Below are 57299 nucleotides of genomic sequence, written 5' to 3' on the forward strand. Positions count from 1 at the left end.
GAAAGGCAAAGCCCTCGAGCAGCCGCTCGACATCCGGGTCGCGTCCGGCCTGGCCGAGAAACGGCGCCAGCGCTGGGCTGCGCTCGGCAAAGCGCTTGCCCAGCTGACGCAGGGCGGTGAGTTCGCTCTGGTAGTAGTGATTGAACGACATCAGCGGACCATCCTTGTAAAGCGCATGGTCAGCCGCCGATCAGTATGGTGCCCGACCCGGCGATCACCGGATTGCCGTGATCGCCCGTCGTACCCACCGTGGTAGCCGGTTTGCCGTTGATCAGCACCGTTGGGATCACCGCGCTGGCCAGCGCACTGCCACAGGCGGTGGGGTCGCCCATGCGCGCGGCGGGCATGCCGTCGAACAGAACGTCGGGAGAGCCTGCCGCGATGGGGTTGGTGCCGTGGCCTTTTTTCGGGCAATCGGTGGGGTCGCCCAGGCGGGCTGCGGGTTTACCGGACATCAGGCTCTCCTTAGTGGACTTTCACTTGTCCGCTGCCATCCAGGCTCGCGGAAAAACTCACGTGACGCTTGAAGCCGTCGACTTCCAGCAGGCCTTCGATGGCGAAGGACAGGCTCAGTGGATCATGGTCGCGGGGCAGGGATATCACCCTGACCTGACTCAAGCGTGGCTCGTACGCTTCGATGAAGCGTTCGATGGCAATACGCGCCTGTTGCAGCGAGTCATGCAGCGACAGGCGCATATCGTTCAAATCGGGCAACCCGTAGTCGGGCAACGTTTGTACGCTGCCCGCTCGGGTGCTGAGCATCTTGGCCAGATGGGCAGCCACCGAAGCCATTGCCGCGACTTCGCGACTCCAGCCGGCGCGCTTGTCGGCGTCACCGCCGAGGCGTTCGAAAAGGCTGCCGTAGGCCATGGATGCTTATTCCTTGTCCAGCTTGCCAACCAGCGACAGGGTGAAATCAGCACCCATGTACTTGAAGTGCGGGCGCACGTTCAGGCTGACGCGGTACCAGCCCGGCTCGCCGTCAACATCGCTGACAACGACTTGCGCGGCGCGCAGGGGACGACGGCTACGGACTTCGGAGCTTGGGTTTTCCTGGTCGGCGACGTACTGGCGAATCCACTTGTTCAGTTCCAGCTCCAGGTCGGTGCGCTCTTTCCAGGCGCCGATCTGCTCGCGCTGCAGCACCTTGAGGTAGTGCGCGAGGCGGTTGACGATGAACAGGTAAGGCAGCTGGGTGCCAAGCTTGTAGTTGAGCTCGGCGTTCTTGCCTTCTTCGCTGTTGCCGAAGAACTTCGGCTTTTGCGTCGAGTTGGCCGAGAAGAATGCGGCGTTGTCGCTGCCCTTGCGCATGGTCAGGGCGATGAAGCCTTCTTCGGCCAGTTCGTATTCACGACGGTCCGAGACCAGCACTTCGGTCGGGATCTTGGTTTCGATCTCGCCCATGCTCTCGAAGTGGTGCAGCGGCAGGTCTTCCACCGCGCCACCGCTCTGCGGGCCGATGATGTTCGGGCACCAGCGGAACTTGGCGAAGCTGTCGGTCAGGCGGCTGGCGAAGGTGTAGGCGGTGTTGCCCCACAGATAATGCTCGTGGCTGTTGGCCACGTTTTCCTTGTAGACGAAGGATTTGACCGGGTTGTCTTCCGGGTCGTAGGGGTTGCGTAGCAGGAAGCGCGGCACGGTCAGGCCGACGTAACGGGCGTCTTCCTGCTCGCGGAAGCTCTGCCACTTGGCGAACTGCGGGCCTTCGAAGTGATCCTTCAGATCCTTCAGATCCGGCAGGCCGGTGAAGCTTTCCAGGCCGAAGAATTTCGGACCGGCAGCAGCGATGAAGGGCGCATGGGACATGCTCGCGACCGACGCCACGTACTGCATCGTCTTGACGTCCGGTGCGCTCGGATCGAAGAAGTAGTTGGCGATCAGGGCGCCGACCGGCTGGCCACCGAACTGGCCGTATTCGGCGGTGTAGATGTGCTTGTAGAGGCCGGACTGGACCACTTCCGGGCTGTCTTCGAAATCGTCCAGCAGGTCCTGCTTGGAGGCATTGAGAACTTCGAGCTTGATGTTCTCGCGGAAGTTGGTGCGATCGACCAGCAGCTTGAGACCACGCCAGGACGATTCCAGGGCCTGGAATTGCTGATGATGGAGGATTTCATCCATCTGCCGGCTGAGCTTGGCATCGATCTCCGCGATCATGCGGTCGACCATGGCCTTCTTGACCGGCTCGTTCTCGTTCTGCGGCTTGAGCAGTTCTTCGATGAAGGCCGAAACGCCGCGCTTGGCGATGTCATAGGCCTCGTCGTCGGGGGTCAGCTTGGTTTCGGCGATGATGCGGTCGAGGATGCCGGCTTCGGCGAGGTTCTTGCCGCTTTCGACGGCTGCTGCACTAGTGCTCATGGTGTTGGCTTTCCTTGTCGGGAGATTCAGGCGTCCAGTTGTTCTTTCGCGGCGAGGCCCAGTTCGCCGAGTACGCGGTCGCGCGAAACGTCGTCGGCGAGCACGCTTTCGATCGCCTTGCGGAAGGCCGGGGCATTGCCCAGCGGGCCTTTCAGGGCGACCAGGGCGTCGCGCAGTTCCATCAGTTTCTTCAGTTCGGGAACCTGCTCGACCAGGTTGGCCGGGTTGAAGTCCTTCATCGAGTTGATGTTCAGCTGCACGGCCAGTTCTTCGTCGGTGGGCTCGTCCTGCAGGCGGTTCGGAACCGAGAACGTGAGATTCAGCTCCTGCTTGGCCAGTACTTCGTCGAAGCTGTTCTTGTCGATGGCGATCGGCTTGCGGTCTTCGATCTTGCGATCGTCGGCGCGTTGGCTGAAATCGCCGAGCACCATCAGTTTGAGGGGCAGTTCCAGTTCTTCCTGGGCGCCACCAGTGGCGGGCTTGAAGGTGACGTTGATGCGTTCCTTGGGGGCTACCGAGCCTTCTTTGGCCATGGGTCTTCTCCTTTGCGTTTACGGCCCGGGGGCCTAATCGAGTACCACTTCGAGATCGAGGTGGCACAGCCTGCGGTAAATCTCATCCTTGCTTTCACGCACGGCGTGGTTCTGCGGCAGCAGCTCGCAGCAGCTATGCAACAGACGCAGCACCTCGAGGGCGAGATCGGGTTCCCAGTCGCCGAGCCCTGAGGCTTGCAGCGTCTGATCGAGGGATTCGAGCTGGGTCTTTGCCAGGTCGTATTTCTTGGCCTGGAAGCACAGCCGAGCCAAGGTCAGTTGCCAGAAGAAGCGCTCGCGTCCGCCGCGGGCCTGGTTGAGGCCCAGTTTGAGTTTCTGTACGGCGCTCTTGAGCCCGTCCTTGCGCAGCTGCGGAAGCACGTCCTGCAGGGCTTCTTCCCAGGCGGGCGTGCCGCCCTGATTGGCGATCGGCTCGCTCGCGGCCTGGGCGGGCTGCACATGCGGCATCACCCTGGCGCTGATCCAGGCGCGTGTTTCAGCATCGGCGAAAGGCGTGCCGTCATGAAAGCGCAACTCATCGAGACCCGGCATGCGCTGCAGGAACAGCGCGAGCTGGATTTCCACTTCGCGCATGGCGTGCTCGGCGTCGAGCTCGTTCAGGCATTCCCAGGCCAGGCGCTGGCCGTCGAGCCAGAAGGGTGCGCGGGCGATGCTCGCTTCAAGATCCGCCAGCAGATCGGCATAGAGTCCTTGGGAGAAGCGCTCGCGATAGCTCGCCAGCTTGTCCGCCGGGATGCCACGCAGCGCGGTGACCTGCTCGGCGTTGCGTTCAGGCAGGCTGTCGATCGACAGCCACAGCAGGGTGCGCGCCAGGCGCAGCGGCTTGAGGTCAGTAGCCTTCTGCTTCAGCCACCAGCTGCACAATGGGCGGGCCTGATCCTGCAGGCTGCGCAGACTCTTGTGCGCGTCCTTCTCGTGCTCGACCGGTGTGGTGGCAGTGAATACCTGCGCCGCGGCCTGCTTGACCTGGGCGATGGCGGCACCGACCGTGCCGGGTTGCGGGTGGGCGACAGCGGCACGCTTGACCATGTCGTCGAGGCGACGACACAGCGGCAACAGCAGCGGGGCGCTTTCGCCCAGGTGTTCGGAGAGGCAGTTTTCCAGGCCGCGGAGGTCATCGGCCAGCTTGCGGAACAGCGCAAGCTGCTCACCGATTGGCACGTGCTCGGCGAGGGCCTGCTCCATGCGCGGCACCAGCCAGGAAATGGCTGCGGCGCGGGTGCGGTCCTTGCGAGGGTGGAGTTCGAGCCAGTGATGGGAGCACAGGTAATGCAGCAGGCTGACGCCCGCCTGCAAGCCGGCGAAGGATTCGCGCTGGTACAGGCTCCAGGTGAGCCAGGCACAGGCACGCAGATCCTTGGATTGGGTGCCTAGCAGGGTTTCGCTGCCTTCGCGGATCTTCTGCCAGTCGATGCCGCCGGTTTCGTGCACGGCGCTGGCCTTGCCGAGCTCCGCTTCCAGTAGCTCGTAGCCGGGCGTGTAGCGGCTGTCTTCGCCGGCGAAACTGTTATCGGAAACCGGCACTTTGGCCAATTTCAAATAATGAGAGGTCAGTGTGTCTGAATACATCGTCCCTGACTCGGAAGTTCAATCCATGAACTTTTTGGGGCGATCGCCATATATAGCCGGCAATGCCTTGTGAATACGGAAAGTGCGCAAGATCTTGCGCACCTTACTTGCGCAGTTTTTTGCGCAGTCCTTATGGGATGGGCATCCTAGACGCCGTGACCGGCGGGTTCAAGTTGGAAAGTGTGACCTGTCCTGCAGCGTTATACATACAGGCGAAAGGCGTTGAACTTCCGGAGAAGTTGGTGATGTAGCAACTAAGTTGAAGTAAGAGATATGCTGTTGCCATGTAAGTAAAGGCTTACATGGAATTAGGCGGCGGGTCACAGTATGTGGGCGAGAGGTACCTTATATAGCCCCCGCGAGGGCAGTAGGCGTACCGAGCGACTCAGGCGTCCGCCGGATATAGGCCAGGGCCTCAGGCGCAACGCGTGCAGCGAGCCTCAAGGAGGCTATGCGTGGCACCTGTAAGGGCAGCTTTGGCGGCATAGGCGACAGGGGAGGATGGAGTTGTTTAACGGAGAGGCGCGGCGATTCCCGCCACGTCCCGCCGAAATCGCCCGATCTCAGCGCAGCGGCTGGCTATCGATGGTCAGGCCAAGGGTATGACTGGCCCCGGGCGCGAGCGTTACCAGGTCGTCGAGTACGTTGGCCGTCTCGATGCAGAGCATGCGTTGCCAGGCGTCGTCCGCGAAATGCGACAGGCGCTGCGCCTTTGCGATCCAGGGATTCCACAGCACGGCCGAGGCCGAGCCCCGGGACTGAAGGACGATGCGGCGCTTCCAGGCCGGATCCATCAGGCTCAGCGTCGGCGCCAGGCCCAGGTAGACGCGGTCGGTCTCTCCACTGAAGCGAAGGTCGCCGTGCTGCTGGCGTGGCTCCCAGTTCTCCAGCGTTTCGATGTAACGCCGGTCGGCCAGCCCTTCGACCGAGACCTGATGAATATCGCTGATCGCAAAGTAGGTGTGCAGCGCCTGGCTGAACGACACCGCTTGGTCGCCCCGGTTGTCGGTGATCAGGCTCAGATGCAGCGCCTGGTCCAGGCGGATCTCCAGCTGCAGGCCCATGCGCTGGGGCCATTGCGGCCAGCCTTGTTCGGCCTGCGGACAGCGCAGGCGCAGCGTCACGCCATCGGTGTCGACCTCTGGTTCATCCATTGTCCAGTCGATGGCGCGGACTAATCCGTGCGCCGGTGCGGCCTCGCCCTCGTAGAGCTGCTGCACGCTTTGCGGGTTGCGAGCGAGATCGCCGAACCAGGGCCAGCACACCGGAACGCCACCACGTACCGATTGGCCGCTGAGCAGTGCCGCCTCTTCGCTCAGCCAGATGATTGGCGGCGCGTCGCCGCGGCGGTAGTCGAGCACCTGGGCGCCCTGTTCGGCGACTAGCAGCTCGGCGTCGCCATGGCGGATGCGCCAGCAGCTCAATTGGTCCTGTTCGAGGCGTTGAATGTCGGCGGGCATGGGCGCTCCCCTGGTGATGAGTCGTGGGTACGGTGAGTCGAGTTCGTCGCAGAGAAAAAACAACGCCCGTCGGTGACGGGCGTTGGTTGGACTTATCGGCCGTAGACCTGTTCCGGGAGCCAGGTGACGATTCCAGGCCAGAGGTAGGCGACGACGAGCATGCCGATCTGGATCATGATGAAGGGGATCACGCCCTTGTACATGACGCTGGTCGGTACGCTCCTGGGCGTGACGCCGCGCAGGTAGAACAGCGAGAAGCCGAAGGGCGGCGTGAGGAAGGAGGTCTGCAGGTTGAGGGCGAACATCACACCCAGCCAGACTGGGTCCAGCCCCATGGCCAGCAGGATCGGACCGACGATAGGCACGACCACGAAGATGATCTCGATGAAATCGAGGATGAAGCCGAGCAGGAAGATCACCAGCATCACGACCAGGAAGGCGCCAAGCACGCCGCCGGGGAGTTGATGCAGGGCGTCCTCGATCAGCGCTTCGCCGCCGAACCCTCGGAACACCAGGGAGAACAGCGAGGCACCGATCAGGATCAGGAACACCATCGAGGTGATTTCCGTGGTGCCGAAGGCGACCTCCTTGAGCTGCTTGAAATCGAGTTGGCGCTTGGCCAGCGACAGGATCGTGGCGCCCAGGGCACCGATCGCGGCCGCTTCGGTGGGAGTGGCGTAGCCGGCGAGGATCGAGCCCAGCACTGCGCCAATCAACAGCAGCGGCGGCAGTAGCGCGGCAACCAGCTTGCCCCATTCGATCGGGCCCAGCTCCTCCTGGGGCAGCGCCGGCAGCTTCTTCGGCTGGAAGATCGCAGTCAGCGCCAGGTAGAGGATGTAGAGGCCTACCAGCGCCAGGCCGGGAATCAGAGAGCCTACGAACAGGTCGCCCACCGAGACGGTCTTGGGCGAGAAGATGCCCATCTTCAGCTGCGCCTGCTGGAACGCGCTGGACATCACGTCGCCCAGCAGCACCAGGATGATCGACGGCGGGATGATCTGGCCAAGGGTGCCGGTCGCGGCCAGGGTGCCGGTCGCGATTGCCGGATCATAGCCGCGGCGCAGCATGGTCGGCAGAGCCATCAAGCCCATGGTCACGACGGTGGCGCCGACGATGCCGGTGCTGGCGGCCAGCAGGGCGCCGACCACGCAGACGGAGATCGCCAGGCCGCCGCGCATGGTGCCGAACAGGCGCGACATCGATTCGAGCAGATCTTCGGCGACGCGGGACTTTTCCAGCATCACGCCCATGAAGACGAACAGAGGAACCGCCAGCATCGTCTGGTTGTTCATGATGCCGAAGATGCGGTTTGGCAGGGCATGCAGGAAGCCGACGTCGAAGGTGCCGGTTACCACGCCGATGCCGGCGAATAACAACGCCATGCCGCCCAGGGTGAACGCCACGGGGTAGCCCGACATCAGCGCGATGCAGATGCTGACGAACAGCAGAATCGCCATGATCTCAGCCATGCTTGACCTCCAGTTCCGGCAAGCGACCGGCGAGACGGTAGACGACCTTGATCAGGTCAGAGATGGCCTGCAGGCCCAGGCTTGCGACCAGCACGAGAATGATCGACTTCTGCAGGTAGACGAATTTCAGCCCTCCAGACTCGTTGGAGCGCTCGCCCGTCGCCCAGGAATTGCCGACGTAGTCCCAGCTGTTCCAGCCGAGGAACAGACAGACCGGCAACAGGAACAGCAGGTGGCCGAGGCCGTCGATCAGGCCCTGCCGGCGTGCGGAGAACTTCTGATAGAAAATGTCGACGCGTACGTGTCCGCCGCGCTGCAGGGTCCAGGCCGCTGCCCCCATGAAGACCAGCGCATGGCCGTACATCACCGCTTCCTGCAGGGCGATGGCGCCGATGCCGAAGCCGTAGCGCAAGACCACGACGATGGTGGTGCCGAGAACGAGAAACAGGGTTAGCCAGGCGCAGAGTTGGCCGAGTCGCGCGTTGAGGGCATCGATGATGCCCGCCACGCGCAAGGCGGCCGGTGTGGGTGCGGACATTGGTCGAGTCCTTCTTATTAGTGAGAGGAGTGTTGGAGAGGCGGCCGATTCTATGCAGCCCGGTCAATCGCAGCAATCTGCCTACAACTTTAGTCGCGTGAGCTAGGCTTGAGGGGCGCGAGCCTCTATGTTAGCCGAGCCTGAAACAAGCTGTTCGTTTGGGGCTCGTGGCGCGAGCGGTGCAATGCCGCCGTGCACGAGGCGAACGGCTAGCCGTCGGCTATCGACCGGCTTGTCGATGCCGCGCGATTCTGATGGCAAGGGGGCTCCCCGCACCCGCAAGAACAAACAAAAACAAGGAGAAACTCCCATGAAACGTCGCGATATTCTCGCCGCTGCAGGCGTGGGCCTGGCGGCAACGGCCTTGGCCGGCTGCAAGGAAAAGAACGAAGCCGCCGGTGACAACCAAGCCAGCGCCCAGCAAACCTTCAATTGGAAAATGGTGACCTCCTGGCCGAAGAACTTTCCCGGCGTAGGCGTCGGTGCCGAGCGTTTTGCCAAGTTGGTTGAGGACATGAGCGGCGGCCGGTTGAAGATCAAGGTCTACGCCGCTGGTGAGCTGGTGCCCGCGCTCGAGGTATTCGACGCCGTTTCGCGCGGCACCGCTGAAATGGGCCACGGCGCGCCCTATTACTGGAAGGGCAAGGTGCCCGCTGCCCAGTTCTTCTGCGCGCTGCCCTTCGGCCCGAATGCCCAGGAAATGAACGCCTGGCTGCACCGCGGCGGTGGCATGGAGCTTTGGGAGGAGGTCTACAAGCCGTACGGCGTGCTGCCCATGGCCTGTGGCGCCACCGGCGTGCAGACGGCCGGCTGGTTCAATAAGGAAGTCAACTCGGTCGATGATTTCAAGGGCCTGAAGATGCGCACCCCCGGGCTGGGTGGCGAGGTGCTGACCAAGATGGGCGGGACCGTGGTGAACATGCCGGCCGGCGAGATCTTCACTGCGCTGCAGACGGGCGCGATCGACGCCACTGAATGGATCGGACCCTACAACGACCTGGCGCTCGGCCTGCACAAGGCTTCCAAGTATTACTACACGCCGGGCTGGCAGGAGCCGAACGTGACCTTCGAGCTGGACGTCAACCTCAAGGCCTGGGAAACCCTGCCGGCCGACCTGCAGGCGATCGTTCGCGCTGCGGCGCGCGACGTGAACGGCGACATGCTCGACGACTACAACGCCAAGAACATGGAAGCGCTGGAGCAGTTGCGCGAGCAGGGTGTGGAGGTTCGGCGCCTGCCCGATGAAGTGCTGGCACGTCTGAAGGAAGTCGCGGCCGAGGTGGTCGACGCCTCGGCGGCTGCCGACCCGGTCGCCAGCAAGGTCTGGGAGCAGCAGCGTGCCTACCTGGCACGGCTGTACGAATACGCCGAGCTGAACGAGCGGGACATCTACAACATCCGCGGTTGACGCGTGTGAAAAAGCCGCCCAGATCGCAAGGCCTGGGCGGCTTTTTCATGTCTGCACGCGGGTCAGGCCTGCAGCGTGGCGGTCAGGCTGATCTCGGCGTTGAGCACCTTGGATACCGGACAGCCTTCCTTCGCCTGGTTGGCGATCTGCTGAAACTGGGCCTCGTCCGCTCCCGGAACCTTCGCATTGAGTGTCAGCGCAATGGTGGTGATGGCGAAGCCTTCGCCGGACTTGTCCAGGGTGACCTCGGCTTTGGTTTCGATACGTTCGGCGGTAAGGCCTGCCTGGCCGAGCATCATCGACAGCGCCATCGAGAAGCAGCTGGCATGGGCGGCGCCGATGAGCTCTTCGGGGTTGGTGCCCGGAGCGCCCTCGAAGCGGGTATTGAAGCCGTACGGGTTGTCCTTCAGCGCGCCACTTTCGGTGCTGATGGTGCCTTTGCCTTCTTTAAGGTTGCCTTGCCAGACGGCGGATGCGGTCTTTTTCATGTGGCTCTCCTTGAACGTGGGGGTTCTGTTCAGAGGAGCGCCACACGCGCAAGTTCACCGGCCGCTGCGGTCGCCCGGCGCGTTCATGGCTATTCGTCTTCCGGCGTTTCGAGCAGACCGAGCCACTGTGCCAGTACCTCCTGGGCTTGCTCCACACCCTGACGCTTGGGCGCCGAGAAAAGCTGCACGCTGATGCCCTCGCCCCACTGCTGATGGATGTCGCGCTGGATCTTCAGAATGGCGTTCTTCGCCGCGCCAAAGGCCAGCTTGTCGGATTTGGTCAAGAGGATGTGCAGCGGCATGCCGCTGGCACCGGCCCAGTCGAGCATCATCCGGTCGAAGTCCGTCAGCGGATGACGGATGTCCATCATCAGGAACACGCCGGCCAGGCTCTCGCGGCTGCCGAGGTACGCTTCCAAATGGCGTTGCCAGTGCTGTTTGAGCGGGATCGGTACTTTGGCGTAACCATAGCCGGGCAGATCCACCAGTCGCCGCTCGTCGTCCAGCCGGAAGAAGTTGAGCAGTTGGGTGCGCCCAGGCGTTTTCGAGGTGCGCGCCAGGTTGGCGTGGGTCAGGGTATTCAACGCGCTGGACTTGCCGGCGTTGGATCGCCCCGCGAAAGCCACTTCCAGGCCTTCATCGGCTGGGCACTGGTCGACCTTGGCAGCGCTGATCATGAAAGAGGCTTGCTGGCAGAGGCCGATGATGGGGTTTTTCGGGAGCATCAGGAATTCCGGTAGGTACGGGGCGGCGAGGGGTGCGGCAATGCTTCGTTTCAGTTTCGGATTCACCAGTATATAATGCCGCAGATTTTGTGTGCGCTTTGGCCTGCTTAAACCCTTATTACCAGCGCCCAGACCCTTCACCATGGCCTGCGGTCAGGCTCGTATCCGGTGAAGTCCGGGCAGCGGCCGAGGCGCGGCGATGCTGCTTATAAGAAGCGCCAGCGTAAGGGCAGGACACCCGAATGCTGGCGCGAAGAGTCCCTTACAAACCCTTAGCCGTAGTTGGATGAGCTGATGAACAAAGTACTCGTGAGTCTGCTGTTGACCCTGGGCATCACCGGTATGGCCCACGCGGCTGGCGATCCCGAAGCCGGTCAGAGCAAGGCGGCGGTGTGTGGCGCCTGTCACGGCGCGGATGGCAACAGCCCCGCTCCGAACTTCCCGAAGCTGGCCGGTCTGGGCGAGCGCTACCTGCTCAAGCAGCTGCACGACATCAAGGCCGGTTCCACACCTGGCGCCCCGGAAGGCGTTGGTCGCAAAGTGCTGGAAATGACCGGCATGCTCGATCCGTTCTCCGATGAGGATCTGGCCGATCTGGCCGCCTACTTCGCCGGCCAGAAGATGACCATTGGCATGGCCGATCCGGCACTGGTCGCGCGCGGCGAAGAGCTCTATCGCGGCGGCAAGCTCGACCTCGGCATGCCCGCCTGCACCGGCTGCCACGCACCTGATGGCGTAGGTAACGCCCAGGCCGCCTTCCCGCACCTCGGTGGGCAGCACGCACAATACATCGCCAAGCAGCTGACCGACTTCCGTGAAGGTGATCGCACCAACGACGGCGACGCGGCCATCATGCGCAGCATCGCGGCGAAGCTCAGCAACCGTGACATCGAGGCGCTGGCCAGCTACATCCAGGGCCTGCACTGATCACACGCCAATCGGCGACAGCGAAAGGGCGGTCAGGCTATGAGCCTGGCCGCCCTTTTTGTTTTTACGCCCCGCTACACTCTGGGGACGCGCAATGTGCCGCAGCGATAGAAAAACGCTAGCGAGCGCTGCCAATTTGCTGCAACCTGCCCATCGCCGGTGACCCTAGACGGTAGCCGGCTGTCGTTTTCCGCCAAGGAGTCATCATGCGTACATTCATCCTCAGCGCCGTATTTGCCGGTTTCAGCCTCTTCGGTCTGAATGCTCAGGCCGCTGAATTCCAGGCTGGCAAGGAATACGTCGAGCTGTCGAGCCCCGTTCCTGTCGCCGAGCCTTCGAAGATCGAAGTGGTCGAGCTGTTCTGGTATGGCTGCCCGCATTGCTACCAGTTCGAGCCGGTGATCAATCCCTGGGTCGAGCAACTGCCCGACGACGTAGAGTTCAAGCGCATCCCGGCCATGTTCGGTGGCGTCTGGAACATCCACGGCCAACTGTTTCTTACCCTGGACAGCATGGGTGTCGAGCACGACGTGCATGACGCGGTATTCGACGCGATCCACAACAAGCGCATGAAGCTGGCCACGCCCGACGAAATGGCCGCGTTCCTGGCTGGGCAGGGTGTCGACAAGGATGCATTTCTCAAGGCCTACAATTCGTTTGGCGTGAAAGGGCGCATCGAGAAAGCGAAGAAGCTGGGCGCGGCGTATCAGATCACGGGTGTGCCGGTGATGATTGTCAACGGCAAATACCGCTTCGATCTGGGCAGCGCGGGCGGTCCGCAGCGTACCCTGGAGGTCGCCGACTTCCTGATCGAAAAAGAACGCGCAGCCCGGTAACCGCTCATGCTTCGCCGCTGGAGTTCGCCACGTCTGGCCGGCCCGTGTCAGGCCAAGGTCAACTCGCACTGCCTGGATGCGAGCGGGCTACCGGCCGATGGTCGTCTGCGGCTGCTCAGCTTCAACATCCAGGTCGGTATCAGTACCCAGCGTTACCACCATTACCTGACCCGCAGCTGGCAGCACTTGCTGCCTCACCCTGGGCGGGCCGGCAACCTGCAGCGCATCGGCGAGCTTCTGAGCGATTACGACCTGGTGGCGCTGCAGGAGGTCGACGGGGGCAGCCTGCGTTCGGGCTATGTCAACCAGGTCGAACACCTGGCGCAGCTGGGAGCGTTCCCCTACTGGTATCAACAGCTCAACCGCAACCTGGGCCATTTTGCCCAGCACAGCAATGGGTTGCTCAGCAGGCTCGAGCCCGGGGCGCTGGAGGATCATCCCTTGCCGGGCCCTGCTGGACGTGGCGCGATTCTGCTCAGGTTCGGCGAAGGCAGGGACGCACTGATCGTGGTAATGATGCATCTGGCCCTGGGTGCTCGAACCCGTACGCGGCAGCTGGCCTACATTCGCGAACTGCTCGGCGACTATCGCCACCATGTGTTGATGGGCGATATGAATACCCATGCCAGCGACCTGCTGGAAAAATCCCCGCTGCGCGACCTGGGCCTGCTTGCGCCACAAATCGAGGCGACCTTCCCCAGTTGGCGGCCGCAGCGCTGCCTTGACCACATCCTGCTGAGCCCGAGCCTTGCGCTGGAGCGTTTTCAGATACTCGCCCAGCCGATCTCCGATCATTTGCCGGTAGCGGTCGAAATCCGCCTGCCCGGCCACTCCCAGGCAGACTCGTTGCCCTCGACCGATCTTTCCCCATGAACGACGATACGTTGCGCTGGAAAGAGAAATACCTGCAAAGCCTCGAACAGCAGGACCAGTTGGAAGAGCGCTGGAACGCTCGGGTCGATCTTTTGCGCCGCAGCCTGGTGCGCAGCAGCCTGGCGGTCGAGGGCGCGGACAAGGCTGTCGACCAGTGCATGCTGGAGATGCGAGAGCTGTTGCGCCAGGGCGATCTGGATGCTGGCCTCAGTGCCCTGGTACCGCGGCTGGAAAAGGCCGTGCTGGACTCGGAAACGCGGCGCCAGGCGCGTATCGAGCAGCTGGCCGCTGCGCTCCAGCGCCTGGTGAGTCAGTTGCTCGAGCTGCCCCTGCCTCGCGAGGTGAGCAAGCCGCTCAAGCGCTTCTCAAAGACGCTCCAGGAGCGGGCAGGGCAAGCGCGCGAGCTGCCGGCGCTGCTCAGCGAGCTCAGTGAGTTGCAGCGCCAGGCGTTGAGCCAGCTGGAGCCGGACGAAGCCGGTCGCGGTAGCTTCTTGCAGCGCTTGTTCGGTTCGCGGGAGGCCGCGGCGTCCATCGGTGAGAGCGCCTCGTCGACATCGCAGCCTGTCGCTGCCGTCGCCGTGACGGCCTTGCAAAGCAGTCCGTCAAGCTGCGAGGAGCAAGAGCTGGCCGCCGAGACGGCGCAGTCGTTGGCGGTGCTGGCGGTACAGGCCGCGCAAGAGGTGTCGCAAGCGGAACCTAGGCTGGCGCACCCTCCCCAGCCGGTTGCCGAGCGCCTCGAGCCCGAGCCGGTGGAGGCGGACGATCCTGAGTTCGCGCTGCCGGTCTCTCCGGAGCCGGGTTACAGTGTGATCGCCGAGCATGTCGAGGCGACGCTGCGCGGCCTGCTCGACGAGCTGAAGCTGCCCGAACATCACCAGCCCCAGGCCCAGGCACTTCGCGAGCGCATCGAGCACGGGCTCAACTGGTACGAGCTGGTGCCGGTGCTCGATGACCTGGCGGTGTTGATGCTGGCGGTCGCCGACCTTGGCCAGCGCGAATTCGAAAGCTATCTGACGCTGCTCAACGATCGCCTGGCAACCATGCAGGACAACCTTGAGCAGGCCCGCGAGGGCCACGCTCAGAACCAGCTCGCCGCCGATACCTTGGATGCCGACCTGCGCATGCACGTCGACGGCCTGCATGACAGTGTGCAGCAGGCCACCGATCTGGCGGCGCTCAAGCACGCCATCGAGGCGCGTCTGGATGGCATGCTCGGCACCGTCGATACCTACCGCCAACAGCGTAGCGAGCAGGAACAGGTGCTCGGCGACCGTCTGCAGACCCTGGTCGACCGGGTGACGACGCTCGAGGAGACCGCGATCGGCTTGCGCAAACACCTGGAGGAGCAACGCGAGAAGGCCCAGCGCGATTCGCTCACAGGTCTTGGCAACCGGGCGGCGTGGGAGGAGCGTCTGGAGCTCGAGATGGCCCGTTGGCAGCGCTCGCGCGGCAGCCTGCTGCTGGCGGTGCTGGATATCGATCACTTCAAGCGTATCAACGACCTCTACGGCCACCTGGCCGGCGACCGGGTACTGAAGATCATCGCCTCGGTGCTGCGCAAGCGCCTGCGCAAGACCGACTTCATCGCTCGCTTTGGCGGCGAGGAGTTCGTGTTGCTGCTACCCGACACGGGGGAAGAGGCGGGCTGCCAGCTGGCCGATACCCTGCGCGCCGGTATCGAGAGCTGCCCGTTCCACTTCAAGGGCGAGCGCGTGCAGATCACCACGTCGGTCGGCCTGAGCGAGTTTCGCACTGGCGACAGTGCCGAGCGGGTCTTCGAGCGCGCCGACCAAGCGCTCTACAGGGCCAAGCACGGCGGCCGCAACCGCGTCGAGCTCGGCTGAGCCTACACATCCTGTCGTTACCCACCCGACCGGGTGTCACAACCCGGCTGATATACTGCGCCGCTGTTTTCGCCGCATCGGGACCGCCCGCAACGGGTGCCGTCCGATCTCGAGTCATCCAGTTGTCGATCAGAGGTCATCCATGAAAATCGCCGCCATCGCCGCGCTGTTCCTGTTTCTGGCCGGTTGCGCCAGCGGGCCGCGCATCGATACCCGCCACAGCTCCACCGGCCATGACAGCCGGGTGCAATACATCATCGTGCATTACACCTCAGCGGATCTCGAGCGGTCACTGACACTGCTGGGCGGCAACAACGTCAGTACCCATTACCTGATCGGTCAGTCGCCGGCGACCATCTACCGGCTAGTGGATGAAGACCGCCGTGCCTGGCATGCCGGCGAGAGCGAATGGCAAGGACGCACCTGGCTCAACGCGACCTCGATAGGCATCGAACTGATCAACCTGGGTTATCAGGAAGGCCCCGAGGGCAGTCGGCTCTGGTATCCCTTCGGTGAGAAGCAGATCGATGCGCTGGTGGTGTTGCTCAAGGACATCATGCAGCGCCACGGACTCAAGCCCGGCGCGATCATTGGCCACAGTGACATCGCGCCCCAGCGCAAGGTCGACCCCGGTCCGCTGTTCCCCTGGAAGCGCCTGGCCGACGAGGGGCTGATTCCCTGGCCGCAGGCCGATCGAGTGGCCGCGTACCAGGCGGCTTACGCGCTGCAGCTGCCCGATGTGGCCTGGTTCCAGGAAGCGCTGGGCGCCGAGGGCTACAAGGTCCCGCGCCACGGCCATCTGGATCTGGAAACCCGCAATGTGATCGCCGCCTTCCAGATGAAGTATCGGCCGACGCGTTTCGACGGTGAGCCCGATGCCGAGACCGCCGCCATGCTGCAGGCCCTGGCGGATCAGCGTCGCGGCTGAGTGTCAGCGCCGAGACGTGCCGATCAGGCGTGAGTCGGCGAGTGCAGCGGTGCGGTGTTCGCTGGCGGCAAGGTAATCATCGTTGGCAATCATCGAAAGGAATGCGTCTTTCGATGGGTAGCGGACCAGCAGCAGCTCATCCCAGTCTTCTCCAGGCGGCGCGATCAGCGCGGCGTGCGCCTGGGCCATGATTTCCACTTCAGCGCCCACGGCACGTAGATGCTGAAGGGCCACCCGGCTGTAGCGGGCGTACGCCTCGCGGCCGCTGCATGGGCGGTGGCTGCTCCCGGGCGGGTAAGCCGCCTGCTCGTTGTAGCGCAGCAGGTTGAGCATCAGGATAGGCACGGCCGAAGGCATGGTGCGGGCGAATTGCTCCAGCTGCTCGCGGCTGGGGTTGAGGCTCGGCATGGGAGGGCTCCTGCTTGCCCTTTAGACTGGCAGGGCGACGTAGAAGATCGTCCCATGACCGATACGCGAGTGCACGCCGATCCTGCCACCATGCAGCTGGGCGATTTCCTTACATAAGGCAAGCCCCAGTCCGGCGCCGCCGCGACGGCGGCCGATCTGCACGAAAGGCTCGAAGATTCGCGCCTGCTGGCTGTAGGGGATGCCTTCGCCGTTGTCCTCGACGCTCAGGATCACCCGCTCGCCGTGGCGTCGCGCCAACAGGCGGATCTCACCGCCCTTGGGGGTATAGCGCAGGGCATTGCTGAGCAGGTTGTCCAGCACCCTATCCATCTGCGAGCGATCCAGCAGCAGGCTCGGTAGCGGCGGTTGCAGCTCCAGGTTCAGCTCGATGCCCAGCGCTTGCGCTTGCATGAGGAAGCGCTCGCGGGCCTGGCCGAGCAGCTCGGCAATGTCGCAGGGAGAGCGGTCGAGCTTCTGCTGGCCGCTCTGGTAGCGGGAGAAGTTGAGCAGATCGTTGATCAGCCCGACCAGGCGCTGCATCTCTTCGTGAACGGTGATCGACAGGTCCGCCTCGCGGCTTTCCGGTGCGAATTTCATCCGTTCGCGCAGCAGACTGAAGGCCATCTGCATGCCGGTCACCGGGGTGCGCAGCTCATGGGAGGCGCGCAGCACGAACTCGTTGCGAACGCGCTCGAAGGTGCGCTGGTCGGTGACGTCATGCAGCACCATCACCGCCCCGCTGATGCGGCCGTCCTGGTGGTTGACCGGACTCATCCGCCAGGCCAGCAGGCGTTTTTCGCCATCGGCCTCGATCACCAGGTCTTCCGGCGGGGCGGCCAGCGGCTGGTCGTTGAGGACCTGCTGTGCGGCGGAGTCGAGTTCGGGTGTGCCGAGCGCTTCGCCGAGGCTCGACCCGAGGTGTTCCGTCTCCCAGGCCAGCTGGCGCTGGGCGACCGGGTTTGCGTGCTCCAGGTGGCCGTTGCGGTCGACGATCAACAGGCCATCGTCGATGCTGTCCAGCAGCGCCTGCAGACGCTGTTGGCCATCGACCAGGGCTTCGACGTTGGTTTGCTTGAATTGATGCAGCGCCTCGGCCATCAGCCCGAAGCGGCGGATCAGCGAAGACACTTCGGCGATCGGTGAAGCAGGCAGGACGACGTTGAAGTTACCCCGGCCAATCTGGTCGGCGGCGGCCGACAGCTGCTCGATGGGGTCGCCGAAGCGGCGGGCGAAACTGTGGGCGGTGATGAAGCCGATCACCAGTACCGCCACCCCGGTCAGGCCGAGCAGGCCGGCCAGCAGCAAGGCACGGTCGCGGCCGCGGATCTCGGTGTCGCGGATATGATCGTAGGCCGCCTGCTGCATGTCGGCCATGAGGTTGCGCACGTCGTTGAAGGCCTGGCTCAGGTGGTTGCCGTCTTCGAACAGGCTGAGCGCATCGCTGTTGGGGGCTTCGGCGGCCTGCGTGAAGCGCGCATAAGCCTCGCCGATCCGCTCGAAGGTCTGCTGGTCGAGTTGCTCGGGGGCTTCGCTGATGCCTCTGGCCAGCGTCGTCTGGAACGCTTCGCGGACCTCCGCCAAGGCGGAAGGGTCGGGGCTCTTCTTGAGCAGCAGCACCATGTGGTTGCCCAGCGACTGGCGCAGCTTCTGGTTGATCTCGATGATGCCGAAGTTGTTGCGGATCAGCCGTTCCTGGCTTTGCGCCATCTGCATCACGCTGACCAGAGCCAGCAACAGACCGAGCAGCGCCACCGTCATCAGTGCCGAGAACCCGAGGAAAAGTCGGGTTCGCAGCTTCATCTGAAGCTTCATAGACCGTATTGCTTGCGTTTGCGATAGAGCGTAGAGGCGTCGATACCGAGGGTGCGGGCGGCCTGGTCGAGGGTTTCGCTGCTGGCCAGTACGCCGGCGATGTGGGCCTTTTCCAGTTCTTCCAGGCTAAGCGGCTCGCCGATGCGCGGTGCGTTGCTGGCGGCCTGTTCGCCAAGGCCGAGGTGGTTGACCTCGATCATCGCCTGCGGGCAGATGATGCTGGCGCGTTCGATCACGTTGCGCAGCTCGCGCACGTTGCCAGGCCAGCGGTAGGCCTTGAGTGCGGCGACAGCGGCATCGCTGAAGCCGCGTGCCGGGCGCCCGTAGTTCTTGACGAAGTGGGCCAGGAAGCGCTCGGCCAGTGCGATCACGTCCTCGGGACGCTCGCGCATTGGCGGCAGGTTGAGGGTGATGACGTTCAGGCGATAGAGCAGGTCTTCGCGGAACTTGCCTTCGCGCACCATCTCCTCGAGGTTGAGGTTGGTGGCGGCGAGGATGCGCACATCGGCACGACGGGTGACCGGATCGCCGACCCGCTCGTATTCCTTGTCCTGGATGAAGCGCAGCAGCTTGGGCTGCAGGGCCAGCGGGAAGTCGCCGATCTCGTCGAGGAACAGGGTGCCGCCGTCGGCCTGGTTGACCCGGCCCAGGGTGCTTTCGGTGGCGCCGGTGAAGGCCCCGCGGTTGTGGCCGAACAGCTCGCTTTCCATCAGGTCGGCCGACAGTGACGGGCAGTTGATGGTGACGAAGTTTTTCTTCGCGCGCCGGCTCCAGTTGTGGATGCCATGGGCCAGTTCGCCCTTGCCGGTGCCTGACTCGCCGAGAATCAGGATGTTGGCGTCGGTGTCGGCTACCTGCCGGGCGGTTTCCAGCACGCCCATCATCGCCGGGCTGTGGGAGCCCAGGGCATCGCTGCGCTTCTGAACCTCGCCTTCCAGGGCTTCGAGACGCGCCGCCATCTGCCTGACTTCCAGCTGCTTGGCCGCGGCCAGGCGCAGCTGCTCGGGGCTGCAGGGCTTGACTAGGTAGTCGGCAGCGCCGGCCTGCATCGCGTCGACGGCAGTGTCGACAGCCGAGTGAGCGGTCACGATGACCACGCGCATCCAGGGCGCCAGTACGCGCATCTGTTGCAGAACGTCCAGGCCGCTGTCCTCGCCCAGGCGCAGGTCGAGAAAACAGAGATCGAAGACCTGGCGCTGCAGAATGGCTTCGGCCTGGGCAGCACTGGCGGCGGTCATGACGGTATAGCCGCGGTCTTCGAGGCAATAGCGGAAGGTCCGCAGAATTGCGGCCTCGTCATCCACCAGCAGAATACGGCCGCCAGTATCCGTCGTTTGATCCATGGGTGATTTCACTCGTTCTGGCCTGCGGTTGGCAGGCCTTGGGTTAAAACAGCTGGGCACAATAGCCATTTCCAGCGCAGCTGCCCATCGGGGCAGCTCAGCGCCTTGCTTAGTCTACAAAACGCCGTGCAAGTTGCACGGCCGAGCGCACTCCATCCTGCACCCTGCATGGTTGGCCTCAGGCGGGCGGCTCTGGAACCGCCGTCGCGCCTCGCCCAGGGTTGGCACAGCGCTTGCGACCAGCGCTCTGAATGCATTCGTTGCAAAGCAAGGAGATAGCCATGAATCAGCGATTCGGCGCATTGGCCGCTGCTCTCGCAGCCTCCGCCTGGCTGACGGTAGCGCCAGGCGCCCAGGCGCAGCCCGCTGCGGCACAGGACGAGGCGCTCGAGCACTCGGTCGAACGTGCGCTGTCGGAGAGTTCAAGCCTCAGGGGACATTCGCTTCGAGCCGAGGTGGCCGGCGGCCATGTGCTGTTGCTCGGCGATGTCAGCAACGGCGCCGAGAAGGAACTCGCCGAACGTATCGCCCGCGACGTGCCGGGTGTGAGTCGCGTCGACAACGAGATACGTATCGCTGCGGATGCTACGGCCGACGGCCAGCGGAGCACGGGGTCCACCGTGTCGCAGCGGCTGGACGACGGCGCCATTACCGCGACGGTCAAGTCCGAGCTGCTGTGGAACCGTGAAACCGAAGGCCTTGATATCAATGTCGATACCCGCGATGGCGTTGTGACCCTTACCGGGCGCTCGCAAACCGAGGCGGGCAAGGCCCAGGCCGAACGGCTGGCGAAGACCACCGAGGCGGTTCGTTCGGTGATCAATCAGATCACGGTCGGCGGGGGACCCAGTACCGCCGGCAAGGCCGCTGCCGCCGCCGATGACGTGCAAGCCTCTCTCAGCGATGCCTGGATCACCAGCAAAGTGAAAAGCGCCCTGTTGTATGAGCGCGACCTCGATGGGCTCGGAATTTCCGTCGATACCCGTGAGGGAAGGGTGGTCCTGAGCGGCAAGGTCGAAAGCGCCGAGCAAAGGCAGCGGGCGATAGAGACGGCACGCGGCATCCGAGGGGTACGCGACGTCAGTGCCGAGCAACTGCAAGTCAACTAACCGCAAAGGAGAACACCATGAGCCGAGCAATGACTCAACTCAACGAACTGATCGAAATTACCCGCGACGGGCAGCACTTCTATCAGCACGCCATTGAGGAAGTGAAGGATGTGGAACTGCAGCACCTGTTCCGCGACATGGCCCAGGCAAAGACCCACGTGATCCAGGCGCTGTCCGTCAAGGTCGCCGCCCATCATGAACAGCCTGCTCAAGGCGGGACGATGCTCGGAAAGATGCGCGAAATGTATGCCGATACCAAGGCCAAGCTGGGTGACGAGGCCACCGTGTTCGTCGACCAGCTTGAAGAGACCGAAGATCGGATCCTGCACGCCTTCGAAGATGCGCTCGAGGATGCCGAGCCCGATGTACGAGCGTTGCTCGCCATCGAGTTGCCCAAGATCCGCGCCTGTCACGATCGTATGCGCAACCTGAAAAAGAGCATGCACTGAAGGGACGCCGCCGGGCTTTCAAGCAGTCATGCAAAAAGCCCGGCATTAAAAAGGTGCATCGTGCAATTTAAGCGTGACGGTTATTTTTAGTTCAATTAACTAATTGATTTTAAAGGGAAAAATTTCGATCGAAGGCTGGCACGCAGGCTGCAATGTCCTTAGCAAGATTATCCGGTGTGCTTAGTAAAAGGAGTTGTGGGATGAAACGCGAGGCCAGCCTCTCTCTTGCCAGCAAAGGTTTCCTCACAGGTGCTGTAGTCATGCTGATCATGGGTGCCGAAAGCCCCATGTCACAACCGCTCAGCCAGGCACAGAAAGAATCAGTGGAACGAATCCGGATGTATGACGCTCAACCAATGGAGTTCGCTCAGAACCGTCAGGCACCTCGGCCTCTTGAGTATGCCCAGCCGACGGTTCAGCAGCGTTGGGTCTTTTGAGGAGGGCGTCGTATGTGGCTGGCGTGTTTTGCGGTACTGGCAGCCTGCCTGGCGGTTGCGATGTGCTCCAGCCTCGCGCTGCTGAATCGGGCATTGAACGAGTCCCGAGTACTGGCCAAAGCGGACAGCACATGCAGAAGAAAAAATGCAGTCGAACGGAGCTGTTCCTGAGCGACTGAAGCGGTTCCACACCAAGAGGAGAAACACCATGCTGAGTTGGGCTATTACCTTTCTGATCATCGCCATCATCGCTGCTGTTCTGGGCTTCGGTGGTATCGCGGGTACTGCAACCGGTATCGCCAAGATCCTGTTCGTAGTGTTCCTGGTGCTCTTCGTAGCATCGTTGATCTTCGGCCGTGGCCGTGGTCCGCGAGTCTGATGCATCCATAGCCGCCCGTGAGGGCGGCTGCAACCCAGGGAATGTTCCAGGCACTGGATGCCACTAATTCGGGGTTCGTGTTCAGCAACTGAGCGACGAACCCAACCCATCCGGAGGCGGTCGATGCGATCGTCTCGGTAGCCATCCCCCCGGAAGGGGCGAGCCATGGGATCGGGACGCTTTGACGAGGTGAGTCGGAGCGACCTAGGGGTACAGGGAGTACCTCCGCAACTGCGGATCAGGTTCGGCACGGCTGAAGCCAGAGGCGGCAAGAGGGCCGCCTCTGGTCTCAGCTATCTCGTCTTACTCATGGGGCGGGCAGTGCCTGCACCTATATGCTCTTCCGATTCTTCCTCTGGTCGATCAGATCGCCTTCATTGGTATTCCAGCCGGCTCTGTCCGTTGGGTGACCTTGGCGCGTCCGCGCCGTTATCATCGCCGTCACCTTTACACGGGAGAACGACATGCTGAACGGCCTTTGGCTGGGCTTTTTTCTGGTGGCCGCTGTGGCCGGCGCGGCACGCTGGCTGATCGGCGGCGACCCCACGGTCTTTGCCGCGCTGGTGGAAAGCCTGTTTGCCATGGCCAAGCTGGCCGTCGAGGTGATGATCGTACTGTTCGGCACCTTGACGCTGTGGCTCGGCTTCCTGCGCATCGCGGAAAAGGCTGGGCTGGTGGAACAGCTGGCGCGCCTGCTGGGCCCGCTGTTCCGGCGGCTGATGCCCGAAGTGCCGGCCGGCCATCCCGCGCTGGGGCTGATCACCCTCAACTTCGCCGCCAACGGGCTGGGCCTGGACAACGCGGCCACGCCAATCGGACTCAAGGCGATGCGTGCGTTGCAGGAGCTCAACCCGAGCAAGACCATCGCCAGCAACGCGCAGATCCTATTCCTGGTGCTCAACACCTCGGGGCTGACCCTGTTGCCGGTGACCATCTTCATGTACCGCGCGCAGCAGGGCGCCGACGATCCGACCCTGGTGTTTTTGCCCATTCTGCTGGCCACCAGCGCCTCGTCCCTGGCCGGGCTGCTCGCCGTGGCACTGGTCCAGCGGCTGCGGATCTGGGATCCGGTGGTGCTGATGTACCTGGTGCCGGGCGCCTTGCTGCTCGGCGGCTTCATGGCTCTGCTGGCCGGCCTCTCGGCGACCGCACTGGCCTCGCTGTCGTCGCTGCTCGGCAATCTCACGCTGTTCGGCCTGATCATTGCCTTTCTCCTGGTCGGGGCGCTGCGTAAGGTGCCGGTCTATGAAAGTTTCGTCGAGGGTGCGCAGGAAGGCTTCGACGTGGCGAAAAGCCTGCTGCCCTACCTGATCGCCATGCTCTGCGCGATTGGCGTGCTGCGCGCCTCGGGTGCGCTCGACTTCGGGCTGGACGGCATTCGCTGGCTGGTCGAAGTACTGGGCTGGGACACACGCTTCGTCGACGCGCTGCCGACGGCGCTGGTCAAGCCGTTCTCCGGCAGTGCAGCGCGGGCAATGCTGATCGAGACGATGCAGAGCCAGGGTGTGGACAGCTTCCCGGCGCTGCTGGCCGCCACGGTGCAGGGCAGCACCGAGACGACCTTTTATGTGCTGGCGGTGTACTTCGGCGCGGTGGGCATCCAGCGCGCCCGGCATGCGGTGGGCTGTGCATTGGCGGCCGACTTCGCCGGCGTGCTGGCCGCCATCGGGGTTTGCTACTGGTTCTTCGGCTAACACTGCACGGGCGCCTGTATCAGGCGCCCGCGTGTGCTCAGGGTTTGGCGCGCAGCCAGAGGCGGAACAGCGGCTCGGCGAGGAACATCACCAGGAACAGACGCAGCACCTGCAGCGCAGTGACCAGGGCCACCGACAGCTGCAGTGCTTCGGCGGTCAGGCACAGCTCGGTGATGCCGCCGGGCATCATGCCCAGCATCAGCGAGGTCTGATTCAGCGTCGCCAGCCAGCCAAGCCCTTCGGCCATCACCGCGGCGGCGATCATTGCCAGCAGGGTGAACAGCAGTACCCGCATCAGAAAGCCCGGGGCGTTGCGAAAGAACGGCCGGTCGAAATGGCACCCCAGCGAGCAGCCGATCAGCCACTGGCCAAACTTGCCGGCTTCAGGCGGCAGGCCCACATGCAGGTCGAAAGCGACCGCGGCGATGGCGCAGGCCGTCAGCGGGCCGAGCATCCAGGGGTTGGGTTGGCCCAGGCGCTTCCACAGGAGCGCGAGCAGCGCGCCGGCCGGCATCAGCAGCGCGAGCCACGGCCAGCTGACGGGGTAGGGCGCTGGCGGCTCGACCGGCGGCAGGCTCCAGGTAAACAGCGCCGGGACCACCAGTACAACCAGTAGCAGACGCAAGCTGTGGGAGGCGGCCACCCGGGCCGGTTGCGCATCGTGGCGGGCTGCGAGGTTGACCATTTCGCTGGCGCCCCCCGGCATGCTTGCGAAGAACGCGGTGGCGCGATCGACGCCGCCGCGCATCAGGACATAGATGCCGATCAACCCGAGCAGCAGCGTTCCGACGGCACCGACGAAGATGACCCCGAAGTGGCTCAGGACCTGCTCCATCACCTCGCTGGTGAAGTGTAGGCCGATGGCGCTGGCGATGATCCATTGCCCGACCTGACGACCGCGCGGAACTTCTTCGACCAGCCAGCCGCAGCAGCGGATCGCGATCACCGCCAGCAGCGAGCCGACCATCCAGGGCAGTGGCCAGCCGGCCAGGCTGGCCAGCCAGCCGCCGACGGCGCCGACCAAGGGGGTTGCCCACCAGGCGGGAAGTCGGCCCCGCATGTCAGGCATTGGCCTGCGTGGCCGCGCGACGACGCTTGAGCGCCCAGCGAATGCCCGGCATCGCCAGCATGAAGATCGCCAACGCCCAGAGCGTCAGGGTGATCGGGCTGCCCCATAGAATGCCCAGCTCGCCGTTGGAGATCGACAGGGCGCGGCGCAGGTTGTCTTCCATCATCTCGCCGAGCACGAAGCCCAGGATCAGCGAGGACAGCGGGAAGTCAAGCTTGCGCAGCAGGTAGCCGAACACCCCGAGGCCGATCATCAGCACCAGGTCGAAGGTGGTGCTGTGCACCGAGTAGACGCCGACCAGGCTGATCGCGGTGATCACCGGCACCAGGACCCAGTTCGGCACGCTGAGCATGCGGGAGAACAGGCCCACCAGCGGGATGTTCATTACCAGCAGGATCACGTTGCCGATGAACAGCGAGGCGATCAGGCCCCAGACCACGTCGGGCTGTTGTTCGAATAACAGCGGGCCGGGCGTGATGTTGTAGAGCGTCAGTGCGCCGATCATCACCGCGGTGGTGCCGGAGCCGGGGACGCCGAGGGTCAGCATCGGGATCAGCGAGCCGCAGGCCGAGGCGTTGTTCGCCGCTTCCGGTGCGGCGAGACCGCGCAGGTCGCCATCACCGAAACGGCCCTTTTCACCGGCCATGCGCTTTTCGGTCATGTAGGTCATGGCGCTGGCGATGGTCGCACCGGCGCCGGGCAGGGTGCCGATCACGAAGCCCGCCGTGGCGCTGCGGATCATGGTCCAGAAGGTCAGGCCGAACTCCTTGGCATTGAACAGCATGCGGCCGCTGGCCTTGACCACCTGCTGACCGCTGTGGGTTTTTTCCAGCATCAGCAGGATCTCGCTGACGCTGAAGAAGCCGATCACCACGATGACGAACTGGATACCGTCGGACAGGCTCACGCTGTCGAAGGTGAAGCGGTAGACACCCGTCGTCGAGTCCACCCCGACCGTGGCCAGCGTCAGGCCGATCAGGGCCGACATCAAGGTCTTCACCGGTTTGTCGCCCACCATGCCGCCGAGGCAGGCGATGGCGAAGATCATCAGGACGAAGTATTCGGCCGGGCCGAAGGCTACCGCCCATTTCGCCAGCAGCGGAGCGAACAGCACCACGCCGCAGGTGGCGATGATACTGCCGATGAACGAGCTGACCGCCGATAGCGACAGCGCAATACCGGCCTTGCCCTGGCGGGCCAGCGGGTAGCCGTCGAGGGTGGTCATCACCGCGGCGGCGTCGCCCGGGACGTTGAGCAGGATCGCCGAAATGCGACCGCCGTATTCACAGCCGAGGTACACCGCGGCGAGCAGGATCAACGCGGTTTCCGGCGGCAGTCCGAGGGCGAAGGCCAGCGGCAGCAGTAGCGCTACGCCATTGATCGGACCGAGGCCGGGCAGCAGGCCCACGACGGTACCGACGAACGCGCCGAACAGTGCCACCAGCAGGTTGGTCGGCCGGGTGGCGACGTCAAATCCCTGCATCAGGAAATTCAGGGTTTCCATATCAGCTCTCCAGGAAGCGCAGCACGCCGAGCGGCAGCGGCACGTCGAGTGCATAGTCGAACAAGGCGTAAAGCAGCACGCCGAGCAGTACGCCGCTCAGAGCGCAAGCCCAGAGTCGGCCGTTGAACAGCAGGCCGATGCAGAAGCCGGCCAGCGCGGTGCTGATGACGAAGCCCAGGGGCTCGAACAGCAGGGCGTAGGCGAGCAGCGCGGCGATGCAGAGGGCCACGCGGCTGGCCATCGTCCAGTCGAAGGCGGGCGTCGCCTCGCCTTTAGGCTTGACCAGCAGCCAGAGCGAGCCGCAGGCCATCAGGAGGATCAGTAGCAAGGGGTAGGCGCGCGGGCCCACCGGGTCGTAGGCGAAGGGCGCCTGGAATCCCCAGGCGATCAGCCCCAGGCCGACACAGGCCAACAGCCACAGCGCGGCGAAGACTCTTACGTACATGAAGGGGTACCTCGGAGGGCGGAACAAGGCCCTTCACCACGGGAAGGGCGCACGGTCGATGCTCCTCGCAGGCCGCGAGGGGCAGTCCGGTTATTTGACGAGGCCGAATTCGCCGGCCAGCGCCTTGTACTGCTCGACCTGCTGCTTGACGAACGCGTCGAGTTCTTCACCGGTCATCGAGAGCGGGAACAGGTCGCGCTGCTCGCGCAGGGTGGCGAAATCTTCATCGGCGAGCAGGGTGTCGAACTGGGTCTTCCACCAGTTGAAGTCCTCGTCGCTCACCTCAGGCCCCATGTAGAAGCCGCGGATCACCGGCCAGCTGATGTCGAAGCCCTGCTCCTTGGCGGTAGGAATGTCGGCGAGCTTGCCCGGCAGGCGCTCATCCGACAGGACGGCGAGAATGCGCACCTTGCCGGCGTCGAGTTGCGGTGTCACTTCACCCAACCCGCTGCTAGTCACCTGAACGTGGCCGCCGAGCATGGCGGTGAGGGTTTCGCCACCGCCTTCGAAGGCGACGTAGCGCAGCTTCTGCGGATCGACGCCGGCGGCGCGGGCGATCAGGGCGGTCTGCATCCAGTCCTGGCCGCCGATGGTGGCGCCTGCGCCGAAGACGACGCTGCCCGGGTCTTTCTTGACCGCCGCGATCAGGTCGTCGAGGTCCTGGTAGGGAGAGTCGGCGCGAACCGAGATGGCGCCATAGTCGGTGCCGACGGCCGCCAGCCAGCGCACGGCGGTTTCGTCGTAACGGCCGAATTTGCCCTGGGCCAGGTTCAGCAGCGAGCCGCTGGAGAATGCCACCACGGTGCCGGGCTCGCCGGCGCGCTGGGCGACCACCGAGTTGTAGGCGACCGCGCCGACGCCGCCGGGCATGTAGGTCACGCGCATCGGCGACTTAAGCAGACCGGCGTCTTTAAGACCGCTCTGGGCGAGCTTGCAGGTCAGGTCGAAACCGCCGCCGGGCTTGGCCGGAGCGATGCATTCGGGGCGCTTGGGTTCGGCCAGCAACTGACTGGAAAGCAGCAGGCACGAGCTGAGCAGGGCAAAACGGCTGAGAGCGGTTTTCATCTTGGATCTCCGGTGGAGTGTTGTTTTCGTTCAGCAAGCGGTGCGTTACGACGGCGCGGCACAGGGGCTGCGGTCGAGGCGCGAAGTACGGCGACACGAGGTCAACGCACGGGATAAGGGCGATTGCGCCTTGGCGCGGGGATTGGAGTGCGGGTGCAGGGCACCGGGCGGAGCGGTTCGCTCGACACCAGGGTGCGGGGAAGCAGGCGAATAAACCTTTCTGACGGCAGTCAGCATGGGTGTTTCTCCAGTCTTGTTTTTCTTTTAGCGGCAGCGGGGCTGCCGTGGCGGATGGATCGAGCCATCCGTTCCAGATCCTAGACAGTCAAGCTTTCGCCAAGCTTTCAGTTACAAATCTGCCCCTGCAGCGGACCGGCGGTAGCCCCTTGCAGTACACTTCGCTTCCCTTTCGCGCGGCCAGGAGGTTCCATGCGGATTCTGCTCGTCGAGGATCATCCCCAGCTGGCCGACAGCGTCTCCCAGGCGTTGCGCAGCGCCGGCTGGACGGTGGACCTGCTGCACGACGGTGTCGCCGCCGACCTTGCCCTGGCCAGCGAAGAGTATGCGCTGACCATCCTCGACGTCGGGCTGCCGCGGCTGGACGGATTCGAGGTGCTGGCGCGTCTGCGAGAGCGCGGCAAGACATTGCCGGTGCTGATGCTGACGGCCCGCAGCGAGGTGAAGGATCGCGTCCATGGCCTCAATCTCGGTGCCGACGATTACCTGGCCAAGCCTTTCGAACTGTCCGAGCTGGAAGCGCGGGTCAAGGCGCTGCTGCGTCGCAGTGTGCTGGGGGGCGAGCAGTTGCAGCGCTGCGGCGGCCTGGTCTACGACCTTGGCACCCGCCGTTTCAGCCTCGACGACGAGCCCATGAGCCTCACCTCGCGTGAGCAGTCGGTGCTCGAGGCGCTGATCGCCCGGCCCGGGAGGGTCATGAGTAAGGATCAACTGGCGGCCCAGGTCTTCGGTCTCGACCAGGAGGCCAGTCCCGACGCCATCGAGATCTACATCCATCGCCTGCGCAAGAAGCTCGAAGGCAGCCAGGTGCGGATCGTCACCTTCCGCGGTCTGGGCTATCTCCTGGAGCCGATGGATGGCTGATGTTGGCAGCCTTCGCTGGAGTCTGTTGCGACGGTTGTCCGTGTTGCTCGCGTTGTTGCTGCTAGTGAGTGGCTGGAGCGCCTACTGGAATGGCCGGGCTGCGGCCGATACCGCCTACGACCGCACGCTACTGGCTTCTGCCCGGGCCATCGCCGAGGGGTTGAGCACCCACAGCGGCCAGCTCAGTGCCAACGTACCCTACGTCGCGCTCGACACCTTCGCCTACGACATCGCAGGACGCATCTATTACCAGGTGCTCGATGGCCGAGGGCAGCTGGTTTCCGGTTATGACGACCTGCCTGCGGCTCCGGCCGGCACGCCGCGTACCGATGACTATCCGGCGCTTGCGTGGTTTTACGATGGCCAGTACCGCGGTCACGGCGTACGCGTGGTAAGTCTGCTGCAGCCGCTGAGCGAGCCTGAAATGCAGGGCATGGTCGAAATACGTGTCGCCGAAACCCAGGGCGCACGCGAAGCGATGGCGCGTAGCCTGTTGACCGATACCTTGTGGCGGCTTGGCCTGCTGGCAGTGGCCGCCCTTGTGCTCGTTTGGCTGGCCGTCGGCGCGGCGTTGCGCCCGCTGGGCAAGATCAGCGAGGCGGTGGAGGAACGCCAACCCGACGACCTGCGCCCGCTGCGCCTGGTCAGCGTGCAGCGCGAGCTCAAGCCTCTGGTGGTCGCGATCAACCATTTCACCGAGCGTCTGCGCGGCCAGTTCGAGCGCCAGGCCCAGTTCATCGCCGATGCGTCCCACGAACTGCGCACGCCGCTGGCCGCCCTCAAGGCCAGGATCGAACTGGGATTGCGCCAGCAGAATCCGACGGCCTGGCGCGAAACCCTGGAAGACGCGGAGCAAAACACCGACCGGCTGACGCACCTGGCCAACCAGTTGCTGTCGTTGGCGCGCATCGAAAGCGGCGCCCAGGCGGTTGCCGAGGGCGGGGCACAACGCCTCGACCTGAGTCAATTGGCCCGCGAGCTGGGGCTGGCGATGGCGGCGCTGGCGCACAAGCGCGGTGTTGCGCTTGCGCTGGAGGCCGAGCGCCCGGTGTGGGTGCTGGGCGAGCCGACACTGCTCAACGAGCTGCTCAGCAACCTGCTGGACAATGCCCTGGCACATACGCCGCCCGGCGGAAACGTGGTGTTGCGGGTGGTCGAACCCGGCATGCTCGAGGTCGAGGACGACGGTCCGGGGATTCCCGCGCAGGAACGTGACAAGGTCTTCGCGCGCTTCTACCGTCGCCATACCGAAGGCATGGGTGCCGGCCTCGGGCTGGCCATCGTCGGCGAGATCTGCCGCGCTCACCGGGCCGGAATCAGACTGGATCAGGGCGAGCTCGGCGGGCTGCGGGTGCGGGTCGAATTTCCCGACAGCGGCCCGGCCTAGCACTACCGCTCGCCGGAATTCGCAATGCTGCACGGCTGTGGTCTGCCGACCCACGGCTTTTCATTCGTGCAGCCGTCCCGGACCGGTTAAACTCCGCGTTCCGATCGAAACGGCCCAAAAGGTTCGGTCGGAATTAACAACAACTCAAAAGGAGATCTCCCATGAAAGGCAAATCCTTCGCATGGGTCCTGTCTGCAGCACTGGCGGGTACCACCCTGGCTGGCGTAGCACAGGCCGAGAGCAAATTCGTCACCATCGGCACCGGCGGTCAGACCGGCGTTTACTATGTGGCCGGCCAGTCGATCTGTCGCTTCGTCAACCGTAACGCCGAGAACATCAAGTGCAACGCCCCCGCCAGCGGCGGCGGCGTAGCCAACGTCAACGGTCTGCGCAGCGGCGAATTCAACTTCGGCATCATGCAGTCCGACCACCAGTACAAGGCGATGGAAGGTGTCGAGCCCTTCAAGAACGAAGGCAAGATGGAAGACATCCGTGCCGTGTTCTCCTTGCAGAGCGAAGTCTTCACCGTGCTGGCGCGCCGTGACGCCAACATCAAGAGTCTGGACGACCTCAAGGGCAAGCGCGTGAACATCGGCAACCCGGGTTCCGGTCAGCGCGACACCCTGGAAGAGATCATGCAGGTCAAGGGCTGGGACCGTTCGGTGTTCTCCCTGGCTTCCGAGCTCAAGCCGGCCGAGCAGGCCAGCGCCCTGGGCGACAACAACATCGACGCGATGACCTACTTCGTCGGTCATCCCAACGGGGCGATCCAGGAAGCGACCACTACCGTCGACGCGGTACTGGTTCCGATCACCGGGCCGGAAATCGACAAGCTGCTGTCCGAGAAGAGCTACTACACCAAGGCCGAGATTCCTGGCGGTCTGTACAAGGGCAACGACAGTGCCACTCAGTCGATCGGCGGCAAGGCCGTTCTGTCGACCACCGCCGGTACCGACGCTGAAACCGTCTACCAGCTGGTCAAGGCGGTGTTCGAGAACCTCGAGCGCTTCCAGCGCCTGCATCCTGCATTCGCAGACCTCAAGGCCGAGGACATGATCAAGGTGGGTCTGTCCGCGCCGCTGCACGAAGGTGCCGAGCGTTACTACAAGGAACGTGGCTGGCTGTAAGGATCTGAGCGGGCGTTCGCGCCTGCATCCGCTATCGTTGCCATAGCTGCTGTGGCGAGGGTAGCGGGGGCGCTCTCGTCCGCAACGCCCGATCTTGCTCCATTCGAAAACCCGCGTGTCGGCAGGCCGCGGGTTTTGCCTTGCTCCGATTAGCCGAATGCAGGTCCCATTCCATGCAAGACAAGCAACTGTCCACCGAGGAACTGATCGCCCAGGAAGTGGGTGCCCGCAGCCCCCTGGGTATGATGTCCAAGGTGATTGCCGGCCTGGCTCTGGCCTGGTCGCTGTTCCAGTTGTGGATCGCCTCGCCGCTGCCTTTCGTGCTCGGCTTTGGCGTATTCAACGACACCGAAACACGCTCCATCCATCTGGCCTTTGCCCTGCTGCTGGCGTTTCTCGCGTATCCGGCCAGTAAGCGTTCGCCGCGGAACTACGTCCCGCTGCAGGACATCGTCCTGGCGCTCGTCGCAGCCGGTAGCGCGGCGTATCTGTTCCTGTTCTACGCACAGCTGTCCCAGCGTCCGGGCAACCTGACCACGGCGGACCTGGTTGCCGCGTGCATCGGTATCCCGCTGCTGCTCGAAGCCACGCGTCGCGCGCTCGGCCCGGCCCTGGCGGTGATTGCCCTGCTGTTCCTCGTCTACAGTCTCGCCGGCCCCTACATGCCCGGCCTGATGGCGCATCGCGGCGTCAGCTTGACCGCGCTGGCCAACCACCAGTGGATCACCACCGAAGGCGTGTTCGGCATTGCCCTGGGGGTTTCCACCAGCTTCGTATTCCTGTTCGTGCTGTTCGGCGCGCTGCTCGAGCGCGCCGGCGCGGGCCATTACTTCATCCAGCTGGCGTTCAGCCTGCTCGGCCACCTGCGTGGCGGGCCGGCCAAAGCGGCGGTCGTAGCCTCGGGCATGACCGGGCTGATCTCCGGCTCCTCTATCGCCAACGTGGTGACCACCGGTACCTTCACCATCCCGATGATGAAGCGCACCGGGTTCTCGGCCGAGAAGGCCGGCGCGGTCGAGGTGGCTTCGTCGGTCAACGGCCAGATCATGCCGCCGGTGATGGGGGCGGCGGCCTTCCTGATGGTCGAATACGTCGGTATTCCCTACATCGAGGTGATCAAGCACGCCTTCCTGCCGGCTTTGATTTCCTACATCGCGCTGGTTTACATCGTCCATCTGGAATCGCTCAAGCTCGGTCTGCAGGCGCTACCTCGCCGCAATGTGGCCAAGCCCTGGATGCAGCGCCTGATCGGCTTCGCCTTCGGCGCGGCGCTGATCAGCGGCCTGTCCCTGGCGGTCTACTACGGGCTCGGCTGGCTCAAGCCGGTACTGGGCGATGCGGCGATCTGGGTCATTGGCGCGCTGCTCGCGGTCGTCTATATCGGCTTGTTGAAGATCGCGGCGAGCAACCCGCCGCTGCCGGCCGAAGATCCCAACGCGCCGCTCGAGCAATTGCCGGAGACCCGTCCGGTGCTGCTGTCCGGCCTGCATTTCCTGCTGCCTGTGGTGGTGCTGGTGTGGTGTCTGATGGTCGAGCGCCTGTCGCCCGGTCTTTCGGCGTTCTGGGGGAGCATGGTGCTGGTGGTGATCCTGCTCACCCAGCGTCCGCTGCTGAGCCTGCTGCGCACCGATGGCAGCCACGAGCACGGGAACTTCATGGATGGCGTGGTCGACCTGCGCGAGGGCTTGATCACCGGCGCGCGCAACATGATCGGCATCGGTATCGCCACCGCGGCGGCGGGGATCATCGTCGGCGCGGTGTCGCAGACGGGGGTCGGCCTGGTGCTGGCGGATCTGGTGGAAATGCTGTCGATGGGCAACCTGCTGCTGATGCTGCTGCTCACCGCCTTCCTCAGCCTGATTCTGGGCATGGGCCTGCCGACCACCGCCAACTACATCGTGGTGTCCAGCCTGCTGGCGCCCGTGGTGGTCGCGCTGGGCCAGCAGAACGGCCTGATCGTGCCGCTGATCGCCGTGCACCTGTTCGTCTTCTACTTCGGCATCATGGCTGACGTCACGCCCCCGGTGGGCCTGGCCTCGTTCGCCGCCGCCGCGGTGTCCAAGGGCGACCCGATCCGCACCGGTATCACGGCGTTCTACTACAGTCTGCGCACCGCGGCGCTGCCGTTCCTGTTCATCTTCAACACCGATCTGCTGCTGATCGACGTGGACTTCTGGCACGGCGTACTGATCTTCATCATCGCCACGATCGCGATGCTGATCTTCGCGGCCGGCACCCAGGGCTTCTTCCTGGTGCGCAGCCGCTGGTATGAAAGCGCTCTGCTGCTGCTGGTCGCGTTCTCGCTGTTCCGTCCTGCCTTCTGGATGGACATGATCCACGACCCCTACCTCGACGTGCCGCCGGCCGAGCTGGCGCAGGCGCTGGGGACGGTCGAGGAGGACAGCCAGCTGCGCCTTCGCGTACGAGGCGAGGATGCGGTGGGCGACATGCGCGAGTTCGTCCTGCTGCTACCGATTCCGGACGGCGAGACCGGCGAGGAGCGGCTGGACAAGCTCGGCCTGATGCTCATGGAGGAAGACGGCAAGGTGCTGGTCGACAACGTGACCTTCGGCAGCCCGGCCGCCCAGGCTGGCCTCGAGTTCGATCAGGAAATCCTCAGCGTGCGGGCACCTACCGACCGTTGGCCAAAGGAATGGATCTGGATTCCGTCGCTCATGCTGTTCGCCCTGGTGGTGATGATGCAGCGCCGCCGAGTGAAGGCCTGATCGGCGAGTCCTCACCTCGTGTATCCCGGCTGCGCGACGCTGCAGCCGGGTTACCGCTACCTTCCAGCGCGGCGTAGGCGGTGCTGCAGAACAACGAGTTCAGGCGCTTCATGTCCGCGATCAGCTCCAGGTGCGCCGAGCTCGTTTCGATGCTTTCCACCACGCGTTGATGCAGTCGTGCCACGTGCGCGTGGGCGAGCTCACGTTCGTTACGACGAAATTCGCGCTTGTGCTCGATCAGCTGACGGGCACCTTGCTCGTCTCCTGAAAGAAACACGCTCAGGCCCAGGCGCAGGTTGTCCAGCAGCAGACCATGCAGGCTGGTGAGCTCCTGCAGGCCGCTGTCGGAAAACGAATGACGTTTGGCGGTTTTCAGGTTGCGCACCTTGGTCAGCATGCGTTCGATGATGTCCCCGGCATGCTCGAGATTGATGCTCAATTCGATGATTTCAGCCCAGCGTCGACTCTCCTGCTCGGCCAGGTCCTCGCGGGGAATCTGCGCCAGGTAGAGCTTGACCCCGCAGTAGAGCGCGTCGACATCGTCGTCCAGGCGCCGGATCTCCGCGGCCGCTTCGCTGTCTTCCTCGTGCAGTACGTCGCGCAGGCGCAGCAGCATGGCTTCGATCAGGTCGCCGATGCGAAGGGTCTCGCGCACGGCATTGGCCAGGGCCAGGCTCGGCGTTTCCAGGGCGGCGGGGTCGAGGTGTCGCGGTTTGGCCACACCGCTGTGCTCGGCTCGATCGGGTAACAATTGTTCGCAGAGCGCCGCCATGGGCCTGACAGTGGGTAGCAGCAGGATGCAGCGCGCGCAGTTGTAGACCAGATGGAAGCCGATCACCTGAGCCTGCGGGCTGAAGTCGAGCATGTTCATCCATGCCACGAGCGGTGCGATGAAGGGCACCACCAGCAGCATTCCGATGAGCTTGTAGATCAGATTGCCGAGCGCTACCCGGCGGCCGGCCGGCGATTGCACGCTGGCGTTGAGCCAGGCGAGCACGCCGCTGCCGATATTGGCGCCCACCACCACGCCAATCGCCACCGGCAGGCCAATGAGGCCGGCGCCTGCCAGCGTTGCGGTCAGCAGTACCGCGGCAAGGCTCGAGTACGACAGCAGGGCGAACACGGCGCCGACCACTACGGCCAGCAGGGTGTCCCCCGCCAGCGATGAGAACAGCACCTGCATGCCACGTGCCTCGGTGATCGGCTCGGCTGCCGCCACGATCAGTTCCAGTGCCAGCATGATCAGGCCGAGCCCCAGCAGCACGCGTCCGAGCTGGCCGCTGCGCGTCTGTTTGCGTGAGAGGAAGAGCGTCACGCCGATCAGTGTCAGCAGGGGCGACAGCCAGCTCAGGTCGAGGGTCAGTACGCGGGCCATCAACGCTGTGCCGACGTCCGCACCGAGCATGATCGCCAGCGCAGTGGGCAACGTCATCAGTCCCTGGGACACGAACGAGGTGGCCAGCAGCGCCGTGGCGTTGCTGCTCTGAACCAAGGCCGTGACCCCGATCCCTGCGGTGAAGGCGATCGGTGCGTTCGCCATGCTATGGCCGAGCAGGCGGCGCAGGTGCGAGCCATACACCCGCATGATGCCGGTGCGCACGATGTGCGTACCCCAGACCAGCAGGGCGATAGCGGAAAGAAGGTTAAGCAGGGTGAACATACGACGGATCTCGCTGGCCTCCGGCAAGCCGGAAGCCGATGACGGAATATTTCAGAAACATGAAGGGTGGACTCGTCCCCCTCCGCGCGGTTCATCTTCCTCGACCGCCGGGCGGCGGCGGGCGCCAACCGATACGACACACTCTGTCGCGGGGCCGTGTCAGGCTGGCGCGAACTGTTAACCTGTAGCCACCTGTTTTCGAGCCTGCCTGCCCCATGCTGACCCTGTACCACGCTCCCGATCTGGAAACCCTCGGCGAACTGGCGACGACATTGCTCGCCCAGCCCTTGAGCGACCCGTTCGCACCGGCGCTGGTGGTGGTGCCGAGCCAGGGCATGGGGCGCTGGCTGACCCTGGAGCTGGCGCGCAAGCAGGGCATCGCCATGCAGCTGGAGATGCAACTGCCGGCCAAGTTCGTCTGGGACCTGAGTCGCGCGGTACTGGGCAGCCTGCCGGAGCAGTCGGCGTTTTCCCCCGCAACCCTGACCTGGCGTCTGTATGGCTGGCTATGCGAGCCGGACAATCTTGAGCTGGCGCCGCGCCTGGCACAGTACCTCGATGGCGGCGACGAGCGCAGGCGGCTGTCGCTGGCGGCGAAAATCGCTGACGTCTTCGACCAGTACCTGCTCTATCGCGATGATTGGCTGGCCGCCTGGGAGCGCGGCGAGGCACTCGACCTCGGCCCCGACGAAGCCTGGCAAGCGCAGCTCTGGCGCGAGCTGACCAAGGATGGCCATCCTCACCGCGCACGCCTGCTCGACGACCTGCTGCAGCGCCTCTACAGCGATGAACCCTTGTCCGGCCTGCCCGAGCGGCTGCTGGTGTTCGGTATCAGCAGCCTGCCGCCACATCACCTGCGTGTGCTTGATGGACTGTCACGGCATATCGATGTGGTCGTCTGTGCGCTCAACCCCAGTCGCGAAGCCTGGGGCGAAATTCGCGATATCCGCGAACTGGCCAAACAGCCAGAAAGCGGTGTAGACGATTGGTACCTGGACGTCGGCCATCCGTTGTTGGCCAGCCTCGGCAAGCAGGGCCGGGACTTCTTCGATTCGCTGTTCAGCCTCGCGGCGAGCGAAGGCAGCCAGGAGGTCGGCCTGTATTCCGAGGACGAAGACCTGCGCGACGATAGCCTGCTGCACGCGCTGCAGAACGACATCCTGCGCCTGCGCACCCGTCTGCCCGACGAGCGCATCACCCTCGCCGAGAGGGACCGCTCGCTGGAAGTCCACATCGCCCATTCGCCGCTGCGCGAAGTGGAAATCCTCCACGACCAGCTGTTGGCGCGCTTTGCCGCCGATCCGGCGCTGAGCCCGGACAAGGTAGTGGTGCTGACCCCGGACATCGAGCGCTACGCCCCCTTCATCGAAGCGGTCTTCGCGCCACGCGAGGGCAGCCCCAGGATTCCCTACAGCCTCGCCGATCGCAGCCTGCGTGCCGAGGTGCCGCTGATCGAGGCCTTCCTCGAATTGCTGATGCTGGCGCAGAGCCGCTTCGCCGCCGAGGAAATACTCGCCTGGCTGGAGCAGCCGGCGATCGCCCGTCGCGCCGGAATCGAAAGCGAAGACCTGACGCTGCTGCGCGACTGGCTGCGCGAGGCCGGCGTCCGTTGGGGACGCGACGGCAGTCAACGTGTACGCCTGGGCCTGCCGGACGAGTCGGCCTTTACCTGGCGCCAGGGCCTGGACCGGCTGATGCTGGGCTTTGCCGCGCCGCCGCAGCTGGCCGGCGAGGGTGCGCCGCTGCTCGGCGACCACTGGCCACTGGACGCGCTGGAAGGCGCGCGCGGGCAGCTGCTGGGGCGGCTGGTGGAATTCGTCGAACGCCTTGGCAAGCTTGCGGATCAGCTGGCCCGACCCCGGCCGCTGGCCGAGTGGGCGGACGACCTGCAAGTACTCATCGACACCCTGTTCGACGAGCGCGAGGCCAGCGACACCCTACTCCTGTTGTCTCAGGCCTGCGCCTCGCTGCGCGACCAGGCGCAGGCCGCAGGTCTCGATCGGCCCATCGAACTGGAGCTGGTGCATCAGCAGCTCAGTACCGCGTTGCAGCAGGGCGGTGGCGCTTCGGGCTTTCTCACCGGCGCGGTGACCTTCTGCACCATGGTGCCGATGCGCAGCCTGCCGTTCCGTGTGGTCTGCCTGCTCGGCCTGGACGATGGCGCCTTCCCACGGCGCACGCCGCCGTCGGGGTTCGACCTGATCGGCCGTCACCCACGTCGCGGCGACCGTGCGCGACGGCTCGACGACCGCTACCTGCTGCTGGAAACGCTGCTCTCGGCACGCGAAGCGCTGTACCTGTCCTACGTCGGCCGCGACCCGCGGGACAACGCCGTGCTGCCGCCATCGGTACTGCTCAGCGAAGTGCTCGAGGCGGTCGACATGACTGCCGTGCTGGCCGATAGCTCAAGCTCGGTCAGCCAGAAGATTCTGATCGCCCACCCCCTGCAACCGTTCTCTCCGCGCAACTTCGGTGGCGCGACCTGTGCCGGCTTTTCGGTGCCCTGGTTCCGCGCGGCCCAGCGCCTGGCCGAGCCGCCACAGACGGCAGTACAACCGTTCGCCAGCGTGCTCGCCGAACCCGACGACGCCTGGTTGACCATCGAACCGTCGCAGCTCTTGCAGTGCTTTCGCCATCCGGCGCGATTCCTGCTCGAACAGCGCCTCGGGTTGCGCCTGGCCGATGCCCAGGAATCGCTTGCCAGCGATGAGCCGTTCGACCTGGAAATGCCCGCCTGGAACGGCCTGCGGCGATTGTCGCTGCAAGCGCTGGAGCATGGCTGGAGCGACGAGGAGGAGCGCCGCATGGCCTGTGCGGCGGGCTGGCTGCCCACCGGCGAACTGGGGCAGGCGCTGTGGGGCAAGCTGCGCGGACCGGTGCGCGCCTTCGCGCCGCGGCTGTTCGAGCTGCGCCCTGATGCAGTGCCCGAGCCGCTGCCGGTGGACATCACCCTGGCGGGCGTGCGGGTCCACGGCTGGCTTGACGGTGTCACCCCGGGCGGGCTGTTCGGCTGGAAGCTCGGGCGTCTCGGCGAATGGGACCTGCCGCCGTTCTGGCTGCGCCATCTATTGCTCAACCTGTCCGCCACACCGGGCATCGAGCGCAACAGCCTGATGCTCTCGCCGGCCGGTGACTGGCAGCTGGGGCCGCTGGCGAACGCAGCGCAGCTGCTGGAACCCTGGCTCGCCGCCTACCGCAACGCGATCCGTGAACCGCTGCCGCTGTTGCCGCGCAGCAGCCATGCCTTCGCCAGGGGCTACCGCAAGCCGAGTCGCGGGAGCGAACCGCTCGATTGCGCCCGCAAGCGCGCTCGGGAAGCCTGGCTGGGTGCCGAGTTCAGCCCCGTCGCCGCCGAGTCCGAAGACCCGTGGAATGCTCTGGCGTTTCGCGATCGCGACCCGCTCGACGAGCGTTTCGAAACCCTGGCCGAACAGCTTATCGGCCCGGCGCTGGATGCCTTGGCCGACGAGGAGCAAGAAGAATGAAACTCGATCTGCTCGATTCGCCCTTCGATGGCCGCTCGCTGATCGAGGCCAGCGCCGGCACCGGCAAGACCTGGACCCTCACCGCGCTCTACGCTCGCCTGCTGCTGGAACGACAGCTGTCGGTGGGGCAGATTCTCGTCGTCACCTATACCACCGCCGCGACCGCCGAACTGCGCGAGCGCATCCGTGCGCGGCTGGCTGATCTGCTGGCGGTCTACGAAGGCGCGCCGAGCGGCGACGATTTCCTCAACCGCCTCCATGCGCGCTACCCGGACGAAGCCTCGCGCCGTCGCCTGCTGCTGGCGGTGCATGGCTTCGACGAGGCGGCGATCTTCACCATTCACGGCTTCTGCCAGCGCGCCTTGCAGGATGCAGCCTTCGAGGCCGGCGGCGATTTCGACAGCGAGCTGACCGCCGACGACCGCGAGGTCATCGACGCGCTGCTCGTCGATGCCTGGCGCAGTGAACTGGCCGACGCCGATCCGGCCTGGGCGCGTTTTCTCGCCAAGAGTCGGATCACGCCGCTGTGGTTGCGCCAGCGGCTGCGCAGCCATTTGGGCAAACCCTATTTGCGTGTGGAGCCCCAAGGCGCACCGGTGGCGGCCGACCTGCGGCCGGTCGAGGCGGCCTGGCAGCGGGCCGCGGCGCTCTGGCAGGAGACCGGTGTTGCCTGGGTTGGCGAGCTGTCGTCCCACGGCGGGCTCAGCCAGAGCACCCACAAGCGAATCAAGTTCGAGCCTTGGGGAAGCGAACTGGACGCCTATTTCGCCGACCCGGCGGTGATGTTCGATCTGCCCGAGGGCGCCGCCAAGTTCGGCGTGCGAGCCTTGAGCAAGGCCTGCAAGAAAGGCTTCGATGCGCCTGTCTGCGAGCTGGCCCATGCCCTCGATGAACTGGCCGACCGGGTGGCCGAGGCACTACCGGCAGGCAAGCAGCGGCTCATCGCCCTGCAGGTGGCGCTGCTGGAGCGGCTCAACCGCGAGTTGCCGGAGCGCAAGGCGGCGCAGCGGCTTCTGGCCTTCGACGACCTGCTCAATCGTCTGGACCAGGCGCTGCAGGGACCGGTCGGTGAGGACCTGGCCGCCTCGCTGCGCGCGACCTATCCGCTGGCGCTGATCGACGAGTTCCAGGATACCGACCCGATCCAGTACGCCATCTTCAACCGCATCTACGCCAAGGGCAGCGAAGCCTCGCTGTGCTTCGTCGGCGATCCCAAGCAGGCGATCTACGCTTTCCGCGGCGCGGACCTGGCGACCTACATCACGGCCCGCGACCAGGCCGATCGGCCCTATAACCTGCCGACCAACTACCGCTCCACGCCCGCCTTGATCGCTGCGCTGAACCAGCTGTTCACTCATCCACAGCCCTTTGCCCAAAACGATCTGCAGTACCCGCCGGTGGGCGCCGCCGAGAAGCCGCGCGCCAGCCTGCGCCTGGTGGAAGAGGGCGAAGCCGCGCCGCTGTCGCTGGTCTGGCTGGGCGACGATCCGCTGGGCAAGGGCGAAGCTTCGCAGCTGGCCGCCAGCGACACCGCACGGCGCATCGCCCTGCAATTGGCAGGCGCCGCCGAGGGCCGTGCGGGCTTCGACGAGGACGGCCAGTTCACACCGCTCAAGGGTGGCGACATCGCCGTGCTGGTGGCCAACCACCGGCAGGCCGGGATGATCGCCGATGAGCTGGCCGCGCGCGGCGTACCCAGCGTACGGCGTGGGCGCGACAGCGTCTGGCGCAGCGAGGAGGCCGCCGAGCTCGCCGCGGTGCTCGCCGCTTATGCCGAGCCGGGACGCGAAGGGCTGCTGCGCTATGCGTTGGCCACCCGCCTGCTGGGTCGGACCGCCGCCGATCTGGCCCGCTGCCAGGACGACCAGCAGCAGTGGGATGCCGAGCGCGAAGCCGCCGAGCGTTATCACCAGCTCTGGCAGCAGCAGGGTTTCATGCGGGTGTTCCGTGCCTGGCTCGACGATCAGGCCGTCGCCGAGCGGCTGCTGGCGCGGGTCGATGGCGAGCGCCGACTCACCAACCTGTTGCACCTGGGCGAGCTGCTACAGGCCGAAAGCCTGCTGCGTCCGGGACTCGAGCCATTGCTCGCCTGGTTCAATGCCCAGCGCAGCAGTGAAGGCGCTGGCGAGGAAGCCCTGCTGCGCCTGGAAAGCGATGCCGAGCGGGTGCAGATCGTCACCATTCACACCAGCAAGGGCCTCGAATACCCGCTGGTGTTCTGTCCTTTCCTGTGGGACGGCAAGCTGCTCGGCAAGAATCGCGACAGCGCCCGCTGCCACGATGCCAACGGTCAGCCGTTGCTGGACCTGGGCAGTGACGCGCTGGAGGACAACCTCGAGCGTGCGCGTCAGGAGGTGTTCGCCGAACAGCTGCGCCTGGCCTACGTCGCCCTGACCCGCGCCCGTGACCGCCTCTGGCTGCATTGGGGGCCGGTGAACCTGTGCAAGCCGAAGAAGGATGGCAGTCTGGCGGAAGAAGGCCTGCACAGCAGTGCCCTGGCCTGGCTGCTGCACGGCCGCGAGCTCGAAGGCGCTAAACCGCTGACCGAGCTGGGCAACCATCTGGCCGACCTCAACGGCGGTAGCCTGCGCCTGGCCATCGAGCGGCTGGTCCAGCAGAGCGACGGGCACATGGCCTGTCTGGCACTCGAACAGCGCGAAGCCAGCGCGCAGGGGCCGGGCCGCGCCGCGCCGCCAGAGCAGCTGTCGCAGCTCAATCGCAGCCTGCACAGCGCCTGGCGTATCGGCAGTTTCTCCGGCCTGGCCGCCGGGATGCACATGGAGGCGCCGGACCGCGACGCCCTGGCGATTCCCGATGCCGGCGAGCCGGGCAGCGGTTTCTTCGCCTTCCCTCGCGGCGCGCGGGCCGGTACCTGCCTGCACGCGATTCTCGAAGACTGGGCGCGCGGCAAGGGTGATTTGGACGAGCTGGTCGAGCCGTCGTTGCAGGCGTACGGCTTGCCGCTGGAGTGGAAGGACATCGCCACGGCGCACCTCCAGCGAGTACTGGAGACCGATCTGGATAGCAAGGGCCTCACACTCGCTGCGCTGCAATCGGCCAGACGCCTGCCCGAGCTGGGCTTTACCTTCCCGGTCCGGGAACTCGACGTGGTACGGCTGCGCGCCTTGCTGACCGATCCGGCCAACGGCCTGGCCGCACCCCTGCGCGAAGCGGCGGCGCGGCTGGAGTTCGACAGTCTCAAGGGATTCCTCAAAGGCTTCATCGACCTGACGTTCGAGCATGACGGCCGCTGGTACATTGCCGATTACAAATCCAACTGGCTCGGACCGGACGCCGGCTACTACGGGGGCGAGCGGCTGCTGCAAGCCTTGGCGGGCGAGCATTACTACCTGCAGTACCTGATCTATCTGGTGGCGCTGCGCCGCTTCCTGCGCCAGCGGCTGGTCGATTTCCGCGACGAGCAGCTTGGCGGGGCCTTCTACCTGTTCCTGCGTGGCATGCCCGAGGCCGGCGTCTACTTCGCCCGCCCGGATGATGCGCTGCTCAATGCGCTGGATCGACTGTTCGAGGAGGGGCGGTGATGCGCTCTATCCGCGGTCAAGACCGCTCCCACGGCAAGCGGTGCTGCGGCCAAGCAGGGTCGGCAGCGGCCCACCTCTGTGGCTGTTCGGGGAGGACGGTGATGCGGTGCAGTTGTGTTCGGGATCGATCCCTCGGGACGCGGTCGTGCCGTTGTGGGAGCGGTCTTGACCGCGAATCGGCCTTGCGGACACGCCTGGCCTTTGCCTTCAGGAGCGCCCGATGACTTTCGCCGACTTGCCTTTCGGTCCGCTGGAGCGCGCCTTTCTCGCCAGCCTGCAACGCCTCGAGCCAGAGGCGCCTGAGACGGTGCTGCTCGCCGCCGCGCTCTGCTGCGAAGCCCTGTCCTCGGGCGATGTCTGCCTGCCGCTCACACGCCTGGCCGGCAAACGTCCCTGGCCCGAGGTCGATTTCAGCCTGCCGCCGCTCGCGGCCTGGCGAACGCAGCTCGAGGCCTCGCCCCTGGTTGGGGCGCCGGGTGACTATGCACCGCTGACCCTGGTCGGGGACCGCCTTTACCTCGCCCGTTACCAGGCCTACGAACAGCATCTGGCCGAGCAGTTGCTCGCCCGCGCGGCCGATGCTCCGCAGGTAGACGAGCAACTGCTCAGCGATAGCCTGGCGCGGCTGTTCGCCTTCAATCAGCAGAGCCCCGACTGGCAGCGCCTGGCCGCGGCGCAGGCGGTGCGTCGGCGGCTGGCGGTGATTTCCGGCGGCCCCGGGACCGGTAAGACCACCACCGTGGTACGGCTACTGGCGGCACTGCTGGAGCAGCCCGGCGGCGAGCGGCTGGCCATTGGTCTCGCGGCACCCACCGGCAAGGCCGCAGCGCGCATGGCCGAGGCGATCCGCAATGCCAAGGCCGATCTGCCGGTCAGCGATGCGGTAAAGGATGCTCTGCCCGACGAGGCGCGCACTCTGCACCGCCTGCTCGGCAGTCGCGGCGACAGTCCGAAGGTGCGTCACGACGCGGCCAACCCGCTGGCGCTGGACGTGCTGGTGGTGGACGAGGCGTCGATGGTCGACCTGGCGCTGATGGCCAAGCTGGTCGCCGCGCTGCCGCCCAAGGCGCGGCTGATCCTGCTGGGCGACAAGGACCAGCTGGCGGCGGTGGAAGCCGGCGCGGTATTCGCCGAACTCTGTGAAGGTCGCGGCTTCGATGCCCCGGCGGCGAGTGATCTGGAGCGCATCACCGGTCAGCCCGTACCCGCGGAGACACCGCGTTCGCGGCTCGGCGATGCGGTGGTATTGCTGACCCACAGCCATCGTTTCGCCGGTGACAGCGGCATCGGTGAGCTGGCGCGGCGGATCAATGGCGGCGATCCCAAGGGCACCGCCTCGCTGCTGCAGGAAGGCCGGGCCGATCTGGCGTGGAACGCGACACCCAGCCCCGGCGCGCTGATCGAGCGGTTGGAGCAGGGCTACGCCGCCTATCTGCACGCTGCAAGACAAGCAGACCCGCAAGCGGCCTTCGAGGCCTTCAACGGTTTCCGCGCACTGACCGCTCAACGCGAGGGCGCCTTTGGCGTGACCGGCATCAACGAGGCGCTGGAAGCACGCTTCAAGCGACGCCTGGGCGTGCCGGCACGCGAGCGCTGGTACTCCGGGCGAGCGGTGATGATTCGGCAGAACGATTACGCGCTGGGCCTGTTCAACGGCGATATTGGCCTGTGCCTGAAAACCGAGCACGGCCTGCGGGTGTTCTTCGAGGGCGATGAGGGCTATCGCGGCTTCGCCCCGGCGCGACTGCCGAGCCACGACAGCGCCTTTGCCATGACCGTGCACAAGAGCCAGGGCTCGGAGTTCGCCGAAGTCCTGCTGGCGCTGCCGGAACAGCCCAGTCCGCTGCTGACGCGTTCGCTGTTCTATACCGGCATCACCCGGGCCAAGCGAAAGGTCGAGCTCTGGGCACTGCCGGCGCGCCTTGCCGAAGCGGTGGCCACCCGCGCCGAGCGTGCTGCGGGGCTAGCCGAACGATTGGCCCTGGACGAGCTACCTGTCGCGCGCGCGACACCGGAACGTGCTGGCGGGCCGCCACAACCGGCGGATCAGCTGAGTCTGTTCTGATCGGCGAAGCCAAGCTCGCGCTCTTCGTGAAGTTTTGCGCCCAGTAATCGCCAGCTGCTGTTCGGATTCTTGCCTGATCGCGCTGAAGGCCGCTCGCACGCCTTACGAGTCGAGCTTCGCCGGCAACAGCCGGCCCCTGCCGGGTTGTGGCGCTTGGGTGCCATGTCTGCTGCTCCCTGTTGCGCGCCGCGGTTGTCGCGATCTCGATTCAGCCGTTCAGCAGCATGAGCACCAGCGGCAAGCTCGCGGCGGCGAGCAGGGTCTGCAGGGTGATGATGCCCGCCATCAGGTGGCTATCACCGCCGAGCTGGCGGGTCAGCACGTAGGCGGTGGGCGCGGTGGGCAGGGCGAAGAACAGCACCAGAATGGTGGTTTCCATCGGGGGAAGCGTGGTCAGCTGTGCCACACCGTAGGCGAGCAGCGGCATCGCGAGCAGGCGCACGGCGCAGTTCCAGCCGAGCGAAGGGACTTCACCGGTGAGTTCCTGTGGTTTGAGCGCCGCGCCCACGCATAGCAGACCCAGCGGCAGGCTGGCGGTGGCCAGCAAGCTGAGCAGGCGATCGGTGCCGCCCACTAGCCCGAATCCGGCGAGGTTGAACAGCGCGCCGGCCAGGCAGGCGAGGATCAGCGGGTTCTTGATGATCGGCAGCAACAACTGGCGCGCCGTGATGCCGCGCTCGGCGGTCAGGGCCCAGACCGACATGACGTTCACCGTCGGGACCATCAGCGCCAGCATCAGGGCGGCCAGTGCCAGCCCCTTCTGGCCAAACACGCTGCCCACGGCGGCCAGGCCCAGATAGGTGTTGAAGCGAAGAACGCCCTGCACGATGGCGCCGAAGCGCGCCGCGCTCCAGCCACGCCACCGTTTGGCCAGGAGCAGGCCCAGCCAGGCCAGACCAAGGCCGAGCATCACCGCTACCGCCAGGCCCGGTAGCGATGGGTTGTCCAGCGGGGCGGTGGCCAGGCTGCTGAACAGCAGCGCCGGGAACAAGACGTAGTAGTTGAGCCGTTCAGCGCCCGGCCAGAAGGCCTCATTAGGGAAATTGCGCAGGCGCAGAACGTAGCCACCGACGATCAAGGCGAACAGCGGCCAGAGCGCGTAGAGAAGAGTACTCACGGATACATCCATATATGAAGGTCAACAAATCTTGCTGGCTAGCGGGACGGCTGGCAAGCAACGCGTTCCAAGAGGCGAGCAGCTCCGCTGTTCGCCTTTCGGACAGCCGGCGCTGCTACGTGGCAGGGGCGTGGCGATACTGTTTCTCGTCAGGTAGCGAGTCCCGCGATGGATGCCCAGGAAAGTCAGTCGACTGCCGAGTTTCTCGATACGCCTTATGGGCAGCAGTTACATGCCGGGTTTCGCCGGCTGTTGTTCACCAAAACGCTCGAGCACGAGTTCCGCCAGTATCTGCAGCGCCAGGCCTTGGCCTCGCAACGCCTGGGAGCGTTGCTGTTGTTGCTGGTGGTCAGCCTTTATCTGTATTCCGAAATCAGCTTTCTGGTCATGGACGACGACTGGATGGCCGAGCTCGTGATGCTGCGCGCCTGCCAGGCGCTGGTCGGATTGACGGTACTGGGGATGACGTTCAGCGGGAGGCATGCGCGAACCCAGGCCCACTGGTTTTACCCGCTGGCCTTGTTGCTGGTGGGGGCGATCGCGGCGCGCATCGACATCCATTACGCGGCGGTCGAACAGACGCTGTCGTTTCAGTACGGTGCGGGTCTGTTGATCGTCTGCTCGTTCTTCTTTCTTGGCATCACCTTCTGGCGGTCATTGGTGAGTGCCTCGCTGATCGTGATAGTCGATCTGGTCATGGCGTTGAGCATCCTCCAGCCGGGGCAGATGCCGGAGCACTGGATCGCCGTCAGCTATTACGTGCTGTTGCTGGTGATTGGTGCGACCAGTCGCTACGGGCACGAATATTCGCAGCGCGAGCAGTTCCTGGTGCGCAAGCTGCTCGGCTGGGTAGCCGAGCATGATGCGCTCACTGGCCTTGCAAACCGGCGCAGCTACGACAGCTCGCTGCGGCGCCTGGCTGCGTTGGCGCACCGCGAACGTCGGGCTTTGACCCTGATGCTGCTCGACCTGGACAATTTCAAGGCCTACAACGATCTGCTCGGGCATCCGGCCGGCGATGAGCTGCTCCGGCGCTTTGCCTGCTTACTGGCGGGGTTCGCGCGGCGTCCGCTGGACTTCGCCGCGCGGGTGGGAGGCGAGGAGTTCTCGGTGCTGTTATACGACTGCGATGGCGAGGCGGCTGCACGGCTGGCCGGCCAGATTCGTCAGGCGCTCAACGACAGCGGCCTGCAGCACCCGGCGGAGGCCGAGGGCACACCGATCACGGTGAGCATCGGCATTGCGGTGCTCGCGCCAGGGCAGTCGGAGGGAGCACTCTACAAGTGCGCCGATACGGCGCTGTACCAGGCCAAGCAGGCCGGCAAAGATCGCTTCGTCCTGCATGACGCGGTGTCAGCAGAGCGCTAACGTGGCCTTTTCAGCGGCGTGGTGGCAGCGGACGGGTGCGGCCGCTGCCGTCGATGGCGACAAAGACGAATACCGCTTCGGTGACCTTGCGCCACTCGCTGGAAAGCGGGTCGTCGCTCCAGACTTCGACGAGCATGCGGATCGAGCTGCGGCCAACCTCGAGTGTCTGGGTATAGAAGGACAGCTGGGCGCCGACCGCCACCGGCACCATGAACGCCATCCGGTCGATGGACACGGTCGCCACACGGCCAGCGGCCACACGACTGGCCATGGCGGTACCGGCCAGGTCCATCTGCGAGACCAGCCATCCGCCGTAGATATCGCCGAAGCCGTTGGTTTCCCTTGGCAGAGCGGTGATCTGCAGGGCGAGGTCGCCCTGGGGGATCGGATCTTCCTGTTCGTATTCGTTCATCGTTCGACTCGCGGCGCGATTGTGTTTCTGGCGCGAAGGCCGCAGGAATGCGGGCAGGCGAGTATAGCGGCTGCATCGCGAATGGTGCGACCGCTCGGAAAAAGTTCACAACCGCCGTTGCGTCACCTAATTGTCATATTCGGTTCATAGAGTGTTCACACGGCCTGCTGATACTGGCCCCCGTTGCAAACACTGACACACCCCTGCTAGGAGCATGGAATGAAACTGAATCGTTTGATGGCGGCCCTGACTTTCGTAGCCGCTGGTGTGGGCGCTGCCAGCGCAGTCGCTGCGGTCGACCCGGCCCTGCCAAGCTATGAAAAGACCTCCGGTGTTTCCGGCAACCTGTCCAGTGTCGGTTCGGATTCCCTTGCCAACCTGATGACGCTGTGGGCAGAAGAGTTCAAGCGCAGCTACCCGAACGTCAATATCCAGATCCAAGCTGCAGGCTCCTCCACTGCACCGCCGGCGCTCACCGAAGGCACCGCAAACATGGGCCCGATGAGCCGTCCCATGAAGGACAACGAACTGCAGGCCTTCGAAGAGAAGTACGGCTACAAGCCAACCGCCGTGCCGGTCGCCATCGACGCCCTGGCTGTGTTCGTCCACAAGGACAACCCGATCAAGAGCCTGGATATCGCTCAGGTCGACGCCATCTTCTCCAGCACCCGCCTGTGCGGTGGCGAGAAGGACATCAAAACCTGGGGCGACCTAGGTCTGACCGGTGAGTGGGCTACCAAGCCGATCCAGCTGTTCGGCCGCAATTCGGTATCCGGTACCTACGGTTATTTCAAGGAAGAAGCGCTGTGCAAGGGTGACTTCAAATCCAACGTGAACGAGCAGCCGGGTTCGGCTTCGGTGGTGCAGTCCATCTCCAGCACCCTGAACGCCATCGGTTACTCGGGTATCGGCTACAAGACCTCCAGCGTTCGTGCCGTGCCGCTGTCGAAGAAAGGCGGCGAGGCCTTCGAAGCCAACGAAGATAACGCTCTGGCCGGTAAATTCCCGCTGGCGCGCTTCTTCTATGTCTACGTGAACAAGGCGCCGAACAAGCCACTGTCGCCGATCGATGCCGAGTTCATCAAGCTGGTGCTCTCCAAGCAGGGTCAGGACGTCGTGGTCAAGGACGGCTACATCCCGCTGCCGAAGAAAGTGGTCGACAAGGCCATGCAGGACCTGGGGCTCTAACACGCCAGGCGCCCGGCCTGCAGGTTTCATGCAGGTCTGACGCGAAGCCCGCCACGCATTACGCGCTGGCGGGCTTCGCTGCGTCATCAGGCTGTAATTATTCTGTCACACGGCGTTATTAAATTAGGCGTCCCGACGGACCTTCGGTCCAGGAACCCTTGGCATGAATGACATCGAGCACATGACCACTAATTCGAATCTGCAACGCCTGGACTTCGATACCCCCGCGTTGCAGCGCAAGCGCCGCATCCGCGCGCTGAAGGATCACTTCGCGCGTTGGTACGTCACCGTTGGCGGCCTGGCCGTACTGGGTGCCATCACGCTGATTTTCTTCTACCTCGCCCAGGTGGTGTTCCCGATGTTCCAGGGCGCCAGCATCGAGGCACGCGAGGCGCAGCGCCCAACCTGGCTGGCCGAGGCCGGCGAGCCGCTGCTGCTGGCCGTCGAGGAGCAGAACCAGGTAGCGATGCGTCTGGACCGCACGGGGCAGGTGCAGTTCTTCGACATCGACACTGGCGCGGCGCTGGCCCGCCAGGCGCTGCCGCTGCCCGAAAGTAGCCAGATCGTATCGGTCAGCCGCGACACCCCCGGCAGCCGCCGTTTCGCCGTTGGCCTGAGCAATGGCCAGGCGCTGGTGGTGCAGGATGCCTACCGGGTGACCTACCCCAACAATCAGAAGACCATTACTCCCGAGCTGAATTACCCCTTCGGCGAGGCGCCCATTGCCCTCGATCCGCAAGGCAGGGCGATCGAGCAGGTCGCGGTCAGCCTCAATGGCTCGACGCTGATGGTGGCTGGCGTAACCGGCAACGACCTTCATGTGCTCAGCCTCGAGCGGACCGAGAATATGCTGACCGGTGAAAGCACCCTCGAAGAAGAGCGGCTGAACCTGCCGCAGCTCGCCGAGCCGATCAAGTCGCTGCTCATCGATCCACGGCAGTTGTGGCTCTACGCCTTCACCGGCCAGGCCAGCGCAGACGTCTTCGATCTGCGGCGGCGCAACCTCAACGGACGCTATCGCCTGCTGCAAGGCAACGCCGAGGTCACCAACGTGACACCGCTGCTGGGCGGGATCTCGTTGATGGTCGGCGATTCCCGCGGCGGCATCAGCCAATGGTTCATGGTGCGCGACGGCGATGGTGGGGCCGAGCTGCGCAATGTGCGCAACTTCAGCCTGGGCGACAGTCCGATTCGCCAGATCCTGCCGGAAGAGCGTCGCAAAGGCTTCCTGGCGCTGGACGACGCGGGCACCCTCGGCATTTTCCACAGCACGGCTCACCGCACGCTGCTCGACCAGTCGATCAGCGACGGCGCGGTCAAGGGTGCGCTGTCACCCCGCGCCAACCGGTTACTGGTGGAGACCGATGGCCAACTGCAGCTGTTGGCGATCGACAATCCGCATCCGGAAATCTCCTGGAGCGCGCTGTGGGGCAAGGTCTGGTACGAGAGCTACCCCAAGCCGGACTACATCTGGCAGTCGACCTCGGCCAACAGTGATTTCGAGCCCAAGCTGAGCCTGGCGCCGCTGGCGTTCGGCACGCTCAAGGCCGCGTTCTACGCCATGCTGCTGGCGGCCCCGCTGGCGATCTGCGCGGCAATCTACACCGCCTACTTCATGGCCGCGCCGCTGCGCCGCAAGATCAAGCCGGTCATCGAGCTGATGGAAGCGCTGCCCACGGTGATTCTCGGCTTCTTCGCCGGCCTGTTCCTGGCTCCCTATCTGGAGCTGCACCTGCCGGGCATCTTCAGCCTGCTGCTGTTGATGCCGGTGGGCATCATCCTCGCCGCTTTCCTCTGGAGCCGCCTGCCCGAACGCATTCGCCTGCTGGTGCCGGATGGCTGGGAAGCGGCGCTGCTGATCCCGGTGATCCTCGGCGTCGCCTGGTTCTCGCTGTCCATCAGCGGGCATCTGGAGAACTGGTTCTTCGGCGGAAACGTGCGCCTGTGGCTCTCCAACGAGATGGGCATTCCCTTCGATCAGCGCAACGCGCTGGTGATCGGCCTGGCGATGGGCTTCGCAGTGATCCCGACGATCTACTCGATCGCCGAGGATGCCGTGTTCAGCGTGCCGCGCAGCCTCACCCTGGGCTCCCTGGCGCTGGGCGCCACGCCCTGGCAGACGCTGGTGCGGGTGGTGATCCTCACCGCCAGCCCGGGCATCTTCTCGGCATTGATGATCGGCATGGGGCGTGCCGTCGGCGAAACCATGATCGTGCTGATGGCAACCGGCAACACGCCGATCATGGAGGCGAACATCTTCGAAGGCATGCGCACCCTGGCGGCGAACGTCGCGGTGGAGATGCCCGAGTCGGAAGTTGGCAGTACCCACTACCGCGTGCTGTTCCTCGCCGCGCTGGTGCTGCTGATGTTCACCTTCGTGATGAACACCCTGGCCGAACTCATTCGCCAGCGGCTGCGCGGCAAGTACGCCAGCCTGTGATGTACCCAGACACTCCCCGCCGCCGGGCGGGGCGCCGCAGCCTCGCAAGTGCTGCGCAAGCGACTCTAGAAGGTGAAGGTCGGTGAAGAAGGATTCCGTGAAAACCTGGTTCAAGAGCGGTTCGCCCTGGATCTGGATGAACGCCGGTGCGGTGTCCATCGCGGTCATCATGACCCTGGGGCTACTGGCCCTGATCGCTGTGCGCGGCCTGGCGCATTTCTGGCCGGCCGACGTCGTCGTTGCCGATTACGTGATGCCCGGCGCCGAGCCGCGCGTGCTCGCCGGCGAGGTGACGCAGCGTGAGGAGGTGCCACGTGCGCGCCTGGCGGCGGCCGGGTTGCCGGTGGATGTCGAAGGCGGCGAGTTCATGACCCGTGAGCTGCTCAAGGTCGGCAACCGTGAGGTCTACGGCGCCGATTTCTCCTGGGTCATCGGCGAGTGGCTGCAGAACGAGCGCAAGCCGAAGGATCTGGTCGCGATCGAGCGGCGCGAGTGGGGTAACTTTTATGGCCACCTGGTCGCGGTGAAGGAAAACGGCCAGCTGGTGGCCGAAGGCGAAAACGCCTGGGGTGAATTGCAGCGCCGTATCGAGCGCATCGACGAGCTGTATGCCCGGATCGCTCGTCTCGAGAAGGTCGATATCGGCCGCATCAACTATGGCATGGAGCGCCTGCGTCTGAAGACCCGTCGCCTGGAGCTGGACAACCAGCTCGATGCGGTGGCCCAGGCCGACCTCGATGCCGAGCGCGCCGAATGGGATGCCCAGTACGTCGTGCTCGAACGCGAGCTGACCGAACTGCACCAGGGCTTCAACCGCGACACCATCTCCGTACGCACGGTCGATGGCCGCGAGCTGGAGTTCAGCCTCGGCAAGGTGGTGCGTGCCTACCAGCCCAATGCCATGTCGGTCGTGGAGAAGCTGGGCTTCTACTTCAAGAAACTCTGGGAGTTCGTCAGCGCCGAGCCGCGCGAGGCCAACACCGAGGGCGGCATCTTTCCGGCCATCTTCGGCACCGTGCTGATGACCCTGATCATGGCGGTGATCGTCACGCCGTTCGGTGTGATCGCGGCGGTCTATCTGCGCGAATACGCCAAGCAGGGCTTGCTGACCCGAATCATCCGGATCGCGGTTAACAACCTCGCCGGTGTGCCGTCGATCGTCTACGGCGTATTCGGTCTGGGTTTCTTCGTCTACGTGCTGGGTGGTTCGATCGACCGTCTGTTCTATCCCGAAGCGGCGCCGGCGCCGGTCTTCGGTACGCCGGGCCTGATGTGGGCCTCGCTGACGCTGGCGATCCTGACCTTGCCGGTGGTGATCGTGGCTACCGAAGAAGGCCTGGCGCGGATTCCGCGCATCCTTCGCGAAGGCTCGCTGGCGCTCGGTGCGACCAAGTCCGAAACGCTGTGGAAAGTGGTGCTGCCAATGGCCAGCCCGGCGATGATGACCGGCCTAATCCTGGCGGTGGCACGGGCTGCCGGCGAGGTGGCGCCGTTGATGCTGGTCGGCGTGGTCAAGCTCGCACCGAGCCTGCCCCTCAACGGCAACTACCCTTACCTGCACCTCGATCAGAAGATCATGCACCTGGGCTTCCACATCTTCGACGTCGGCTTCCAGAGCCCCAACGTCGAGGCCGCGCGGCCGCTGGTCTACGCGACTGCGCTGTTGCTGGTGCTGGTGATCGCGACCCTGAACTTCACGGCGGTGTACATCCGCAACCACCTGCGCGAGAAGTACAAGGCGCTGGACCATTAAACGCTAGCTGGAAGCCAGTGGCTGGAAGCTGGAAGCAAGAGCGCTTCAACTTCCAGCTTCCGGCTCGAGCTCAAAGCTCTACCGGAGTGACCCATGCAAAACTCTTCCCATGGTATCGACATCTCGGCGCTGGGCCGCGACAAGCGCACGCTGAACCTGCAATCGGAAACCGTCGCCATCGAGGTGCCGGACCTGAGCCTGTTCTATGGCGAGAAGCAGGCCCTGCACAACGTCAGCCTGAACATTCCCAAGCAGCGGGTCACGGCCTTCATCGGCCCGTCCGGCTGCGGTAAGTCGACGTTGCTGCGCTGCTTCAACCGGATGAACGATCTGGTCGACGGCTGCCGCATCGAAGGGGCGATCAACCTCGACGGCCATAACATCTACCGCAAGGGCGAGGACGTCGCCGACCTGCGCCGTCGTGTCGGCATGGTGTTCCAGAAGCCGAACCCGTTCCCCAAGACCATCTATGAAAACGTGGTCTACGGGCTGCGTATCCAGGGCATCAAGCAGAAGCGGGTCCTCGACGAAGCCGTCGAATGGGCGCTCAAGGGCGCTGCGTTGTGGGACGAGGTAAAGGACCGCCTGCACGAGTCGGCATTGGGTCTGTCCGGTGGTCAGCAGCAGCGTCTGGTGATTGCCCGTACCATCGCCGTGCAGCCCGAAGTGCTGCTGCTCGACGAGCCGAGCTCGGCGCTCGACCCGATCTCCTCGCTGAAGGTCGAAGAGCTGATCTACGAGCTCAAGGCCCGCTACACCATCGTCATCGTGACCCATAACATGCAGCAGGCCGCCCGCGTCTCGGACTACACGGCATTCATGTACATGGGCAAACTGATCGAATACGGCGACACCGACACGCTGTTCACCAACCCGGCCAAGAAGCAGACCGAAGACTACATCACCGGGCGTTACGGCTAACCGCGTGGTGCGCACCAGCTTGAAGCGAGAAGCTTGAAGCTGGGGAGTGGGGAGAAAGATTCAGACAGTCAGGCTTCGAGCTTCCGGCTTCGAGCTTCCAGCTTTCGCGGAGCGAACAAAGATGATCAACAAAGACAGCCATACCCATCACATTTCCCAGCAGTTCAACGCCGAGCTGGAAGAGGTTCGCAGTCACCTGCTGGCAATGGGGGGGCTCGTCGAGAAGCAGGTCAACGACGCCGTGACCGCCCTGATCGATGCCGATTCCGGGCTGGCCCAGCAGGTCCGCGAACTCGACGACCAGATCAACCAGATGGAACGCAACATCGACGAGGAGTGCGTGCGCATCCTCGCGCGTCGGCAACCGGCGGCCTCCGACCTGCGGCTGATCATCAGCATTTCCAAGTCGGTGATCGACCTGGAAAGGATCGGCGACGAGTCGACCAAGATCGCCCGGCGCGCCATCCAGCTCTGCGAAGAAGGCGAATCGCCGCGCGGCTACGTCGAGGTGCGCCATATCGGCGACCAGGTGCGCAAGATGGTCCAGGAAGCGCTGGATGCCTTCGCCCGCTTCGACGCGGACCTCGCGCTCTCGGTCGCGCAGTACGACAAGACCGTCGACCGCGAGTACAAGACCGCCCTGCGCGAGCTGGTCACCTACATGATGGAAGACCCGCGTTCGATCTCCCGCGTGCTGAGCGTGATCTGGGCGCTGCGTTCGCTCGAGCGTATCGGCGACCATGCGCGCAACATCGCCGAGCTGGTGATCTACCTCGTGCACGGCACCGACGTTCGCCACCTGGGTCTGGCGCGGATGAAGGAAGAGGTCACCGGCGGCGACGCGAACTGAGTCTGGCGCGGGGAGGGCTGACTCGGTCCTGTTGATGACGGCCCTGCCCGCCCGTGCGATTCTGCGCACCTCGCCTTTGTCGGCCCCTCGCGTTGCGGCTATGCTTGCGGCCATTCGTGCAGGAGTAGTCGATGAGCAAGGTCAGTGTGCTGGTTGTGGATGATGCGCCATTCATCCGCGATCTGGTGAAGAAGGGGTTGCGCAACCACTTTCCGGGTATTCACATCGATGAAGCCATCAACGGCCGCAAGGCCCAGCAGATGCTCGGCCGGGAAAGTTTCGACCTGATCCTCTGCGACTGGGAAATGCCGGAGATGTCCGGACTCGAGCTGCTCAACTGGTGCCGTAGCCAGGACGCGCTCAAGCTGGTGCCGTTCATCATGGTCACCAGCCGCGGCGACAAGGAAAACGTCGTCCAGGCGATCCAGGCCGGCGTTTCCGACTTCATCGGCAAGCCGTTTTCCAACGATCAGCTGACTACCAAGGTCCGCAAGGCCCTGGGCCGTGCCGGCAAGCTGGATGCGCTGGCTGCCAGCGCGCCGACCCGGGCGCTGTCCTCGGGCGTGGCCAATGATTCTCTAGCGGCGCTGACCGGCGGCAAGGCCGATGTGGTCAAGCCGTCCGCCCCTGCGGCCGCTCCGCAAGCGGTCACGCCCCGAGCCGTACCGGCTGCGGCCGGCCCGAGTGTTGCGCCTGCCGGGCGTGGGCAAGGTCAGCTGAGGCTTTCGTCGGGCAACCTTGCCTGCGTGATCAAGACGCTCAGCCTCAAGGAGGCACTGCTGGTGGTGCGTCGTGGCGAGCTGCTGCCGCAAGTGCTGGAAAGCGCGGTGCTGGACCTGGAGCAGGGCGAGTCGGCCGAAGTGGCTCGCCTCAATGGTTACCTGCATGCGGTAGCGGCGTTCGAGCCCAAGCCCGAAAGCGAATGGTTGCAGCTGACCTTCCGGTTCGTCGATCGCGACCCGCAGAAGCTCGATTACCTGTCGCGCCTGATTGCCCGTGGTACGGCGCAGAAGCATTTTGTCCCCGGCGCCTGAGTCGCTCGGCGGTATCTGTTCACACCGTTCGTCTCCCTGTTCGCCCGCAAGCTGACCGGGATCACACCGTCGACAGTCACCGGCTCGCGTGAGGCCGGTGGCGCTGATAATCTCCGGGTACCAACACAAAACTATTAGAACTCTGTCGTTATGCTAGGGCGCATCTTCCTTTTCCTTGGATTGTGTGGGCTGGCCGTGCCTGCCATGGCCCTCACCATCTACAAATACACCGACCCCAATGGTGTGGTGACCTATAGCGACCAGGCCGCGCCGGGCGCGCAGGTGTTCGTGTTCCGTGACCGCATGGTCGAGCAGCTCGATAACCAGGTACAGCTCGAAACCCGCAAGCACGCGGGCGGCGAGACCCTGCTGGTACGCAACGACCTGTTCGCTCCGGTAGACATCGAACTCAAGCTCGAAGGCGTAAGGAATGCCGTCGGCGCGCCGGACAAGCCGATTCGCTGGGTCCTGCCGCCGCGCAGCAAGATTCGCCTGGCCACGCTGGCCCCGCGTGACCCGAACCAGCCGCTCAAGTACACCCCCAGGTTGCGCTATGCGATGGGTGATCCGCGGCTGATTCCCAAACCCTACGATTATCCGCTGCCATGGCTGGGCGGCCCGTTCCGTCTGACCCAGGGCGCCAACGGCAAGTACAGCCATTTCACGCCCAAGGGCCGTTACGCGATGGATATCGCCATGCCTGTAGGTACACCCATCGTCGCTGCGCGAGGCGGCATGGTGGTCAAGATTGAGAACAGCCAGAGCGGGCGTGGCACCAACCCGGCGGGCAATTTCGTGCGCATCATTCATGACGACGGCACCATGGGCGTCTACCTGCACCTGATGAAGGGATCGGTGAAGGTGCGCGAAGGGCAGCGCGTCGAGGTGGGCACCGCGCTCGCGCGCTCCGGCAACACCGGTAACAGCACCGGTCCCCACTTGCACTTCGTGGTCCAACGCAATGTTGGACTGACGGTCGAGTCGATCCCTTTCCAGTTCGCACAGCCGGTCAACAGCCTGCCGAACTTCGCCGTCGGCGGCGAGTAAGGGCGCTTCGCTCGGCTTGCGTAGCGGCCCGATTGCGGCGAAGGTTGCTCATCGGATCGAGGGCTCGTAGTTGCCAATTCAGATTATCGGTTTGCTGCTCTGTCTATTGACCGCTCCCGGTCTCGGTGCTGCCCCGTTGTCGCTATCCGACGAGCAGCCTTCGGTGCGCCTGGCACAGCAGCTTGAATATCTTCTGCCCGAGCAGCCGCTGGACTTTGCAGAGGCGAGCCGTGCTGAGGGATGGCAGCCGGTGAATGGTTCTTCGCTCAGTCTCGGCCGCCAGCCTGGTGTCGTATGGGTGCGGATGGCGCTCTACAACGGGTCACAGCAGCCTGACTGGCGCCTTCTGGTGGAGTGGCCGATTCTCGATCGCATCGAGGCGCGAGTG

General features: G+C 64.6%; 48 protein-coding genes (2 of these 48 cut by a window edge). 27 read left to right on the plus strand and 21 right to left on the minus strand.

Features of this window, described 5'->3' with window-relative positions; genetic code table 11:
- The 9 genes from tssF to G7026_RS16485 form a co-directional block, all read right to left on the minus strand.
- Positions 1-151: the start of a type VI secretion system baseplate subunit TssF gene (tssF, locus tag G7026_RS16445; protein WP_181071994.1), read on the minus strand. 1640 nt of this gene lie to the left of the window's left edge; only the first 151 of its 1791 coding nucleotides appear in the window; it begins with the start codon at positions 149-151; the stop codon falls past the left edge of the window.
- A gap of 28 nt (positions 152-179) precedes the next feature.
- Entirely contained in the window at positions 180-455 is a 276-nt protein-coding gene (locus G7026_RS16450; RefSeq protein WP_181071995.1) for a PAAR domain-containing protein, read from the minus strand.
- A gap of 10 nt (positions 456-465) precedes the next feature.
- Positions 466-870: a type VI secretion system baseplate subunit TssE gene (gene tssE / locus G7026_RS16455; RefSeq protein ID WP_045160064.1), complete on the minus strand. Its 405-nt coding sequence runs from the start codon at positions 868-870 to the stop codon at positions 466-468.
- A gap of 6 nt (positions 871-876) precedes the next feature.
- Positions 877-2355 carry a type VI secretion system contractile sheath large subunit gene (gene tssC / locus G7026_RS16460; protein ID WP_181071996.1) on the minus strand — a complete coding sequence of 493 codons (1479 nt, stop codon included), beginning with the start codon at positions 2353-2355 and terminating at the stop codon, positions 877-879.
- Positions 2356-2381: 26 nt separating this feature from the next.
- Positions 2382-2888, minus strand: a complete 507-nt coding sequence (gene tssB / locus G7026_RS16465) for a type VI secretion system contractile sheath small subunit (RefSeq protein ID WP_181071997.1) — start codon at positions 2886-2888, stop codon at positions 2382-2384.
- Between the two features lie 33 nt (positions 2889-2921).
- Positions 2922-4478, minus strand: coding sequence for a type VI secretion system protein TssA (tssA, locus tag G7026_RS16470; RefSeq protein ID WP_181071998.1), 1557 nt, complete (start codon positions 4476-4478; stop codon positions 2922-2924).
- Between the two features lie 563 nt (positions 4479-5041).
- Positions 5042-5938, minus strand: coding sequence for a D-hexose-6-phosphate mutarotase (locus G7026_RS16475; RefSeq protein WP_181071999.1), 897 nt, complete (start codon positions 5936-5938; stop codon positions 5042-5044).
- A 92-nt stretch (positions 5939-6030) separates the two neighbouring features.
- The gene (locus tag G7026_RS16480; protein WP_181072000.1) at positions 6031-7407 is read right to left on the minus strand and encodes a TRAP transporter large permease; all 1377 of its coding nucleotides are present in this window, start codon (positions 7405-7407) and stop codon (positions 6031-6033) included.
- Positions 7400-7945, minus strand: a complete 546-nt coding sequence (locus G7026_RS16485) for a TRAP transporter small permease subunit (protein WP_181072001.1) — start codon at positions 7943-7945, stop codon at positions 7400-7402. Before G7026_RS16485 ends, G7026_RS16480 begins: the two co-directional genes overlap by 8 nt.
- 310 nt (positions 7946-8255) lie before the next feature.
- On the opposite strand from G7026_RS16485, the gene G7026_RS16490 reads away from it, so the two are divergent.
- The gene (locus G7026_RS16490) at positions 8256-9353 is read left to right on the plus strand and encodes a TRAP transporter substrate-binding protein (protein WP_181072002.1); all 1098 of its coding nucleotides are present in this window, start codon (positions 8256-8258) and stop codon (positions 9351-9353) included.
- Between the two features lie 62 nt (positions 9354-9415).
- On the opposite strand, the gene G7026_RS16495 is transcribed toward G7026_RS16490, so the two are convergent.
- Together G7026_RS16495 and yihA are read right to left on the minus strand one after the other, a co-directional pair.
- On the minus strand, positions 9416-9841 hold the full coding sequence (locus tag G7026_RS16495) for an OsmC family protein (RefSeq protein ID WP_181072003.1): 426 nt from the start codon (positions 9839-9841) through the stop codon (positions 9416-9418).
- Between the two features lie 89 nt (positions 9842-9930).
- Positions 9931-10566, minus strand: coding sequence for a ribosome biogenesis GTP-binding protein YihA/YsxC (gene yihA, locus G7026_RS16500; RefSeq protein ID WP_181072004.1), 636 nt, complete (start codon positions 10564-10566; stop codon positions 9931-9933).
- A gap of 294 nt (positions 10567-10860) precedes the next feature.
- Between yihA and G7026_RS16505 the strand changes: the two genes are divergently transcribed.
- From G7026_RS16505 to G7026_RS16525, 5 genes are all read left to right on the plus strand, one after another.
- On the plus strand, positions 10861-11493 hold the full coding sequence (locus tag G7026_RS16505) for a c-type cytochrome (RefSeq protein WP_181072005.1): 633 nt from the start codon (positions 10861-10863) through the stop codon (positions 11491-11493).
- A gap of 206 nt (positions 11494-11699) precedes the next feature.
- Entirely contained in the window at positions 11700-12329 is a 630-nt protein-coding gene (locus G7026_RS16510; protein WP_181072006.1) for a thiol:disulfide interchange protein DsbA/DsbL, read from the plus strand.
- Between the two features lie 6 nt (positions 12330-12335).
- The gene (locus tag G7026_RS16515) at positions 12336-13202 is read left to right on the plus strand and encodes an endonuclease/exonuclease/phosphatase family protein (RefSeq protein ID WP_181072007.1); all 867 of its coding nucleotides are present in this window, start codon (positions 12336-12338) and stop codon (positions 13200-13202) included.
- On the plus strand, positions 13199-15046 hold the full coding sequence (locus G7026_RS16520; RefSeq protein WP_181072008.1) for a diguanylate cyclase: 1848 nt from the start codon (positions 13199-13201) through the stop codon (positions 15044-15046). Before G7026_RS16515 ends, G7026_RS16520 begins: the two co-directional genes overlap by 4 nt.
- A gap of 142 nt (positions 15047-15188) precedes the next feature.
- Positions 15189-15974, plus strand: a complete 786-nt coding sequence (locus tag G7026_RS16525; protein WP_181072009.1) for an N-acetylmuramoyl-L-alanine amidase — start codon at positions 15189-15191, stop codon at positions 15972-15974.
- Between the two features lie 3 nt (positions 15975-15977).
- Here the strand turns inward: G7026_RS16525 and G7026_RS16530 are convergent, their stop codons facing one another.
- Genes G7026_RS16530 through algB form a run of 3 tightly spaced genes read right to left on the minus strand, consistent with a single transcriptional unit; the run spans position 15978 to position 19537 of the window.
- Entirely contained in the window at positions 15978-16382 is a 405-nt protein-coding gene (locus G7026_RS16530) for a DUF1330 domain-containing protein (protein ID WP_181072010.1), read from the minus strand.
- 21 nt (positions 16383-16403) lie between these two features.
- Positions 16404-18194 carry a KinB sensor domain-containing domain gene (locus G7026_RS16535; RefSeq protein WP_181072011.1) on the minus strand — a complete coding sequence of 597 codons (1791 nt, stop codon included), beginning with the start codon at positions 18192-18194 and terminating at the stop codon, positions 16404-16406.
- On the minus strand, positions 18191-19537 hold the full coding sequence (gene algB / locus G7026_RS16540) for a sigma-54-dependent response regulator transcription factor AlgB (protein ID WP_138406422.1): 1347 nt from the start codon (positions 19535-19537) through the stop codon (positions 18191-18193). The genes G7026_RS16535 and algB overlap by 4 nt, the downstream gene beginning before the upstream one ends.
- 281 nt (positions 19538-19818) lie before the next feature.
- On the opposite strand from algB, the gene G7026_RS16545 reads away from it, so the two are divergent.
- From G7026_RS16545 to G7026_RS16565, 5 genes are all read left to right on the plus strand, one after another.
- On the plus strand, positions 19819-20646 hold the full coding sequence (locus G7026_RS16545) for a BON domain-containing protein (RefSeq protein ID WP_181072012.1): 828 nt from the start codon (positions 19819-19821) through the stop codon (positions 20644-20646).
- Between the two features lie 17 nt (positions 20647-20663).
- Positions 20664-21095 (plus strand): PA2169 family four-helix-bundle protein, encoded by a 432-nt coding sequence (locus G7026_RS16550; RefSeq protein ID WP_181072013.1) that lies wholly within the window; start codon positions 20664-20666, stop codon positions 21093-21095.
- Between the two features lie 200 nt (positions 21096-21295).
- The gene (locus G7026_RS16555; protein ID WP_181072014.1) at positions 21296-21532 is read left to right on the plus strand and encodes a hypothetical protein; all 237 of its coding nucleotides are present in this window, start codon (positions 21296-21298) and stop codon (positions 21530-21532) included.
- Between the two features lie 208 nt (positions 21533-21740).
- Complete coding sequence (locus G7026_RS16560; RefSeq protein ID WP_003282841.1) at positions 21741-21911, plus strand: DUF1328 domain-containing protein; 171 nt, start codon at positions 21741-21743, stop codon at positions 21909-21911.
- A gap of 464 nt (positions 21912-22375) precedes the next feature.
- Positions 22376-23605 carry a nucleoside recognition domain-containing protein gene (locus tag G7026_RS16565; protein WP_181072015.1) on the plus strand — a complete coding sequence of 410 codons (1230 nt, stop codon included), beginning with the start codon at positions 22376-22378 and terminating at the stop codon, positions 23603-23605.
- A gap of 37 nt (positions 23606-23642) precedes the next feature.
- Here the strand turns inward: G7026_RS16565 and G7026_RS16570 are convergent, their stop codons facing one another.
- From G7026_RS16570 to G7026_RS16585, 4 genes are all read right to left on the minus strand, one after another.
- On the minus strand, positions 23643-24665 hold the full coding sequence (locus G7026_RS16570) for an AbrB family transcriptional regulator (protein WP_181072076.1): 1023 nt from the start codon (positions 24663-24665) through the stop codon (positions 23643-23645).
- Between the two features lies 1 nt (position 24666).
- The gene (locus tag G7026_RS16575; RefSeq protein ID WP_181072016.1) at positions 24667-26178 is read right to left on the minus strand and encodes a tripartite tricarboxylate transporter permease; all 1512 of its coding nucleotides are present in this window, start codon (positions 26176-26178) and stop codon (positions 24667-24669) included.
- Between the two features lies 1 nt (position 26179).
- Positions 26180-26623, minus strand: a complete 444-nt coding sequence (locus G7026_RS16580) for a tripartite tricarboxylate transporter TctB family protein (protein ID WP_181072017.1) — start codon at positions 26621-26623, stop codon at positions 26180-26182.
- A gap of 90 nt (positions 26624-26713) precedes the next feature.
- On the minus strand, positions 26714-27688 hold the full coding sequence (locus G7026_RS16585; RefSeq protein WP_181072018.1) for a Bug family tripartite tricarboxylate transporter substrate binding protein: 975 nt from the start codon (positions 27686-27688) through the stop codon (positions 26714-26716).
- A gap of 429 nt (positions 27689-28117) precedes the next feature.
- Here G7026_RS16585 and G7026_RS16590 point away from each other — a divergent pair, with 429 nt between their 5' ends.
- The 4 genes from G7026_RS16590 to G7026_RS16605 all read left to right on the plus strand — a co-directional run bounded on the left by G7026_RS16590 (position 28118) and on the right by G7026_RS16605 (position 34029).
- A complete protein-coding gene (locus G7026_RS16590; protein WP_181072019.1) occupies positions 28118-28789 on the plus strand; it encodes a response regulator in 672 nt (223 codons plus the stop codon).
- Entirely contained in the window at positions 28782-30176 is a 1395-nt protein-coding gene (locus G7026_RS16595; RefSeq protein ID WP_181072020.1) for a sensor histidine kinase, read from the plus strand. Before G7026_RS16590 ends, G7026_RS16595 begins: the two co-directional genes overlap by 8 nt.
- A gap of 161 nt (positions 30177-30337) precedes the next feature.
- On the plus strand, positions 30338-31303 hold the full coding sequence (locus G7026_RS16600; RefSeq protein ID WP_181072021.1) for a TAXI family TRAP transporter solute-binding subunit: 966 nt from the start codon (positions 30338-30340) through the stop codon (positions 31301-31303).
- Positions 31304-31476: 173 nt separating this feature from the next.
- Complete coding sequence (locus G7026_RS16605; RefSeq protein ID WP_181072022.1) at positions 31477-34029, plus strand: TRAP transporter permease; 2553 nt, start codon at positions 31477-31479, stop codon at positions 34027-34029.
- Here G7026_RS16605 and G7026_RS16610 read toward each other — a convergent pair.
- On the minus strand, positions 33977-35689 hold the full coding sequence (locus tag G7026_RS16610) for a Na/Pi cotransporter family protein (RefSeq protein ID WP_181072023.1): 1713 nt from the start codon (positions 35687-35689) through the stop codon (positions 33977-33979). The two genes, G7026_RS16605 and G7026_RS16610, sit on opposite strands and share 53 nt — an antisense overlap.
- A 215-nt stretch (positions 35690-35904) precedes the next feature.
- On the opposite strand from G7026_RS16610, the gene recC reads away from it, so the two are divergent.
- The 3 genes from recC to recD all read left to right on the plus strand — a co-directional run bounded on the left by recC (position 35905) and on the right by recD (position 44781).
- Complete coding sequence (gene recC / locus G7026_RS16615; protein ID WP_181072024.1) at positions 35905-39174, plus strand: exodeoxyribonuclease V subunit gamma; 3270 nt, start codon at positions 35905-35907, stop codon at positions 39172-39174.
- Positions 39171-42716, plus strand: a complete 3546-nt coding sequence (gene recB / locus G7026_RS16620) for an exodeoxyribonuclease V subunit beta (RefSeq protein WP_181072025.1) — start codon at positions 39171-39173, stop codon at positions 42714-42716. The genes recC and recB overlap by 4 nt, the downstream gene beginning before the upstream one ends.
- Before the next feature lie 220 nt (positions 42717-42936).
- Positions 42937-44781, plus strand: coding sequence for an exodeoxyribonuclease V subunit alpha (gene recD, locus G7026_RS16625; protein ID WP_258190313.1), 1845 nt, complete (start codon positions 42937-42939; stop codon positions 44779-44781).
- Positions 44782-44989: 208 nt separating this feature from the next.
- Here the strand turns inward: recD and G7026_RS16630 are convergent, their stop codons facing one another.
- Positions 44990-45898 carry an AEC family transporter gene (locus G7026_RS16630; protein WP_308811811.1) on the minus strand — a complete coding sequence of 303 codons (909 nt, stop codon included), beginning with the start codon at positions 45896-45898 and terminating at the stop codon, positions 44990-44992.
- Between the two features lie 168 nt (positions 45899-46066).
- Here G7026_RS16630 and G7026_RS16635 point away from each other — a divergent pair, with 168 nt between their 5' ends.
- Positions 46067-47266, plus strand: coding sequence for a GGDEF domain-containing protein (locus G7026_RS16635; protein WP_181072027.1), 1200 nt, complete (start codon positions 46067-46069; stop codon positions 47264-47266).
- Positions 47267-47276: 10 nt separating this feature from the next.
- Here G7026_RS16635 and G7026_RS16640 read toward each other — a convergent pair whose 3' ends face one another.
- On the minus strand, positions 47277-47678 hold the full coding sequence (locus G7026_RS16640) for an acyl-CoA thioesterase (protein ID WP_181072028.1): 402 nt from the start codon (positions 47676-47678) through the stop codon (positions 47277-47279).
- Positions 47679-47897: 219 nt separating this feature from the next.
- On the opposite strand from G7026_RS16640, the gene G7026_RS16645 reads away from it, so the two are divergent.
- The 8 genes from G7026_RS16645 to G7026_RS16680 all read left to right on the plus strand — a co-directional run.
- A complete protein-coding gene (locus G7026_RS16645) occupies positions 47898-48866 on the plus strand; it encodes a PstS family phosphate ABC transporter substrate-binding protein (protein ID WP_181072029.1) in 969 nt (322 codons plus the stop codon).
- Positions 48867-49029: 163 nt separating this feature from the next.
- Entirely contained in the window at positions 49030-51306 is a 2277-nt protein-coding gene (locus G7026_RS16650) for an ABC transporter permease subunit (protein ID WP_181072030.1), read from the plus strand.
- Between the two features lie 82 nt (positions 51307-51388).
- Positions 51389-53059 carry a phosphate ABC transporter permease PstA gene (pstA, locus tag G7026_RS16655; RefSeq protein ID WP_308811812.1) on the plus strand — a complete coding sequence of 557 codons (1671 nt, stop codon included), beginning with the start codon at positions 51389-51391 and terminating at the stop codon, positions 53057-53059.
- Positions 53060-53152: 93 nt separating this feature from the next.
- A complete protein-coding gene (gene pstB / locus G7026_RS16660) occupies positions 53153-53980 on the plus strand; it encodes a phosphate ABC transporter ATP-binding protein PstB (protein ID WP_181072031.1) in 828 nt (275 codons plus the stop codon).
- 121 nt (positions 53981-54101) lie between these two features.
- The gene (gene phoU, locus G7026_RS16665) at positions 54102-54830 is read left to right on the plus strand and encodes a phosphate signaling complex protein PhoU (protein ID WP_181072032.1); all 729 of its coding nucleotides are present in this window, start codon (positions 54102-54104) and stop codon (positions 54828-54830) included.
- Between the two features lie 131 nt (positions 54831-54961).
- Entirely contained in the window at positions 54962-55864 is a 903-nt protein-coding gene (locus tag G7026_RS16670; RefSeq protein WP_181072033.1) for a response regulator, read from the plus strand.
- A 150-nt stretch (positions 55865-56014) separates the two neighbouring features.
- Positions 56015-56911 (plus strand): peptidoglycan DD-metalloendopeptidase family protein, encoded by an 897-nt coding sequence (locus tag G7026_RS16675; protein ID WP_181072034.1) that lies wholly within the window; start codon positions 56015-56017, stop codon positions 56909-56911.
- A 70-nt stretch (positions 56912-56981) separates the two neighbouring features.
- Positions 56982-57299, plus strand: the 5' end (the start) of a protein-coding gene (locus G7026_RS16680) for a sensor domain-containing diguanylate cyclase (protein WP_181072035.1). 1515 nt of this gene lie beyond the right edge of the window; only the first 318 of its 1833 coding nucleotides appear in the window; the start codon lies at positions 56982-56984; its stop codon lies beyond the right edge, outside the window.

It is taken from the genome of Stutzerimonas azotifigens, from assembly GCF_013522725.1.
In the GTDB taxonomy this organism is placed as follows: Bacteria; Pseudomonadota; Gammaproteobacteria; order Pseudomonadales; family Pseudomonadaceae; genus Stutzerimonas; species Stutzerimonas azotifigens_A.

What these genes read in the sequence shown, in the direction of transcription:
- G7026_RS16450 (WP_181071995.1), bottom strand. Translation starts at nt 455, where the DNA reads ATGTCCGGTAAACCCGCAGCCCGCCTGGGCGACCCCACCGATTGCCCG.
- tssE (WP_045160064.1), bottom strand. Translation starts at nt 870, where the DNA reads ATGGCCTACGGCAGCCTTTTCGAACGCCTCGGCGGTGACGCCGACAAG.
- tssC (WP_181071996.1), bottom strand. Translation starts at nt 2,355, where the DNA reads ATGAGCACTAGTGCAGCAGCCGTCGAAAGCGGCAAGAACCTCGCCGAA.
- tssB (WP_181071997.1), bottom strand. Translation starts at nt 2,888, where the DNA reads ATGGCCAAAGAAGGCTCGGTAGCCCCCAAGGAACGCATCAACGTCACC.
- tssA (WP_181071998.1), bottom strand. Translation starts at nt 4,478, where the DNA reads ATGTATTCAGACACACTGACCTCTCATTATTTGAAATTGGCCAAAGTG.
- G7026_RS16475 (WP_181071999.1), bottom strand. Translation starts at nt 5,938, where the DNA reads ATGCCCGCCGACATTCAACGCCTCGAACAGGACCAATTGAGCTGCTGG.
- G7026_RS16480 (WP_181072000.1), bottom strand. Translation starts at nt 7,407, where the DNA reads ATGGCTGAGATCATGGCGATTCTGCTGTTCGTCAGCATCTGCATCGCG.
- G7026_RS16485 (WP_181072001.1), bottom strand. Translation starts at nt 7,945, where the DNA reads ATGTCCGCACCCACACCGGCCGCCTTGCGCGTGGCGGGCATCATCGAT.
- G7026_RS16490 (WP_181072002.1), top strand. Translation starts at nt 8,256, where the DNA reads ATGAAACGTCGCGATATTCTCGCCGCTGCAGGCGTGGGCCTGGCGGCA.
- G7026_RS16495 (WP_181072003.1), bottom strand. Translation starts at nt 9,841, where the DNA reads ATGAAAAAGACCGCATCCGCCGTCTGGCAAGGCAACCTTAAAGAAGGC.
- yihA (WP_181072004.1), bottom strand. Translation starts at nt 10,566, where the DNA reads ATGCTCCCGAAAAACCCCATCATCGGCCTCTGCCAGCAAGCCTCTTTC.
- G7026_RS16505 (WP_181072005.1), top strand. Translation starts at nt 10,861, where the DNA reads ATGAACAAAGTACTCGTGAGTCTGCTGTTGACCCTGGGCATCACCGGT.
- G7026_RS16510 (WP_181072006.1), top strand. Translation starts at nt 11,700, where the DNA reads ATGCGTACATTCATCCTCAGCGCCGTATTTGCCGGTTTCAGCCTCTTC.
- G7026_RS16515 (WP_181072007.1), top strand. Translation starts at nt 12,336, where the DNA reads ATGCTTCGCCGCTGGAGTTCGCCACGTCTGGCCGGCCCGTGTCAGGCC.
- G7026_RS16520 (WP_181072008.1), top strand. Translation starts at nt 13,199, where the DNA reads ATGAACGACGATACGTTGCGCTGGAAAGAGAAATACCTGCAAAGCCTC.
- G7026_RS16525 (WP_181072009.1), top strand. Translation starts at nt 15,189, where the DNA reads ATGAAAATCGCCGCCATCGCCGCGCTGTTCCTGTTTCTGGCCGGTTGC.
- G7026_RS16530 (WP_181072010.1), bottom strand. Translation starts at nt 16,382, where the DNA reads ATGCCGAGCCTCAACCCCAGCCGCGAGCAGCTGGAGCAATTCGCCCGC.
- G7026_RS16535 (WP_181072011.1), bottom strand. Translation starts at nt 18,194, where the DNA reads ATGAAGCTTCAGATGAAGCTGCGAACCCGACTTTTCCTCGGGTTCTCG.
- algB (WP_138406422.1), bottom strand. Translation starts at nt 19,537, where the DNA reads ATGGATCAAACGACGGATACTGGCGGCCGTATTCTGCTGGTGGATGAC.
- G7026_RS16545 (WP_181072012.1), top strand. Translation starts at nt 19,819, where the DNA reads ATGAATCAGCGATTCGGCGCATTGGCCGCTGCTCTCGCAGCCTCCGCC.
- G7026_RS16550 (WP_181072013.1), top strand. Translation starts at nt 20,664, where the DNA reads ATGAGCCGAGCAATGACTCAACTCAACGAACTGATCGAAATTACCCGC.
- G7026_RS16555 (WP_181072014.1), top strand. Translation starts at nt 21,296, where the DNA reads ATGAAACGCGAGGCCAGCCTCTCTCTTGCCAGCAAAGGTTTCCTCACA.
- G7026_RS16560 (WP_003282841.1), top strand. Translation starts at nt 21,741, where the DNA reads ATGCTGAGTTGGGCTATTACCTTTCTGATCATCGCCATCATCGCTGCT.
- G7026_RS16565 (WP_181072015.1), top strand. Translation starts at nt 22,376, where the DNA reads ATGCTGAACGGCCTTTGGCTGGGCTTTTTTCTGGTGGCCGCTGTGGCC.
- G7026_RS16570 (WP_181072076.1), bottom strand. Translation starts at nt 24,665, where the DNA reads ATGCGGGGCCGACTTCCCGCCTGGTGGGCAACCCCCTTGGTCGGCGCC.
- G7026_RS16575 (WP_181072016.1), bottom strand. Translation starts at nt 26,178, where the DNA reads ATGGAAACCCTGAATTTCCTGATGCAGGGATTTGACGTCGCCACCCGG.
- G7026_RS16580 (WP_181072017.1), bottom strand. Translation starts at nt 26,623, where the DNA reads ATGTACGTAAGAGTCTTCGCCGCGCTGTGGCTGTTGGCCTGTGTCGGC.
- G7026_RS16585 (WP_181072018.1), bottom strand. Translation starts at nt 27,688, where the DNA reads ATGAAAACCGCTCTCAGCCGTTTTGCCCTGCTCAGCTCGTGCCTGCTG.
- G7026_RS16590 (WP_181072019.1), top strand. Translation starts at nt 28,118, where the DNA reads ATGCGGATTCTGCTCGTCGAGGATCATCCCCAGCTGGCCGACAGCGTC.
- G7026_RS16595 (WP_181072020.1), top strand. Translation starts at nt 28,782, where the DNA reads ATGGCTGATGTTGGCAGCCTTCGCTGGAGTCTGTTGCGACGGTTGTCC.
- G7026_RS16600 (WP_181072021.1), top strand. Translation starts at nt 30,338, where the DNA reads ATGAAAGGCAAATCCTTCGCATGGGTCCTGTCTGCAGCACTGGCGGGT.
- G7026_RS16605 (WP_181072022.1), top strand. Translation starts at nt 31,477, where the DNA reads ATGCAAGACAAGCAACTGTCCACCGAGGAACTGATCGCCCAGGAAGTG.
- G7026_RS16610 (WP_181072023.1), bottom strand. Translation starts at nt 35,689, where the DNA reads ATGTTCACCCTGCTTAACCTTCTTTCCGCTATCGCCCTGCTGGTCTGG.
- recC (WP_181072024.1), top strand. Translation starts at nt 35,905, where the DNA reads ATGCTGACCCTGTACCACGCTCCCGATCTGGAAACCCTCGGCGAACTG.
- recB (WP_181072025.1), top strand. Translation starts at nt 39,171, where the DNA reads ATGAAACTCGATCTGCTCGATTCGCCCTTCGATGGCCGCTCGCTGATC.
- recD (WP_258190313.1), top strand. Translation starts at nt 42,937, where the DNA reads ATGACTTTCGCCGACTTGCCTTTCGGTCCGCTGGAGCGCGCCTTTCTC.
- G7026_RS16635 (WP_181072027.1), top strand. Translation starts at nt 46,067, where the DNA reads ATGGATGCCCAGGAAAGTCAGTCGACTGCCGAGTTTCTCGATACGCCT.
- G7026_RS16640 (WP_181072028.1), bottom strand. Translation starts at nt 47,678, where the DNA reads ATGAACGAATACGAACAGGAAGATCCGATCCCCCAGGGCGACCTCGCC.
- G7026_RS16645 (WP_181072029.1), top strand. Translation starts at nt 47,898, where the DNA reads ATGAAACTGAATCGTTTGATGGCGGCCCTGACTTTCGTAGCCGCTGGT.
- G7026_RS16650 (WP_181072030.1), top strand. Translation starts at nt 49,030, where the DNA reads ATGAATGACATCGAGCACATGACCACTAATTCGAATCTGCAACGCCTG.
- pstB (WP_181072031.1), top strand. Translation starts at nt 53,153, where the DNA reads ATGCAAAACTCTTCCCATGGTATCGACATCTCGGCGCTGGGCCGCGAC.
- phoU (WP_181072032.1), top strand. Translation starts at nt 54,102, where the DNA reads ATGATCAACAAAGACAGCCATACCCATCACATTTCCCAGCAGTTCAAC.
- G7026_RS16670 (WP_181072033.1), top strand. Translation starts at nt 54,962, where the DNA reads ATGAGCAAGGTCAGTGTGCTGGTTGTGGATGATGCGCCATTCATCCGC.
- G7026_RS16675 (WP_181072034.1), top strand. Translation starts at nt 56,015, where the DNA reads ATGCTAGGGCGCATCTTCCTTTTCCTTGGATTGTGTGGGCTGGCCGTG.